The sequence below is a fragment of the Undibacterium sp. FW305-107 genome (genome assembly GCF_058788535.1).
Genome location: NZ_JBYTAV010000013.1, coordinates 56,205 through 113,875 on the forward strand (window position 1 = coordinate 56,205; position 57,671 = coordinate 113,875).

General features: G+C 50.2%; 52 protein-coding genes (1 of these 52 only partly in view). 24 read left to right on the top strand and 28 right to left on the bottom strand.

Annotated elements, in window-relative coordinates; genetic code table 11:
• The 4 genes in view from AC3WQT_RS24920 to AC3WQT_RS24935 are tightly spaced (at most 35 nt apart) and all read right to left on the bottom strand, a layout consistent with a single transcriptional unit that may run on beyond the window.
• A protein-coding gene (locus AC3WQT_RS24920) for an alginate O-acetyltransferase AlgX-related protein (protein ID WP_492708102.1) crosses the window boundary here: on the bottom strand, positions 1 to 290 show its 5' portion. Its footprint begins 847 nt before the window's first position; only the first 290 of its 1,137 coding nucleotides appear in the window; its start codon is at positions 288 to 290; the stop codon falls past the left edge of the window.
• A 9-nt stretch (positions 291 to 299) separates the two neighbouring features.
• Positions 300 to 1,682: an MBOAT family O-acyltransferase gene (locus AC3WQT_RS24925; protein ID WP_492708104.1), complete on the bottom strand. Its 1,383-nt coding sequence runs from the start codon at positions 1,680 to 1,682 to the stop codon at positions 300 to 302.
• 35 nt (positions 1,683 to 1,717) lie between these two features.
• Positions 1,718 to 2,374 (bottom strand): alginate O-acetyltransferase AlgF, encoded by a 657-nt coding sequence (locus AC3WQT_RS24930; RefSeq protein ID WP_492708105.1) that lies wholly within the window; start codon positions 2,372 to 2,374, stop codon positions 1,718 to 1,720.
• A 19-nt stretch (positions 2,375 to 2,393) separates the two neighbouring features.
• Positions 2,394 to 3,053: an SGNH/GDSL hydrolase family protein gene (locus tag AC3WQT_RS24935; RefSeq protein ID WP_492708107.1), complete on the bottom strand. Its 660-nt coding sequence runs from the start codon at positions 3,051 to 3,053 to the stop codon at positions 2,394 to 2,396.
• A 510-nt stretch (positions 3,054 to 3,563) separates the two neighbouring features.
• On the opposite strand from AC3WQT_RS24935, the gene argF reads away from it, so the two are divergent.
• From argF to ppnP, 3 genes are all read left to right on the top strand, one after another.
• Positions 3,564 to 4,478 (top strand): ornithine carbamoyltransferase, encoded by a 915-nt coding sequence (gene argF, locus AC3WQT_RS24940; protein ID WP_492708109.1) that lies wholly within the window; start codon positions 3,564 to 3,566, stop codon positions 4,476 to 4,478.
• Between the two features lie 356 nt (positions 4,479 to 4,834).
• Positions 4,835 to 6,067: an argininosuccinate synthase gene (locus AC3WQT_RS24945; protein ID WP_110257440.1), complete on the top strand. Its 1,233-nt coding sequence runs from the start codon at positions 4,835 to 4,837 to the stop codon at positions 6,065 to 6,067.
• A gap of 72 nt (positions 6,068 to 6,139) precedes the next feature.
• On the top strand, positions 6,140 to 6,454 hold the full coding sequence (gene ppnP / locus AC3WQT_RS24950) for a pyrimidine/purine nucleoside phosphorylase (protein ID WP_110257441.1): 315 nt from the start codon (positions 6,140 to 6,142) through the stop codon (positions 6,452 to 6,454).
• A gap of 43 nt (positions 6,455 to 6,497) precedes the next feature.
• Here the strand turns inward: ppnP and AC3WQT_RS24955 are convergent, their stop codons facing one another.
• Positions 6,498 to 7,508, bottom strand: a complete 1,011-nt coding sequence (locus AC3WQT_RS24955; RefSeq protein WP_492708112.1) for a helix-turn-helix transcriptional regulator — start codon at positions 7,506 to 7,508, stop codon at positions 6,498 to 6,500.
• A gap of 111 nt (positions 7,509 to 7,619) precedes the next feature.
• Here AC3WQT_RS24955 and AC3WQT_RS24960 point away from each other — a divergent pair, with 111 nt between their 5' ends.
• Positions 7,620 to 8,213 (top strand): hypothetical protein, encoded by a 594-nt coding sequence (locus AC3WQT_RS24960; RefSeq protein ID WP_492708114.1) that lies wholly within the window; start codon positions 7,620 to 7,622, stop codon positions 8,211 to 8,213.
• A gap of 105 nt (positions 8,214 to 8,318) precedes the next feature.
• Here the strand turns inward: AC3WQT_RS24960 and AC3WQT_RS24965 are convergent, their stop codons facing one another.
• Positions 8,319 to 8,717, bottom strand: a complete 399-nt coding sequence (locus AC3WQT_RS24965) for a glutaredoxin family protein (protein WP_492708116.1) — start codon at positions 8,715 to 8,717, stop codon at positions 8,319 to 8,321.
• A 290-nt stretch (positions 8,718 to 9,007) separates the two neighbouring features.
• On the opposite strand from AC3WQT_RS24965, the gene AC3WQT_RS24970 reads away from it, so the two are divergent.
• On the top strand, positions 9,008 to 9,202 hold the full coding sequence (locus AC3WQT_RS24970; protein WP_492708118.1) for a hypothetical protein: 195 nt from the start codon (positions 9,008 to 9,010) through the stop codon (positions 9,200 to 9,202).
• A 270-nt stretch (positions 9,203 to 9,472) separates the two neighbouring features.
• Here AC3WQT_RS24970 and AC3WQT_RS24975 read toward each other — a convergent pair whose 3' ends face one another.
• From AC3WQT_RS24975 to AC3WQT_RS24985, 3 genes are all read right to left on the bottom strand, one after another.
• Positions 9,473 to 9,997 carry a GFA family protein gene (locus AC3WQT_RS24975; RefSeq protein ID WP_492708120.1) on the bottom strand — a complete coding sequence of 175 codons (525 nt, stop codon included), beginning with the start codon at positions 9,995 to 9,997 and terminating at the stop codon, positions 9,473 to 9,475.
• 73 nt (positions 9,998 to 10,070) lie between these two features.
• Complete coding sequence (locus AC3WQT_RS24980; RefSeq protein ID WP_162040668.1) at positions 10,071 to 10,229, bottom strand: DUF3096 domain-containing protein; 159 nt, start codon at positions 10,227 to 10,229, stop codon at positions 10,071 to 10,073.
• Between the two features lie 153 nt (positions 10,230 to 10,382).
• Positions 10,383 to 11,174, bottom strand: coding sequence for a substrate-binding periplasmic protein (locus AC3WQT_RS24985; RefSeq protein WP_492708122.1), 792 nt, complete (start codon positions 11,172 to 11,174; stop codon positions 10,383 to 10,385).
• Positions 11,175 to 11,520: 346 nt separating this feature from the next.
• Between AC3WQT_RS24985 and AC3WQT_RS24990 the strand changes: the two genes are divergently transcribed.
• Complete coding sequence (locus AC3WQT_RS24990; RefSeq protein ID WP_492708124.1) at positions 11,521 to 12,144, top strand: glycoside hydrolase family 25 protein; 624 nt, start codon at positions 11,521 to 11,523, stop codon at positions 12,142 to 12,144.
• 593 nt (positions 12,145 to 12,737) lie between these two features.
• On the opposite strand, the gene AC3WQT_RS24995 is transcribed toward AC3WQT_RS24990, so the two are convergent.
• Positions 12,738 to 13,721: a helix-turn-helix transcriptional regulator gene (locus AC3WQT_RS24995; RefSeq protein WP_492708125.1), complete on the bottom strand. Its 984-nt coding sequence runs from the start codon at positions 13,719 to 13,721 to the stop codon at positions 12,738 to 12,740.
• 146 nt (positions 13,722 to 13,867) lie between these two features.
• Here AC3WQT_RS24995 and AC3WQT_RS25000 point away from each other — a divergent pair, with 146 nt between their 5' ends.
• Entirely contained in the window at positions 13,868 to 14,524 is a 657-nt protein-coding gene (locus AC3WQT_RS25000) for a glutathione S-transferase family protein (protein WP_492708127.1), read from the top strand.
• 64 nt (positions 14,525 to 14,588) lie between these two features.
• Here AC3WQT_RS25000 and AC3WQT_RS25005 read toward each other — a convergent pair whose 3' ends face one another.
• Positions 14,589 to 14,846: a hypothetical protein gene (locus tag AC3WQT_RS25005; RefSeq protein WP_492708129.1), complete on the bottom strand. Its 258-nt coding sequence runs from the start codon at positions 14,844 to 14,846 to the stop codon at positions 14,589 to 14,591.
• Between the two features lie 497 nt (positions 14,847 to 15,343).
• Here AC3WQT_RS25005 and AC3WQT_RS25010 point away from each other — a divergent pair, with 497 nt between their 5' ends.
• From AC3WQT_RS25010 to AC3WQT_RS25040, 7 genes are read left to right on the top strand one after another with little or no spacing between them, the layout of a single operon-like run.
• Entirely contained in the window at positions 15,344 to 16,936 is a 1,593-nt protein-coding gene (locus AC3WQT_RS25010; RefSeq protein WP_492708131.1) for a DUF2138 family protein, read from the top strand.
• On the top strand, positions 16,933 to 17,670 hold the full coding sequence (locus AC3WQT_RS25015; RefSeq protein ID WP_492708133.1) for a DUF1175 family protein: 738 nt from the start codon (positions 16,933 to 16,935) through the stop codon (positions 17,668 to 17,670). Before AC3WQT_RS25010 ends, AC3WQT_RS25015 begins: the two co-directional genes overlap by 4 nt.
• 9 nt (positions 17,671 to 17,679) lie before the next feature.
• Positions 17,680 to 22,347 (top strand): alpha-2-macroglobulin family protein, encoded by a 4,668-nt coding sequence (locus tag AC3WQT_RS25020; RefSeq protein ID WP_492708135.1) that lies wholly within the window; start codon positions 17,680 to 17,682, stop codon positions 22,345 to 22,347.
• Complete coding sequence (locus AC3WQT_RS25025; RefSeq protein ID WP_492708137.1) at positions 22,325 to 24,100, top strand: DUF2300 domain-containing protein; 1,776 nt, start codon at positions 22,325 to 22,327, stop codon at positions 24,098 to 24,100. The genes AC3WQT_RS25020 and AC3WQT_RS25025 overlap by 23 nt, the downstream gene beginning before the upstream one ends.
• Positions 24,097 to 24,876 (top strand): YfaP family protein, encoded by a 780-nt coding sequence (locus tag AC3WQT_RS25030; protein ID WP_492708139.1) that lies wholly within the window; start codon positions 24,097 to 24,099, stop codon positions 24,874 to 24,876. The genes AC3WQT_RS25025 and AC3WQT_RS25030 overlap by 4 nt, the downstream gene beginning before the upstream one ends.
• Before the next feature lie 5 nt (positions 24,877 to 24,881).
• Positions 24,882 to 25,682: a YfaP family protein gene (locus AC3WQT_RS25035; protein ID WP_492708141.1), complete on the top strand. Its 801-nt coding sequence runs from the start codon at positions 24,882 to 24,884 to the stop codon at positions 25,680 to 25,682.
• A 60-nt stretch (positions 25,683 to 25,742) separates the two neighbouring features.
• On the top strand, positions 25,743 to 26,951 hold the full coding sequence (locus AC3WQT_RS25040) for a serine hydrolase domain-containing protein (RefSeq protein ID WP_492708143.1): 1,209 nt from the start codon (positions 25,743 to 25,745) through the stop codon (positions 26,949 to 26,951).
• A gap of 102 nt (positions 26,952 to 27,053) precedes the next feature.
• On the opposite strand, the gene AC3WQT_RS25045 is transcribed toward AC3WQT_RS25040, so the two are convergent.
• The 3 genes from AC3WQT_RS25045 to murJ form a co-directional block, all read right to left on the bottom strand.
• Positions 27,054 to 28,352, bottom strand: a complete 1,299-nt coding sequence (locus AC3WQT_RS25045; RefSeq protein ID WP_492708145.1) for a right-handed parallel beta-helix repeat-containing protein — start codon at positions 28,350 to 28,352, stop codon at positions 27,054 to 27,056.
• 312 nt (positions 28,353 to 28,664) lie between these two features.
• Positions 28,665 to 28,994 (bottom strand): hypothetical protein, encoded by a 330-nt coding sequence (locus tag AC3WQT_RS25050; RefSeq protein WP_492708147.1) that lies wholly within the window; start codon positions 28,992 to 28,994, stop codon positions 28,665 to 28,667.
• A gap of 194 nt (positions 28,995 to 29,188) precedes the next feature.
• A complete protein-coding gene (gene murJ / locus AC3WQT_RS25055) occupies positions 29,189 to 30,742 on the bottom strand; it encodes a murein biosynthesis integral membrane protein MurJ (protein ID WP_492708149.1) in 1,554 nt (517 codons plus the stop codon).
• Positions 30,743 to 30,858: 116 nt separating this feature from the next.
• Here murJ and AC3WQT_RS25060 point away from each other — a divergent pair, with 116 nt between their 5' ends.
• A complete protein-coding gene (locus AC3WQT_RS25060; RefSeq protein ID WP_492708151.1) occupies positions 30,859 to 31,944 on the top strand; it encodes a serine hydrolase domain-containing protein in 1,086 nt (361 codons plus the stop codon).
• A gap of 95 nt (positions 31,945 to 32,039) precedes the next feature.
• Here AC3WQT_RS25060 and AC3WQT_RS25065 read toward each other — a convergent pair whose 3' ends face one another.
• The 3 genes from AC3WQT_RS25065 to AC3WQT_RS25075 form a co-directional block, all read right to left on the bottom strand.
• Positions 32,040 to 32,573: a glycine zipper 2TM domain-containing protein gene (locus AC3WQT_RS25065; protein ID WP_492708153.1), complete on the bottom strand. Its 534-nt coding sequence runs from the start codon at positions 32,571 to 32,573 to the stop codon at positions 32,040 to 32,042.
• Between the two features lie 119 nt (positions 32,574 to 32,692).
• Positions 32,693 to 33,358, bottom strand: coding sequence for a hypothetical protein (locus tag AC3WQT_RS25070; RefSeq protein WP_492708155.1), 666 nt, complete (start codon positions 33,356 to 33,358; stop codon positions 32,693 to 32,695).
• 46 nt (positions 33,359 to 33,404) lie between these two features.
• On the bottom strand, positions 33,405 to 33,944 hold the full coding sequence (locus AC3WQT_RS25075; protein ID WP_492708157.1) for a hypothetical protein: 540 nt from the start codon (positions 33,942 to 33,944) through the stop codon (positions 33,405 to 33,407).
• 61 nt (positions 33,945 to 34,005) lie between these two features.
• Here AC3WQT_RS25075 and AC3WQT_RS25080 point away from each other — a divergent pair, with 61 nt between their 5' ends.
• Entirely contained in the window at positions 34,006 to 35,004 is a 999-nt protein-coding gene (locus AC3WQT_RS25080) for a type II secretion system F family protein (protein ID WP_492708159.1), read from the top strand.
• A gap of 56 nt (positions 35,005 to 35,060) precedes the next feature.
• Here the strand turns inward: AC3WQT_RS25080 and AC3WQT_RS25085 are convergent, their stop codons facing one another.
• From AC3WQT_RS25085 to AC3WQT_RS25100, 4 genes are all read right to left on the bottom strand, one after another.
• Positions 35,061 to 36,008, bottom strand: coding sequence for an MBL fold metallo-hydrolase (locus tag AC3WQT_RS25085; protein WP_492708161.1), 948 nt, complete (start codon positions 36,006 to 36,008; stop codon positions 35,061 to 35,063).
• A 160-nt stretch (positions 36,009 to 36,168) separates the two neighbouring features.
• Positions 36,169 to 36,939 (bottom strand): hypothetical protein, encoded by a 771-nt coding sequence (locus AC3WQT_RS25090; RefSeq protein WP_492708163.1) that lies wholly within the window; start codon positions 36,937 to 36,939, stop codon positions 36,169 to 36,171.
• Positions 36,940 to 37,342: 403 nt separating this feature from the next.
• Entirely contained in the window at positions 37,343 to 37,834 is a 492-nt protein-coding gene (locus AC3WQT_RS25095) for an NUDIX hydrolase (RefSeq protein ID WP_492708164.1), read from the bottom strand.
• Between the two features lie 38 nt (positions 37,835 to 37,872).
• Positions 37,873 to 38,349, bottom strand: a complete 477-nt coding sequence (locus AC3WQT_RS25100; protein ID WP_492708165.1) for an Lrp/AsnC family transcriptional regulator — start codon at positions 38,347 to 38,349, stop codon at positions 37,873 to 37,875.
• A gap of 426 nt (positions 38,350 to 38,775) precedes the next feature.
• Between AC3WQT_RS25100 and kynU the strand changes: the two genes are divergently transcribed.
• Both kynU and kynA read left to right on the top strand, forming a co-directional pair.
• The gene (kynU, locus tag AC3WQT_RS25105; RefSeq protein WP_492708166.1) at positions 38,776 to 40,032 is read left to right on the top strand and encodes a kynureninase; all 1,257 of its coding nucleotides are present in this window, start codon (positions 38,776 to 38,778) and stop codon (positions 40,030 to 40,032) included.
• 118 nt (positions 40,033 to 40,150) lie between these two features.
• A complete protein-coding gene (gene kynA, locus AC3WQT_RS25110; protein ID WP_492708168.1) occupies positions 40,151 to 41,002 on the top strand; it encodes a tryptophan 2,3-dioxygenase in 852 nt (283 codons plus the stop codon).
• Between the two features lie 13 nt (positions 41,003 to 41,015).
• Here the strand turns inward: kynA and AC3WQT_RS25115 are convergent, their stop codons facing one another.
• Complete coding sequence (locus AC3WQT_RS25115) at positions 41,016 to 41,555, bottom strand: alpha-ketoglutarate-dependent dioxygenase AlkB (RefSeq protein WP_492708170.1); 540 nt, start codon at positions 41,553 to 41,555, stop codon at positions 41,016 to 41,018.
• A gap of 144 nt (positions 41,556 to 41,699) precedes the next feature.
• Positions 41,700 to 45,929, bottom strand: a complete 4,230-nt coding sequence (locus AC3WQT_RS25120) for a hypothetical protein (RefSeq protein WP_492708172.1) — start codon at positions 45,927 to 45,929, stop codon at positions 41,700 to 41,702.
• A 405-nt stretch (positions 45,930 to 46,334) separates the two neighbouring features.
• Between AC3WQT_RS25120 and AC3WQT_RS25125 the strand changes: the two genes are divergently transcribed.
• Positions 46,335 to 46,607 carry a hypothetical protein gene (locus AC3WQT_RS25125; RefSeq protein WP_492708173.1) on the top strand — a complete coding sequence of 91 codons (273 nt, stop codon included), beginning with the start codon at positions 46,335 to 46,337 and terminating at the stop codon, positions 46,605 to 46,607.
• Between the two features lie 256 nt (positions 46,608 to 46,863).
• Complete coding sequence (locus AC3WQT_RS25130; protein WP_492708175.1) at positions 46,864 to 48,036, top strand: serine hydrolase domain-containing protein; 1,173 nt, start codon at positions 46,864 to 46,866, stop codon at positions 48,034 to 48,036.
• Positions 48,037 to 48,053: 17 nt separating this feature from the next.
• On the opposite strand, the gene AC3WQT_RS25135 is transcribed toward AC3WQT_RS25130, so the two are convergent.
• The 3 genes from AC3WQT_RS25135 to AC3WQT_RS25145 all read right to left on the bottom strand — a co-directional run bounded on the left by AC3WQT_RS25135 (position 48,054) and on the right by AC3WQT_RS25145 (position 50,012).
• The gene (locus AC3WQT_RS25135) at positions 48,054 to 48,425 is read right to left on the bottom strand and encodes a hypothetical protein (protein ID WP_492708177.1); all 372 of its coding nucleotides are present in this window, start codon (positions 48,423 to 48,425) and stop codon (positions 48,054 to 48,056) included.
• A 92-nt stretch (positions 48,426 to 48,517) separates the two neighbouring features.
• Positions 48,518 to 48,910 carry an MAPEG family protein gene (locus AC3WQT_RS25140; RefSeq protein WP_492708178.1) on the bottom strand — a complete coding sequence of 131 codons (393 nt, stop codon included), beginning with the start codon at positions 48,908 to 48,910 and terminating at the stop codon, positions 48,518 to 48,520.
• A 142-nt stretch (positions 48,911 to 49,052) separates the two neighbouring features.
• The gene (locus AC3WQT_RS25145) at positions 49,053 to 50,012 is read right to left on the bottom strand and encodes a ribonuclease Z (protein ID WP_492708179.1); all 960 of its coding nucleotides are present in this window, start codon (positions 50,010 to 50,012) and stop codon (positions 49,053 to 49,055) included.
• 160 nt (positions 50,013 to 50,172) lie between these two features.
• Between AC3WQT_RS25145 and AC3WQT_RS25150 the strand changes: the two genes are divergently transcribed.
• Positions 50,173 to 51,453, top strand: coding sequence for a GNAT family N-acetyltransferase (locus AC3WQT_RS25150; RefSeq protein WP_492708181.1), 1,281 nt, complete (start codon positions 50,173 to 50,175; stop codon positions 51,451 to 51,453).
• Positions 51,454 to 51,508: 55 nt separating this feature from the next.
• Here the strand turns inward: AC3WQT_RS25150 and sodC are convergent, their stop codons facing one another.
• Positions 51,509 to 52,021: a superoxide dismutase [Cu-Zn] SodC gene (gene sodC, locus AC3WQT_RS25155; RefSeq protein ID WP_492708183.1), complete on the bottom strand. Its 513-nt coding sequence runs from the start codon at positions 52,019 to 52,021 to the stop codon at positions 51,509 to 51,511.
• 222 nt (positions 52,022 to 52,243) lie between these two features.
• Entirely contained in the window at positions 52,244 to 52,969 is a 726-nt protein-coding gene (locus AC3WQT_RS25160; protein ID WP_492708184.1) for an ArsR/SmtB family transcription factor, read from the bottom strand.
• A 75-nt stretch (positions 52,970 to 53,044) separates the two neighbouring features.
• Between AC3WQT_RS25160 and AC3WQT_RS25165 the strand changes: the two genes are divergently transcribed.
• From AC3WQT_RS25165 to AC3WQT_RS25175, 3 genes are all read left to right on the top strand, one after another.
• A complete protein-coding gene (locus tag AC3WQT_RS25165; RefSeq protein WP_492708186.1) occupies positions 53,045 to 53,428 on the top strand; it encodes a RidA family protein in 384 nt (127 codons plus the stop codon).
• A 307-nt stretch (positions 53,429 to 53,735) separates the two neighbouring features.
• Positions 53,736 to 56,696, top strand: a complete 2,961-nt coding sequence (locus AC3WQT_RS25170) for a hypothetical protein (protein ID WP_492708188.1) — start codon at positions 53,736 to 53,738, stop codon at positions 56,694 to 56,696.
• An 80-nt stretch (positions 56,697 to 56,776) separates the two neighbouring features.
• Positions 56,777 to 57,475, top strand: a complete 699-nt coding sequence (locus AC3WQT_RS25175; protein ID WP_492708190.1) for a phosphodiester glycosidase family protein — start codon at positions 56,777 to 56,779, stop codon at positions 57,473 to 57,475.
• The last annotated feature ends 196 nt before the right edge of the window (positions 57,476 to 57,671 follow it).

Below are 57,671 nucleotides of genomic sequence, written 5' to 3' on the forward strand. Positions count from 1 at the left end.
ACAGAAGCACCGGTGTCACCAGCTATAGTCCACGTCACGCCACGCTCAATTTTTGCAAACGGTTTGCTTAACAGGAAGTGCTCATTCAACTGGGTTGAAAACTGCCGTGTTGCCTCACCATCCAGTAGTCGGCTAATCTTACCCATGCCCTCCCATTTTTCTTCTGGCACATCGCGTAACGACGTCTGGGTAACGGCAAAACCACCCAACATGATGACGCTAAAAGCAGCGACAGGGATAAAGCGTGTCCAGCCTGCTTTTTTGGGATCAAAACTAAAACACTCACTCATGATGATCTCCTAAAACTGGAAATACAGGAAGGGAATCGCTTTTTGCCCGGCCAGAACCACGACGGCGTAAGCAAAAGTCAGCACTGGCCAGGTCATGCTCCAGCCAGCAAAACCCAGGCCGCCCTGCTTACCTATTTTGGTAGCGGGATAGACAACGCAGATCAGGCCAAGCACAAAGGTCAGGAGAATGCTGGGGCGCAACGCCTGGGCAATCGCGTCGCCCATGGCAACACCATGCAAGCCAAACTGACCAGCCCAGATATCAGTGGCAGTGGCAAAACTCTCTGCACGGAACACTGTCCATGCCAGCATGACGACAAACAAGGTCAAGGTCCGCGACAAGTAATCAGGCATGGACAAACCACGCTGGGTAAACGCACGGTCGCAGCAAAGGGCCGTGCCCTGGATAATGCCCCAGATCAGGTAGTTCCAGTTCTCGCCGCCGTGCCAGAGGCCACCTATGGCCATGGTCAGCAAAAGATTGATGTAAGTGCGGGCTGAGCCACCACGATTACCACCCAGGCTGATGTACAGGTAATCACGCAGCCATGACGATAAAGTCATGTGCCAGCGCCGCCAGAAATCCTGTATCGATACGGCCAGGTAAGGATTATTGAAATTTTCCTGGAAGTCAAAACCCAGCATCAAGCCCAGACCTATGGCCATGGCGCTATAACCGGCAAAGTCAAAATACAGTTGCAGAGTATAGGCGGCACAAGCAGTCCAGGCATCGATCAAACTGGGATTATGCAAACCAAATCCCAGGGTGACGATGGGTGACAAAGTGTCGGCAATCAGGACCTTCATTGAGAAGCCAACCATGAAACGGCGCACACCGGCAGCAAACTTGTCGATGGAAAAAACACGTTCACGCAATTCGGTGTCGATGACCTTGTAGCGTACAATCGGGCCAGCAATCAAATGCGGGAACATGGCCATATAGGCACTGAAAGAAATAATGCTGTATTGCGCATCGACAGTTTTGCGGCGCACATCAACAATATAAGAAATCGCATGCAAGACCGTGAAGGACAAGCCTATCGGCAGCATCAGGTTTTCCCACGGTATGGTGGGCATGTCGCGGCCAGTCAGGATGGTATTGAGCGAATACACCAGCATATTGGTGTATTTGTACCACACCAGCGAAGACAGATTAAGGACGATGGCAATCACCATCAAACGGGTTTTGCGTTGTTCGTTCTGGCTTTTGTCTATCAGTATTGCTGCGCCCCATGCAAGCACCGTCAAAGCAATGATCAGCAATAAGAACTTGGGAGTCCACCATGCATAAAACAGCCAGCTGCCGACCAATAAAGTATGGTTACGAAAACGCTGGGGCGTGACGAGATAAAGCGCAAAAAATAAAGGGAGGAAGAGTGTAAGGAACTCCAAAGACGCAAATACCATAGCCAGAACCCGTATTCAGATCAGGACGTACTGTCGCGTACAAAGAAAGTCTGGCGCGCTTTTTTGCCAGGCATGAGAACCACGCTATAACGTTCACCTGGTTGTAGCTGACCCAGGTCCACAGTTTTGCCAGCATCCTTGGCATCGCATATCGCCTGAGTTTTCAGGCTGATGGGGTTAACCAGGCGACGCTGAAGACTGGCTGGTTTAACAGCTTCCAGTATTGCTGTATTTTTTTCTGCCACATTCAAACCGGCGGCACTGCAAGTGCTGTCCAGATTGAGCAAGGCAACAGAGGCTTTACTGGCATTGAAATCCGTAGGCGAGTCTTTGACTACCACTGTTGCTATGCCGGTGCCGCTACTGACAATGGCGATAGTGACAAATTCGCCTGGTTTGGCGACAACTTCCACCGCTGTTTTTGCGCTGCCGACTTGCACATTGGCAGCCAGTTTGGCACCTGCCTTGACTGGATAAAAACGGGAAACCCTGCCATCACCCTGAGCAGCCAAAGCCACTTTGGCTGCTCCATTGACCACACTGGCTTTATCTTCGCTCGCATTGAGGAACCTGACAAAGGATGAATCCTGGGCAGGCCCGGTTTCATACAAAGGGTTGTCAGCATGCGCTGCCAGAGTCAAGGCTGAAGTCAGGCAAGCAAAGATAAGCTTTTTCATGAGTGGTCAGAGTCCGTAATTATTTTTTAATGTTTTGCAAAACCGCAGGAGAAGAGATGGCATTGCCAATTGCAGCGCCCCAGGCTTTGTAACCAGCCAGATCAAAATGCTGGCCATCAGACGATGCCCATTCGCCCGGTTTGGACATGGTCAGGGAATCAATATATGTACAGGGAGCGACGATCTCGGACAAATAACCTGACATTTCTTTTGCGCGGGCAAAGGTCTTGTTGAACTTGCCGCCTTCAGTACCCCATGCCGGGCCGACCCATACGCAGCCTACTGCATTGTTTTTGACGCCTTTGGTCAGGCGCGACACTTGCTGCCAGATCCAGGTCTTGGGTAATTCAGGCGCAGCATACGAAGCCATGGTGTCGCCATTGACCACCACAACCAGATTAGGTTTGTAGGTTTTCACCAGTTCATTGAAAGGACGGGTCATGGCATCCTGACCAGTTTTTACTTCTACCGGACCATCCTTGAAGCGTGTAGCACCACCGCAAGGTGATTGACTCTTCACCATCCAGTCACCAGCTGCAACACCGCAGGCACCAAAGGAATACACCACAGCACCCTTGCTCATCAAGTCGTCATGCAATGTAGTAATCAGGTAGTCTGGAGTGGACATGTGACTATCGCCAATAATCAGGACGGTCAGTCCGGCTAGCAGTGCGCTCATATTTTGTTCACCTTACAAATTCATTTTAAAAATATTCGCTTTTTTGCATGTCATCTTTTAAACCGACACACTGGCGAATTCCAGTTTTGGATTTTGCATTTATTAACACTTGGTTGCATTTGCTTACAATTTACTGCGAATGTCGCCCAACCTCGGCGCTTATCACTCATATTTATGCAAATACAGCAATGAAATCTAGTTTAAACAAACCAATATGAAATTCCAGCTAGTTGACGAAAGTTCACAAATGCAATTTTCTCAGGGAAACTTTGAATAAATTGCAATATCCCGACAATTAAAAGTCCGGCACGTCCAAACTGACACAAATAATGCTAAGCTTAGGCTGGGCAATAATTAGAAGTCCGGCAGCTTCATTGGCAGGCAAATCCCAAGTAAAAAGGGTCAAACCTGCCTGCTCCCAGAATTTAATATGGGAAGCCCCGATTAATCCCTTATAATTAAGCAGTTATGACAAGCGGCGGCAAGCTTAACTTGCTGCCCGTTTTATTTATGGCTATCAAACATTTCCTGCAGTTTTCCGATTTCTCCCTGTCCGAGTTTGAATACGTGATGCAGCGTGCCCGCATCATCAAACAGCGCTTCAAGGCTTATCAGACCTATCACCCGTTACTGGATAGAACTCTGGTCATGGTGTTCGAAAAAAATTCCACCCGTACCCGATTGTCATTTGAAGCAGGCATGCATCAATTGGGCGGCGCTGCGATTTACCTCAATACCCGTGACAGCCAATTGGGCCGTGGCGAGCCGGTAGAAGACGCAGGCCAGGTCATGTCACGCATGTGTGACATCATCATGATCCGCACCTTTGAACAGGAAATGATAGAGCGCTTTGCCGCAAACTCGCGCGTGCCCGTCATCAATGGCCTGACCAATCAGCATCACCCCTGCCAGGTACTGGCCGATGTGTTTACTTATATAGAGCACCGTGGTTCCATCACGGGTAAAAAAGTGGCCTGGATAGGTGACGCCAACAATATGTTGTACTCCTGGTTGCAGGCAGCTCAGGTATTCAATTTCCATCTGCATATCTCCACGCCCAAGGGCTATGACATGGACATGTCTCAGGTGACGGCAGATAAATCGCAATACACGGTATTTGACAGCCCATCTGACGCCTGCGCAGGTGTTGATCTCGTCAATACTGATGTCTGGACGAGCATGGGTTACGAAGATGAAAACCAGGCTCGCCTGAAAGCCTTTGATGGCTGGATAGTCGATGAAGCCAAGATGGCACGCGCCCATCCTGACGCCCTGTTCATGCACTGCCTGCCCGCGCACCGTGGCGAAGAAGTATCTGCCGGTGTGATAGATGGCCCGCAATCAGTAGTTTGGGACGAAGCCGAAAACCGCCTGCACGTGCAAAAAGCCTTGCTCGAATATTTGGTAGTTGGTGAAATCCGCTGATACGGTAAATTTTTGGAAAAGACCTCTCAGCACAGAGACACAGAGGAAAAACCAGAGAAAATCTTGTTGAAAGACGATTACTCTTTAATCAGTTAAACCTGTGCGTATGAATTGTTGTCTCTGCTAAATCGTATTTGTATTGGAAAGGCAAGATCAAATAAATCTCTACCATCGAAGTAAAGAGGCTGAAAATTATGATGTTTTTCCTCATACTTTTCTCTGTGATGTAGCAGTGCATTCGAATGGCATGCCATTCGAATGCGAAACGGAAGATTCCTACCAGAATCTTCTCCTTCCTCTTGCATCTGTGGTGATCTTTTCGGTCTTCCCTTATTATTTATTTTTGAAAGCACATCATGAGCGATACTAAAAAAGTCGTCCTCGCCTATTCAGGCGGTCTGGATACCTCAGTCATTTTGAAATGGCTGCAAGATAATTATCAGTGCGAAATCGTCACTTTCACTGCCGATCTGGGCCAGGGTGAAGAGCTGGAACCGGCACGCGCCAAAGCCATCAAGTTTGGTATCAAGCCTGAAAATATTTTTATCGATGATGTGCGCGAAGAATTCGTGCGCGACTTCGTTTTCCCTATGTTCCGCGCCAATACGGTGTATGAAGGTGAATACCTGCTGGGTACCTCCATCGCCCGTCCATTGATCGCCAAACGCCTCATCGAAATCGCCAAAGAAACTGGTGCGGACACCATTTCCCACGGCGCGACTGGCAAGGGTAACGACCAGGTGCGTTTCGAGCTGGGCGCCTATGCGCTGATGCCAGGCATCAAGATCATTGCCCCGTGGCGCGAATGGGATTTGCTGTCCCGTGAAAAACTGATGAAATATGCTGAAGATGCAGGCATAGAAATCGACCAGAAGCATAAAAATGGTGGCGCGCCCTACTCCATGGATGCCAACCTGTTGCACATCAGCTTTGAAGGTCGCCACCTGGAAAACCCAAGTGCAGAAGCCGAAGAATCCATGTGGCGCTGGACTGTCAGCCCTGAAGCCGCACCAGACCAGCCAGAATACCTGGATGTAGAATTTGAGCGCGGTGACATCGTCGCCCTGAATGGTGTACGCATGTCGCCAGCAACCGTGCTGACAGAATTAAACCGCCTCGGTGGCAAGCACGGCATAGGCCGTCTGGACCTGGTTGAAAACCGTTATGTCGGCATGAAATCCCGCGGCTGCTATGAAACGCCGGGCGGCACCATCATGCTGCGTGCCCACCGCGCCATTGAATCCATCACCCTGGACCGTGAAGTCGCCCATCTGAAAGATGACCTGATGCCACGTTACGCCAGCCTGATTTATAACGGCTACTGGTGGGCACCAGAGCGCGTCGCGCTGCAAACCCTGATTGACCATACCCAACACACAGTCAATGGCTGGGTACGCCTGAAGCTGTACAAGGGCAATGTCATCACGGTATCGCGCGATTCCAAAACCGATTCGCTGTTCGACATGAACATCGCAACCTTTGATGAAGATGGCGGCGCCTACAACCAGGCCGACGCTGGTGGCTTCATCAAACTGAATGCATTGCGCATGCGTATTGCAGCCAATGCCCGCGCAAAACGCGGTCAGTAATCACCAGAGTTTATTATCCCCAACGACCCGCCCATTGATTTGCGCGGGTCGTTTTTTCTTGGAATCTAAAAAATGTCTACCCAATTTGATCAAGTCAGCGTCGTTAAAAAAGCCAATCTGTATTTCGATGGCAAATGCGTATCCCACACGGTTTTGTTTGCCGATGGCAGCAAAAAAACCATAGGCGTCATCTTCCCGTCCAGCCTGGTGTTCAATACTGCTGCAGCCGAGATCATGGAACTGAATGCGGGCAAATGCCGCATCCGCCTTAAAGGCGAAACTGAATGGAATACCTACGAAGCTGGCCAGCAATTCAATGTACCGGCCAATTCAACTTTTGATATTGAAACTATTGAGACGCTGGATTACGTTTGCCATTTTATTTAAGCTAAGCTAGCAGGCATTGATATCTACAGCCTGCTTCTGTCAGTTACTCCTGGCAAGCTGCATCACCATTTAATTGATAGCACTGCCAGGCTAATTCCCGCAAACGCTGGCGTAGTGCCAGCGGCGCGATAACTTCCAGCTCCGGCCCTATTCCCAATAGCATTTGCGCCGCATGTTCTATGGTTTCTATGGGCAAATTGATGGTTTGCCAGGGCGCATCTGATTCTGGAGTAATTGAAGTATCACGCTGATTCTCTACCGCTTGCGCAGCAAAGACCCCCAGCTTGGCTATCCTGTCCAGGCCCGTAGCTGAAACACGCAGATGTGCATTGTTTGATCTCAGTTCCGCTTCAAACCTTGCTGTCGCTTCATTCCAGAAATCTGGCAAGTCAAAGTCATCAGGTCTGTCAAAATTTTCATCCTGCACTTGCATGTCGGTGATATGCACAACTTTGAAGATGCGGATTTTTTTAGGGCTACTGGCACGGCTCTGGCTATTCGCCACCAAGTACCAGGCACCTGCCTTGAGAACCAGACCCAAGGGTTCCATTTGCCATTGACGCAAGCCAGACCAGCTTTCATAACTGGTCTGCAATTTCTGCTGCGCCAATACGGCGCGGGCAATGCGCGGTAACTCAATGGCGCTTTGTTCACTGCGGTACCAGTCATTGGTATCGAGGTGAAAACAATCAGCGATGCGGCGCGAGCCTTCGCGCAAACTGGGCGGCAATGATGCCATGAGCTTGCGGCTGGCACGCGTGGCAGCATTTCCCAAGCCCAGCGCAATCGCAGGCCCTGGCAGGCCTATCATGAACAGGGCTTCTGCTTCGTCATTTTCCAGGCCGGTAAACTGGCTGCGATAACCTGCCATCAGTTGAAAACCGCCATGTGGCCCACGATCACTTTGTACCGGTATACCAGCCGCGCTGAGTTCATCGATATCACGATAGATCGTACGTACTGAGACTTCAAACTCTGCCGCCAGTGCTTCGGCAGCCACTCTGCCGCGCAATTGCAGCAAGATCAGGATGGAAAGCAAACGACTGGCACGCATAATTGATAACCCTTGAATAATTCATGACATTCTTTGTCATGAATTGCAGCCTATCATGGCTACGCTTTTCAGAACAAGCTCAATTCACAAGCTCAATCAAGGAGATACGCCATGAGCGCAACAAGCCACGATCCGCAAAGAAGAATCTTGCTGCAAACCGCAGCAGGTATCGCAGTCAGTCAATTAGCTGCCAATGAAGCGGCAGCCGCAACAGAAAGCAAAAAACCTATGGACAAGAAACAGCACAATGGCAAGCCGGGAGAGTTTGATTTTCTTAGCGGCTCATGGAAGATCGGTCACAAGCGTTTGAAAAACCGTGCTACCAAAGAATGGGATGTATTTGAAGGCGAAGCCACTTGCTGGAGCATACTGGGCGGTGTCGTCAGCGTTGAAGAACTGCGTATACCGGCACGTAACTTCAGCGGGATGGGCTTGCGCATGCTGGATGTTGAAAACAAGCAATGGTCAGACTTTTGGGTAAATGGGCGCGCAGGCGTGCTTACGCCGCCCGGTGTCATCGGCGGTTTTGAGAATGGTGTCGGCTTATTTGTTTCAGACGAAGAAGAGGAAGGCAAACCCATTAAAGTGCGCGGCATCTGGGACAATATCTCGGCCACGACTTGCCGCTGGCAACAGGCAGCTTCCCGCGATGATGGAAAAACCTGGGAAGACAACTGGATCATGGATTGGGTGCGCATGAGCTAAGCCCAGGATTCAACCAGCTAGCGAATGGCTTGCTAACGGCTATCTATATGCAGCGGGGCGGCGGGCGGCAATGCTCACCCCGCCGCGCTCATGCCCTTTAAAGCATCAATGAATCTTTTCCAGAGCTGAATCCAGCACCTCCGGATTGAAACCACGAATCTGACGGTTACCGACCAAAATCATGGGCACCATTTCGCCCTTCAGTTGCTTGAAATCTTGTCTGGCTTTTTCAGATTCGTTAATGTCCATTTTCAAGAAAGCGATATTTTTTGCTTTCAGGTATTCCTGAGTCTTGGCGCAATATGGGCAAGTTGCCGTTGCATACAGCACAACTTTCGTTTTGGCGTCAGGGAAATAAGTGCTGTAGTCACCCTCGATATAAGCGGGAGTCAGCCAGCGTGGGACGTTCGCCGCAGCCAGCCCTACAGCCAAACCGGCAGCAAGTATCAAAATATAAGAAGCTATTGATTTCATTCTCTGTTTTAGCATTTTTCCATCTTTCATCGATTGGTCAACTACTTTGCAGCATGAGTGTCACTAACAAGTTTTAATGAGGAGTTTCAATAACAAGCAAACAAATATGAGCTGAAATACTGGCTGAAATGCAGTCCAGATTTCATCGCAAATAGTAGTGAACAATATTCCGCCCAAGCAAACATTGTCAATATAAATATTAAATAAGTATATTCAATAAATACATATTGACTTGATGACATCGTTTAAATAATATCAATGGATTGAGATTACTCTCAATACCACGGCATTTGACTTTCAAACAACCTTAGGAGTCAGTAATGAGCAAAATGAAAAAAGCATTGTTTACATTTTTTGTTGGCGTTGGTATTTCTTTCGGTTTCGCAGGCAGTGCATCTGCCCTGATCCCATGTGAGGCTTGCATTGCCTGGTATGAGGAATGCCAGAATGGCAACCAAGATTCTTGTACCCTGTTCCATAAACCGATCTATCGCTGTGCCTGGTGCGTAGTTTAAGATCAGCTCTGATCAAGGTACAAAAATAATCAAGCAGCCTGGTGCTTGCGACGGTGCGCAAGCCAGGCTGCTCTGCAAGATTTTCAATCTCCCGCAAGTCTGCAGTCCATACATCCAATAGGATTGGCACTAGCGACACTCGTCATTACAGCGACAGCAAACAGTGCATCTGTATGCTCGCTTTTAAAATTGCCTTTGACAGGCAAGGGTATCAATGCAATTACTGGGAATAGCCTGCCACCAATCAAATTGCCCCTGGCAGTAACGGTACTAACCAGCCCCTAAGATTTTCCTGGCCTGGTAAGCCTCAATTTGCGGCAATAATACTGCTCTTCGCTCAAGACTGGCTGCGGACCAATATAAGTCTCTGTCATAGTATTGAGCCATCACAGGCACCCCTCCGGCCAGATTGACCCAGGGCTGTTTTGATTCAGTATAAATATGAATATCTGGAGGCAAATAATCTGGCTGATCCAGTGTCCCTACCCTTACGAAACGCAGTAGCGGGCCGGCACCAGCATAATTACTCCAGATAGCGACGCGGCATGTCGGGCAACGGGCAAATAGCTGGCCCTTGCCGCTTGCTGATGGCGTATCCACCATTTCTGGCTCGCCCCCAAGATTTTGTATGCGGTCAGCTTCTATCACTGCGTTCAGGGCAAAGGCAGTACCACTTTCGCGCTGGCACCAGCGGCAATGGCAGCAATGCACGATCAGTGGTGCAGTAAGCATGCGATAGCGCAGTTGACCGCAATCACAAGCGCCTTCGAGTGGATAAATCGATGCAACTGTCATCTTGAGTATCCTTTGTGTCGTCTGCCTTTGCCTGATCAGGTTGCGAATTCTGTTCAAATATGACAGTCGTTACTTACAAATGCAAACCAAAACGCCCCAGGCCCAAAATGCCTATCAGGCCAATGGCAATCAGATACAGTGCCACGATGAAGCTGACCAGTTTGGGTTTGATCAGTATACAGATGCCTGCAACGAGTGCAAGGATGGGCATGAGGGACAGGTGTATGTTCATGTATAGCTATTCTATGGTTATTGAAAAGGTGGCGATGCATGGCGGTCTTGCTCGTCATGCATGCCATATAGTTCCACAGAGTCACGGGATGTTCAAGCCTCAAGCACCTCGTTTTTACTCCGCCTTTAACCAGGCAGAAAAATCCTGTCGCTATTATTTGCTCAGCACCTCCTCCACTATTTTCTGTATCTCTCCTGATTTTTTCATATCGGTCAAAATCTGGTTCAGTGCACGGGAAAAATCAGCCTTATAGGGATAACGTCCATTGTCACGACTGGTGTATCCCAAATAAGCCAGTTCCTGATTGATGACCGCTGCTTCGACGATGGTCTGGCTGGTATCGGCATACACGCCATCGGCCTTGATGCGTTCCATCTCCCATAAAATGGACAGGCGGTCATTGACATAACAGTCTATGCGACCGAGTAAAAGTTTGAGTATATTGGAGCGGTTACTGGGGGCCTGGTCTTCAAACATCTTGCCATCCTTGACGGCTTTTTTATATTTGTCGCCACCAATATTAAATCCCGCGTTGACGCCAACTTTCAAACCGTGAAAATCATCTGGCCATGCTGCCGGATGCTTTCTGCCTTTCATGGAATTTTCACTGCAAAAAGCCACTACCTGCTCAGTCAGGACGGGTTCAGAATTAGTAATATAAGGACGTTCCAGAGGGCGGTTATAGGGCGGAAACAAGGCCAGCCCTTGGCCGGTTTCCATCAGCATGAGCCCGCGCTTCCAGGACACTGGCTTGATTTGCACCTTATAAGCTGGCATGCGTTCAAAAGCTTTACTGAAGATGGCAGGATAAATGCCCTTGGCTTCACCATTCTCCTTGTATGAGTATGGCGGATAGGATTCATCAGCATAAATGCTGACTTCAATAATATCTGCTGCAGATGCTGGCAAGCCCAGAGCAAACAACATGAGCAATAAGGCTTTCATGATCTGGTCCCTCATCTTTAATGGAAACTCTTCTTGTACATTTTCTCTGAGAATCTGTTTGCGATCTGTAGCGAGCGTGCGTCAGCGGGGTCGGGGTAACAAAAACGCAGCACAAAAAGCGGAATGTACTTAAGTACATGAGCATTTTGCGCAGCACATGAACCCCGATCACGCTCGCGCTTAAGATCGGAAGCAGGTTCTGATAAGTCTAGGCAGCAAGAACAGCACATTCAAGACAAAGATCAAAGGGCAGCTATGAAAAATAGCTTGTTTTTACATAAATCACAATATTCCTGTTATCTTATTGCCTAGCTATTTCATCTAGAATTTATCAGTGGAGAAAAGTATGGCGACCAACACCACCGTGCAAGGAATTGATGTGTCCCATTATCAGGGCGCAGTCAACTGGGCTTCAGTCAAAAATGCCGGAATAGGCTTTGCCTTTGCCAAGGCCACAGATGGTAATACCTATACTGACCCTCAGTTCAAGACCAATTGGGCAGGCATGAAGGCAGCAGGATTATTGCGTGGGGCTTATCACTTTTATGAAAGCAACGACGACCCGGTGACCCAGGCGAATAATTTCATCAAGGCAGTAGGCAGCCTTGCAGTTGGTGACTTGCCCCCGGTTATTGATATTGAGATCAACAAAGGTAATTTTGGTACTGCGACGCTGGCCGCCAATGTACAAATATGGCTCAACACAGTAGAACAGGCATTGGGCCGTACGCCGATGATTTATACCGGCCCGTCTTTCTGGAACCAGAACATGAACAATAGCTTTTCCAGATATGCGCTGTGGATTGCACAGTATGGTGCGTCACAGCCAACCATACCGACTGGCTGGAGTAAATGGACATTCTGGCAAAATTCAGAATCTGGTAGCGTAGCTGGCATTACAGGAAGTGTAGATACCGATATCTTTGCGGGCTCCATGGCTGACCTGCTGGCTTTTGCCGCGCATAAATAAATTACTGCAAATTTCACAGCTTGAGCCAGATTGAATTGTCTGACGCAATTATTTAAATCCATTTATTTGAATTCATTTCTTTGAATTCATTTGCTCACACTCATTTATTAGAACTCATTCCAAAATAAGAATGAGTTCAACATATTCTTAAAACCCTCATATCACTTACCCTCTGAATAACTGACAACTGTGCTACTCGATGACAGCGGATTAAAAAACTGAGTCTCTAGCCATAACTCCTGAACCTTATGCCCCTGGTCAGCAATTGCATGCGGCATCAGTAATACTGATTGAAAAGACTGATCGTTGACCCGATGACCATTAGCATGAAAACGGCAAGTTCAACGAGCTTTAAACTTTCCCACCAGCATCACCTTCAAGCAAACGCATGAAGAGAATCCCATAAAAGCCACAACAAAATCATTTTATCGACATTTTATCGATAAAATGTATATAATTAATTCGAGATTTGATTTTTTCATTTTTTTGACTGAGGAGAGCGAGGTTTACTCTCCAAGGCTTAAGGTATTCCTCTCCAAAGGTGTTCGCCCACAACTGGCAACGGTTGTGGGCTTTTTTTGTTTGTTCTGGATTTATAAGGACTGACTAACCGCCTTGCTATAGATCGCCGCCATTTTCGCGACGTGTTCCCTCACCTTGCTTAGCAACTCGGGCGGCTCAAGCACTTCAGCATCTTCGCCAAAACGCAAGATCTCGGCACAAGCCATCATCAGGGAACCGACAGGCATGGTCGCCCTGCACCAGCCGTCCTCGTCAAGTTCACTGGCCAATTGCATTTCAGAAAAAACATAGGGAGACAGAAAGTGCTCCCTGAATTTCACCCCTCTTGGTGACAGGCGCACGGTTGCCATATTCCTGTGCATGTCCTGCTCCAGACGCTGGGTAGATTTACGCCAGTAGGCTGCCAGATCGAAGGGCGCCGGTCTCTCAAAGCGCTGTTCGAGAACGGATAGTTCCAGCATGCGTGAGATTCTGTACGTACGTGGGTTGTCGTCCACCTGCCCCACCAGATACCAGGATCCACTCTTCATGACCAGACCCAGTGGTTCAACGATACGCTCCTTGACACCTTTCCAGCTCTGGTAGCGTATCTGTATGCGCTTTTGTTCCCAAACTGCATCTGCTACCTTGGGTAAATGCAGGGGTTGCTCTGACTGTCCAAACCAGGCAGGCGCATCAAGATGAAAGCGTGAGCGCATTTGCTGCGCCCCTTCGCGCAAGGAAGCTGGCATGGCTGACAGCAATTTGTTTTGTGCTGCCATCATGACTGAACCCAGCCCCATATCGGTTGCAGCCCCCGCCAGCCCGCTCATGAACAGCGCTTCAGCCTCCTTGGCCGACAAGCCATTCAATTGCGTGCGATAACCATCCAGCAAGCGATAACCACCACCTGAACCACGTTCGCTATAAATGGGGATACCGGCCTCACTCATGGCATCAATATCACGATAAATCGTGCGCAGATTGACCGCACATTCATCAGCCAGTTCAGGTGCAGTAGCAAAACCGCGTGCTTGCAGGATAGTCAGGATGGAGATGAGTCGGCTGGCGCGCATGGCTGGGAAAATTCTCGTTTTTTGCACTAAGCTTAAATATTAATAAATATTATACCAACCTGACAAAAGATGTCAGGTATGGAGGCATATTCTTATATCAACGGCCAGGCAATTCCGCCACCGCGATAAAAATGAAAGGTCTTATCATGAGCAATACGGACAACATCACCCTGTTCTATTCCCCACAAACACGCGCTACTGGTGCTCTGGTCTTGCTGGAAGAATTGGGTGCGCCTTATCAATTGCATGTCTTGAATATGAAGGCTGGTGAGCAAAGACAAAGCGCCTACCTGGCTATCAACCCCATGGGAAAAGTCCCTGCGGTACAGCATCGCGGTGAGCTGATCACGGAGCAGGTTGCAGTCTTTTTATACCTGGCAGATCTGTTCCCTCAGGCTGGTTTGACACCGGCACTGGGTAGCCAGTTGCGCGGCCCCTATCTGCGCTGGATGGCGTACTATGCGGCCTGCTATGAGCCGGCACTGGTCGACAAGTTTGCACAACATCCGCCAGCAGCGCCATCCATGTGTCCCTACGGTGATTTTGACACCATGCTGGGCATCATCAAGGCGCAACTGGAAAAAGGCCCGTATTTATTGGGCGAGCAATTCACGGCAGCGGATGTACTCTGGGGTAATGCCTTGCGCTGGGGCACCATGTTCAAGCTGGTGCCTGAATCCCCAGTCGTCATGAGTTATATTGAACGTGTCTGCAGTCGTCCTGCATTTGTCAAAGTCGGTGCCATCGATGCTGCCTGGGCGGCAGAACATGAGCGCATCGTCAGTGAAACCAAGCCTGCCTGAGCTACTGCAAGGAAATAAAAATATCAGCCCGGACATTGATCCGGGCTGTGTGGCAGGATTTGCTTCAGGAATCTTTTGCCTTGCTTTGATTGGCAGCAATGTCTCGTAAAACGTCTGCCCCGACTTTACCCATGGACTGCATTCTTTTCGATCCCCAGATTAGCAAGGCTCCCATAGCAAAACAGCTTAAGCCTACCGGCGGGAAAATCAATAAAGGCACACCTAGTATAACTATGCCCCAACCGGCAAACTTGATAACCTTGGCAGCCAGACCGAGATTAGCTTCCTGCATCTCAGCCAATTTATTGAAACCGTCACTCATAGATCACTCCTGTACAGTTTAATGCCAGCTTGCATTTAAATATCATGTGCGCCCTATGCTGGCATGAAATATCGTGCGCATCATCGTTATTCGTCCCAACCCGGCATTTTTTTCAAAGCGGGAAAATATTTTTAAGCCTGACCTGATCCTCAGTTATTAAAGGAATAGGCAAATTAAAAGTCACGACAAGCTATCGCGCAGATCACAAGAAGACTAAGCATTGCGCAATTATCCCTAAGGAAGTAACCGGCCAATTTCACAGTTTTTATTTTCCACTCAAGAAGACTACTCTGCAAAAAAATACCAGCTTAAATACGATAAAAATTTATTGCAACAAAATAAATTTATTTTATTATACGTGACACAATTACCAATTCAAGTTTTGACCAGCACACTTACAGAAAATTACCAAATAGGCAGCGGCAAACGATTGTCTTGCAAGCCTGCTTTGGATAGTATCCGTGCAATAAAAAAGCCATACCCCTGAGGGAGAATTCATGCGTCGTATTTGGATCGTCACCGGTACTGTTGTTACAGTTGCCGCTGCTGCTGTTGCCTACCAGTTGAGCAAGCACTGGAAGGATTACCACTATGTTGGCACCCGCCTCATGGTGGATATCTCACAACCGGATGCCTTGATACGCACCAGCAGTCTATCCAGACTGCCGCGTGATTTGCTGCAAGTGCCGATAGCCAAAGATGTGCTGACTGAAGACCTGGCCTTCTATTATGAACAGAATGAAGACCGCCTTGGTTTGAACGGCGCCGTCAAACGCATTGCCTACGAGCATGACCTCGATTGGCAAGACAAGCTATATGCCAGTATTTTCAATGAACCGGCAGAAGTTGCTTTCTGGCGCGATGGCAAAGGTGCCTTGCGTCACTATGCTGTGGTCATGCGCATGGGCCTGCTCAACAAAGCCCTGCAAGAAGCCGCCAAAGTGGCATTGAAGGATGGGCAGCTCAAACTGGCAGGCGAGATCAGTACCAGCAATGGCAAAGCCCAGATCATGGCACTGGAAGTCAATCCACGCCGCACCTTGCTACTAATCAGCCAGGGTGATCGCGTAGTGGTGCTGTCTGATCCCGGTCTGTTGTTCGATGGTAGTAACAGCATCGTAACGGAAGCGCGTGCAGCTGTTGCCAAGTGGCTTGAACATGATGGCGCGCTATCGCTGCAATTTGATCTGGATAATATCGCCCCTGCGCCAGCTCAAGCTGCTGGAACGGCAAAACATACGATGGCGATAGGTGCACCGACCATGGCCCTGGGTTACGGCGCTTTTGTATCCGGCTTCAAGGGCATGCGCTTTGACTTCGGCGGCAACTGGTCAACCTCGGTCTGGCTGGACTCCAAAAAAACTTCTTCAGCACAGTTGCTTGACCCTGCCCTGTGGACTGCGGCACCGGCAAACCCCAGCGCATGCATCACCGTGCCAATTGACTGGAGCATGGTCAATACCGTCTTGAAACAAGCAGATGCCAAGCCCAAATTGCCAGATCAGGCACTGGCACCACTGTCCGGCCCTGGCCTGGCTTGCTGGTATCGCGAATCGAATCTGTATTCCCCAGTATTCATCACCAAACTGCCACTGAACACTGCCAACCGCGATGCCACCTTGCAAGCCATGGCGAGCTGGGCGATTGCCAGCGGTGAACAAGCAGCACCAGGCAAAGGCACGACCAAAGCCAGGCCTGATCAGAAACTGTGGCGCAATACCAAGAGCATGGCTACGCTGGCCGCCAGCGGCGACTTTGTGGTGTTTTCACCTAATGGTGGCCTGGTAGAAAAAGTGGTTGATACCATCGCCCGCAGCAACCCCAGCGTGGCTGACCAGACATCTGGCGCGCAAAGCACTTTGGGTCTGATTACACCACGCCCCTTGTCGGAAATGGCGCAACGAGAAATCTACGCTGCCCTGGCAAAACCTGAAGATGCCAATTTCCTCGAAGCGGCAAAAACCCATCTCCCTGCCCGCATGAAGGCCCTGGCCACTTACCCTCCTATCCGTCTGGAACTGAGCAAGGCCCAGGCCAGTGGCAAAGCCTGGCAAAAAGTTGAATGGATCAGCAAGGAGAAATCCAATTGAAACGCCGGCATGTATTGACTGGCATGCTCGCCGCCGGCACGATGCTGGGCTGGCACAGGCTGGCGCTGGCCAACAAAGTCACGTCGCCGGTTGTGCCATTGCCTGCTGCCAATGCAAGCAATGCTAATAAAACTGGAACAAGCACTGCACCTGTCGTCACTGCCACACCAACATTGACACCAGCCCAGTCGCGCAGTTGCCGCGCCTGGATGACACGCATCATTGCTGCCCAGTTGACTGCAGGCCCGACACCACGCTGGCAGCAGCGTGATTGCGTAGGCCTCGTGCGTTTTGCGGTGGCAGAGTCCCTGCGCGAGCATGATGAAAAATGGAAGCGTGCGAATGGCATGCTGGGCACGGCCCTGCCGCCAGAAATCGATCTTGATCAAAGTACGCAATCAGTGCGCCACCAATGGCGCCTCGCTGACGGTACTCTCTCGGCCTATGTCAGTGCCATAGAAATGGTGCAGGAGAATGCCAGGTTTCGCGGTAAGGACTGCAATCTGGCAGCCCCTGGCGACCTGCTGTTCTTCGATCAGGGCGATGCCCAGCATCTGATGGTGTGGATGAACTCTTTCATCGCCTATCACACTGGCACGGTCACACCAAGTGACAATGGTCTGCGCGCCGTCAAGTTGCGCGACTTGCAAGCCTGGCGCGATACGCGCTGGCACCCTACCCAAGATAATCCCAATTTTGCTGGCGTGTATCGCCTCAATTTCTTGTCCGCCTGAAAGCGCCCAATGAAAGCTACATTCAAACAATCCCGTTATTTCACTTTATTGACGGCACTGTGTGCCTTGTTACTGTTCATGCCTGCAATAGCGCAGGATGGCGGTGGCGGCTCGTCTTTCTTCCTGCTCAGTGATGCAGCTTATGGTTCTGGCGATACTGCCATGGTGCGGCTGGAAGCCCAGGACATGGGGCAGATTTCCGAACTCGGTGGTGTTGACGTCTACGTCTACAAGGTCAAAGACCCGCTGGAATTTTTGAAGGCGCAAAAGAATTTGCATCGCATTGATGCCAAAGGCAATTACAAAGGCAAAGGCGTGTCTGATGCGCTGGCGCGTACCTGGGACAATTGGTGGGATGCCTCACGCCGCATGTGGCGCAAGCTGTTTTCATCGGATGCCAGAAAAGCCGTGACTTCGCAAGCACCGGAAGTACGCCTGCACCCGCTGGTCAAAGCACCCACACCGCAGCAAATGAACCCGCTGTACCAGCCGCTGAAGGCGCATACCCTGGTTGATAGCTTCCGTTACCCTGTGCATATCGCCCAGCCTATACAGCCACCTAAAGGCGTCAAACTGGATGGCAGCAGCAGTGAATTCATCACCTCGCCAAAAGGTAATGTACTGATACCACTGGGTAAAAAAGAACCTGGGCTGTATCTGGTAGAAGCCATGGTTGGCAGCTATCGCGCTGTGACCCTGGTATTTGTATCTGACTCTATCGCTGTCACCAAGGTATCGAGCAAACAAATGCTGGTCTGGGTGGCTGACCGCCGCACCAGTCAGGCTGTGGCAGATGCAAAAACAGTGTGGACAGATGGCGCAGGTATCCTGAGTACAGGCGCGACAGATGCGAGCGGCATCGTCAATTTTGAACGTGATGCACCAGAAAAAACTTATGTCTATGGTGAAGACAGCAAAGGCGGCGTCTTCGTCGCAGAAAATTATTACTACGATAGTGAAATCTATAACACCAAGCTGTACGCAGTGACTGACCGCCCTCTGTACCGCCCTGGTGAAACTGTATATGTGAAATTTTTGGGCCGTACTTTTGTGTCTGCCCGTGAATCCACAGCCATCACCGCAGGTGAATTGAAATTGCAGGTATTTGATGCGAATGGCTTTCCGGTAGCAGCACAGACCCTGCAAATGACACCGCAGTCTGGTGGTGATACGGTATTCCAGTTGCCTGATAATGCCGTGGCAGGTGGTTATGAACTGCGTTTCAGCTACAAGGGCAATAGTTATGGCGCTGCTTTCCGTGTGGCTGAATACCAGAAGCCGCATTTTGAAATCAATGTCATGCCCGGCAAAAAGGATTACAAAACCAATGAAGAAATCAAGGGCAAGCTGCAACTGGTCTATCCCGATGGCAAACCTGTCGTCAATGCCAAGGCAGACTTGACTGTACGCGCCCAACGCCTGACTATTGTTGAAGGTGATCTGGGTTACGCAGGCCAGTTCCCGGTACAGATGAGCACAACGACATTTACGACCGACAGCAACGGTTTCGTTGAATTCAAACTGCCAGCAGCAACTGAACCCAGCCGCTATATTTTGTCGGTGCTGGCAACTGATGGCGCTGCTTACCGCGTACGTTCTACCAAGGAAATACTGGTGGAGCGTAGCGCTGGCACCTATAGCCTGAAGGCTGACCGTGCATTCTCCGCAGTCGGTGAAAACATGAACTTCACCATGACTGCCCTGCCTGTGCCGGGCAATACTGTGAGCACAGTCAGTGCCCCGGCAACATGGGATTGGGTAAGACTGGAAAACCAAAAGAAATCCAACGGCAAGCTGGCCAACGCCAGCAAATTGACACTGGCTTTTGCTGAACCTGGTACCTATACCCTGTCCGTACGTGATGCAGCAGGCAATATCCTGGGTGCGACTTCGCATTATGTCAGTGGTGCTGGCGTCAGTGCGCCTCAGGGCTCGATAGAAATGGTGTTTGACAAGACCAGCTACAAGCCAGGTGAAACTGCCAGTGCGCTGATCACCTTCCCGCAGCAAGTCGATCAGGCATTGTTTACCCTGGAGCGTGACAAGGTAGAAAAAACCGCCTTGATGAGCAATGCCAGTGGCTGGCTCAGCGCCAAGCGTCTGTCACCTATGCAATGGAAGGTAGAACTGCCTGTGCAGGATACCTATGGCCCTAACATCACCCTGTCGGTGGTGTATGTCAAAGGCGCTGATTATGTGTTCCAGAACCTGGGTTTGAAAGTTGAGCAGCCACGCATCAATGTCGCTGTCAAAGCCGACAAGGCCGTCTATGCACCTGGCGACAAAGTCACGCTGGACCTGACCGCCATGGTGGATGGCAAACCAGCCGCAGGCAGCCAACTCACAGTGGGCGTGGTTGATGAAATGATTTATGTGTTGCAACCTGAAATTGCACCAGATATTTCTGACTTTTTCTACCACCCGCGCCGCAATAATGTGCGCACTTCTGCCAGCCTGAGCTTTATCGCCTATGACCTGGCCGTGCCACCATCCAAGCTGGCCTTGCCAGCCAACGGGCAAACCCATGAGCGCGCCATCAAGGTATTGGAAAGACCACGTCGTGAAGACAAGGACACCGCCCTGTGGCAACCGAATGTCACCACTGACGCTACAGGCCGCGCCCGTTTGACCTTCACCATGCCTGATTCGCTGACACGCTGGCGCATTACCGTGCGTGCGACCGAAGCTGGCGGTAATGTAGGCCAGAACATCGCCTATGTACGCTCAGACAAAGATTTCTATGTAAAATGGACCAGCCCGAACTGGATGCGTGTGCAGGATGCACCGAATGCCAGCATTGCCATCTTCAATCAGGGCAACCAGGATGCCAGTGCCAACCTGAACATCACGGGTTCCGGCGTCAACAAGCAAGAAAGCCTGAAACTGAAACCTGGTGCGAATTTTATCTCCGTGCCTTTGAAAGCCAATGGCCTGGATAACAAGATAGACCTGTCACTGGCTGTAGGCGGCAAGACTGTTGATGCGCTGAATGTGCCCTTGAAAGTTATTCCTGTGCATTGGCTAAGCCAGCGCTCGGTCAGTATGCCTGTGACTGGCAAGGAAACAGTCTTGAAACTGCCGCCAGATGCCAGCAACCTGCAATTGCAATTTGCTGACAGTGCCAGCACCCAGTTCCGCCGTTTGATGGATGATTTGATCGATTACCCATATGGCTGCGTTGAGCAGACTTCCAGCCGTCTCATCCCTTACAGCCTGGCCTTGCAATCAACCTTGCCTAGTGAAGAAAGACTGGCAGCACAATTAACGCAAAGACTGTATAGCTACCGCTTCCGCCTGGCGCAAATGGCCGGGCCAAACGCGACTTTTGGCTGGTGGAGTGTGCCAGAAAAAGATGGCGATGCCCTGCTGACCACCTATGCCTACTATGCCGACTGGCATGCCAGCCGCGCCTTGAAACTGTCACTGCCAGAAGGCCATTTTGACCGCCTGAATGATGTCTACCGCAAGGATGGCGTCAAGCAATCACATTGGCAGCGCGCTCTGATGTTGTACTGGATGCAAGATATGGGCTTGCCGGTAAAATCCATGGCCGAAGCCCTCAGTGAAGAGCTGGGTGCCAAAGGTGCGTTTGCGAAACCTGTCGTGATCACCCCGCGCTCAGGCATGAACAGCATGATCTTTGCCAACAAGGATGATGATGTACAACATGCCATGAGCACCTTGCTGGCTGCCTATGTGGTACAGCAAAGCAAAGGTAATCTGACAGGCATTACCGTTACGACCTTGCCAGAAGCAGCAGCCCGTGTACACCAGGCTGACCTGCCTTTGGGTGAAGCCTTGCTGATACTGACTGGTAAACGTCCTGCCAGCGATGCTGCTGCTGTGCTGGAACGCGTCAGGTCAGAGTCGCCTACCATAGACCGCGCCCTGAGCCTGCTGTGGACTTACCGCGCCCTGGGTGGCAAGTCTGGCAGCAATGATCCTCTGCTGCGCAATAACATGGCCAAGGTAGAACTCGAAGCTGGCTGGCAAGCGCGCGAAACTGTCACAGGTCAAAGCGTCTATCGCTGGAATACTACCGCAGCTACACCAACACCAACTGTCATCAAAATGGCTTCTAACCCAAGCGCAGGCATGATGGCAATTGCCCAGTTCGACAGCCGTGAACCAGAAAAATCCAGCCTGTCTGTGAAAGTGGAACGCCGTATTTATCGTCTGGTACCAGAAGCGCTACCAGCGCCGAGCAGTGCCAGCAAGCCTGCTGTCAACCCGGCTACTGGCGCACCTGTGCAACCAGTCGCAGGCAAGGCTGGCTTCAAGCTGGAATTGTTGGGTGACGGTGCAGCACTGAAGACAGATGAAGTCTATCTCGATGAAGTGGTACTGACCCGTACCTCTGGCCCAGAACTGAACTTTGGCATTGTTGAAGTACCTTTGCCACCAGGTACCTCGGCAGACCGCTCTACCTGGGGTATCAGCCTGCGCTACCCTGGCGGCAAAGATATGGAAGCGATGGAACGTGCACGCTACGAACAAACACCACGCGGTTATGCCGTACCGGTGGATGCTCTGGACGGCCAGGTCGTAATACGTCACCTGGTTCGCGCAGCACAAACCGGCAAGTTCGCCCTGCCGCCTGCACGCTACTACCGCATGTATCAGCCAGACCAGAAAGCCTTTGAGGACAAGCCACGTGCGTTTATGGAAATCCGCTGATCCTGCCCGCAAAGCGATCAGCACCATCATGCTTGCCAGCGCGACCGTAGTCACGCTGGCTGCGTCTGCGCAAGTTGCTCATGCTGCAGCAGATACAGCCAGCACGGCCACCATCGCCTGGCTGCGTGATGGCCAGGTGGAAATGCGATCCCTGAACTCTCAGGACAACAAGACCATAGATCAAAAGATACCCCTGGGTAGCTTGTGGAAGTTATTTGTCTACGCCTACCTGCAAGACAATCATGTGCAGGAAGCTGCTTATACATGCACAGCAAAAAAAGATTTGCGCAAGAATGTGCGTGAAGAACAAGAGAAAAACGAAGACCTGTATTGCTGTGAACCCGGTGAGCAGGTAGAACGCGACTCTGCCCTGGCGCGCTCCTGCGCCCCTTATTTTTCACCAGCGCGCCTGAGCATCAATGACAAGGCATGGAAAAGCTACTGGCAAACCCGCAGTGACGCCAACTGGCTGCAACGCACAGCGCAACTGCAGCCCGACACCCAGATCAGCGTAAAAGTACTATTGGAAACCCTGAGCAAGTTTTCTCCACATGCTCGTTCAACTGCCCGTACTGCCTTGCTGGAAACCGCAGTGCAAGGCTATGGCCGCGAAGCCTGGGCACAACTGGGTACAGGCATACGTTACAAAACCTATTCCTGGCATTTGCCGGACAACAGCGCCTTTGGTGGTGCAGCAGGCTGGCTGGCAGATGGCACGCCATTCTGGTTTGGCGCGCGTGGCTCAAGCCGTTCTACTCTCACGACCTGGGCCAGAGCATTGGCAACTACCCTGCCCACACCTCGCTGGACAAGCATCAATAATGCCGAGAATGCTGGTGACGAGGCGCATTGCGTGGATGTGGACTTTTTTGCGCGCTATCCCTTGCGCGATGTATTGTCTGCATCTGCAACAAGTGTTCCTGCACGTGCAGGAACACTGTCCGGCAAATACAGGCTGCAATTCACCAACGGCAATAGCCTGGACATCAACAGCAATGGCAGCCTGACGCTGCAACGCTCTCCAGGCATGGCTCCGCAAATCACAGGTCGCGTCGGCATCAACGACTATGTCGCCCGCGTCATAGACCGTGAGGGCGATGCCAATAACATACAAGTTGCCCGCAGTCTGGCGATTGCAGCCCGCAGCTACCTGATACAGAACGCCACCCTTGATCATGGCTGCTGGCGCATTGCCGATAGCACGACCCGCCAGCGTGTCAGTGCCAATGCGCCCACCGACGCTGCCCTGGCTGCCGCCTGGTTCACTGATGACCTGATACTGCAAGGGGCAAACGTGCGTTATCACAATGACAGTGCTGGTACCAACCGCATGTCATTGAAAGATGCAACAAAGCAGGCCAGCCAGGGCTGGAATTTTGAACGCATTCTGGCTACCAGTTATCCACAAGCCAATATCGCCAGCTTCAATGGCAAATCCGATTGCAAGCCGTTGGCCGCAGCACAAACCTGGCTGACAAGCACCAGTGCCAGCAGCAAATGGCAAAGCATCTTGCGTCGAGAACCCGGTTTTGAGCATCCAGATACACCACCTGCGATCTGCTTGCTGGCAAGTGGCAACCCCTATTCTGACCAGAAACGCATGCGTATCTACGCCCGCGGCTGGCGCAGCCTGGACGAGCGCATCACCCTCGCCCATGAATACCTGCATCTGGCTTTACGATTTCATCCGAACGGCGCCAATGAAGACTATGTAGAAAAACTGGCACGCCGTCTCATAGAAGGAACAACATGATCAAGTTTCACCCTAAGCGACTCATTATTTGCACGGTCAGCAGCCTGCTTGCTGCCATGTCTTGCACTGCGATGGCAGACACCACAATAGAGCTGCCACGTGGCGGCTGGCGCAATAGTGGCGGTGAGGCAGCAGGCTTTAAACAACCTGTGCACTACCCTGCATCCTCAGTCAATGCCGAAGGCCAGAATGAAATGGCACTCATTAAAGGTCGCATCAGTACCAACAACAAGAAAAAACCAGGCAAGCTCATCGTCAATGGTGCAGCCATGCCCTTGTCCATAGGTGAAGGTGGTGAGTTTTCCCGTCCTTACTCATTCAGCTCAGGCTCCAATAATGTAGAAGTACGTAGCCCCGATGGCAGTGATGTCAGGCGTGTGCAGTTTTTCGATACCAATACCAGCCGCCCGAATGCACGCCTGCGTGTAGTCTTATCGTGGGACAGCGACGGCACTGACCTTGACTTGCATGTGGTCTCACCTGATGGCCAGCACGTATTCTATGGTAACCGTGTCGTGCAAAACGGCGGCGCACTGGATGTCGATGTCACCACCGGTTATGGGCCAGAAATCTATGCCAATACTGCGCCCCCCAAAGGTAGCTATCATGTCTACGTGAATTATTACGGCAGCGGCGGCGATGAAAAAAACCTGACCATCGCCAGGGTTGCCATCATCAGCCAGGAAGGTACGCTGTCAGAAAAACAGCAAAGCTTTCAGGTGCCATTGCGCAAACCCGGTGAACTGACCCTGGTTAAATCCTTTACCTATCCATGATGATCATGCAAACGATAATCAAACCATCCCTGCTGGCATGCGCCCTTTTCATCGCTGCCGCCAATTGTGCCGCTGAAGACAAACCCACCATCAATAGCCCGCGCGGCGGCTGGAATTATGGTGGACTGACTGATAAATCCGGCGATACACGTGCGTCCTATCCCTTGCCGCCGATAGACCGCGGTACGCAAAAAAACCGTACCCTCATTGAAGGCCATATCCTTGATGCTGGCAAGCAGCGCAAGCATACCCTCATCGTCAATGGCAACCCCATGGTGCTCAATTACGGCACTGATGGCCGCTATGAACGTCATTATGCGTTTGGCAGCGGTTCCAACAATATAGAAATCAAGGGACCAGACGGCAAGAGCCTGCAGCGCGTGCAATATTACGAAGCCAATACCCAGCAACTGTCACCACAGTTACGCGTCATCTGTTCGTGGGATGCACCTGAGGCAGAGGTTGACCTGCACATCATCACACCGGATGGTCAGCACGCCTTTTTTGCTGCTCCCATACTGAACGGTGGCGGTGGGCTCGATGTAGACAGCGTCGATGGGCCAGGGCCGGAAATGTTCACGACCATCGCCCCCAAGCATGGTGCCTACCATGTCTTCGTCAACTACTGGGGTAACTATGGTGCAGGTGGTTATAATTTTGACGAAAGTCAGCGCAAGCAACCCATCATTACCACGCGCGTGACCCTGGTGTTCTATGAAAATACTACCAGAGAAAAACGCGAAAGCTTTGTCATCCCGCTACGCAAAATCGGGGATTTGAACCTGGTGAAATCGTTTATGTTTTGAGAGGGAGTTTTACGCCAGCTAAACAATCACAAAAATTTCCTTTGAAGGGAGAACTGCATCATGTGGCGAAATGCGTTGATCAGTTTCACAGTTCTCTCCTTGCTAACTGCCGCAAGCTTTCCCACACTGGCACAGCCTGCCATCATCAAACGGCTTGATGGCTCCAGCATTTCCTCCCTAAGCATAGAAGAAAAAATCAGCAGCATGATGGCAGCCTCATGTGTCACTGGGCTAGGCATCGCCATCCTCAACGACAACAAAATCGTCTACACCAAAAGCTTTGGTTTCCGCGACAGAGAAAAACAGTTGCCACTGACCACAGACACTGTGATGTACGGCGCATCCTTCACAAAGGCAGTGTTTGCTACGCTGGTGGCGCAATTGGCGGTAGAAGGTGTGCTTGATCTGGACATACCTGTACAAAAATACTTACCCCGGCCATTGCCAGACTATGACAACTACCGCGACCTGGCAGATGACTCGCGCTATCAGGTAATCACACTGCGCATGTTGTTGAACCATACAGCAGGTTTCGCCAATTTTCGCTGGCTCAATCCCGACAAAAAACTGGAGATTAAATTTATTCCTGGCAGCAGATATGCCTATTCAGGCGAAGGCATCAACCTGGCGCAATTCATCATTGAAACCATCACCCAAAAAAATATAGGTACGTTAATCCAGGAACGCATTTTCAATCCCCTCCGCATGAATAACACCAGCATGCAATGGCAAGACCGTTTCAATGACAATCTGGCAGTCGGCCATGATGAAAAAGAAAGTCCACTGGGCCACGTAAAAAGAAAAAAAGTGAATGCCGCCGGCTCCATGGACACGACGCTCAATGATTATGCTCATTTCATCCAAGGCGTTATGCAAGCGAGCATCATCAGCCAAGAAACAAAAGCCGTCATGCTGGCACCGCAGATTACCATCACCACACCCAGCCAGTTCCCTACTTTATCGACCGCATCAACAGATGAAAACAAGCACATACAACTGGCTTATGGCCTGGGCTGGGGTATTTTTCAAACACCTTATGGCAAAGCCTATTTCAAAGAAGGCCATGATGACGGTTGGGAAAACCATTCCGTCGTGTTTGACGAACAAAAAATCGGTGTTGTCATCATGAGCAACAGCTCTAATGGCGATAGCATCTTCAAAGAGCTGCTGGCCTTGCTGATACAGGATGTATATACACCCTGGAAGTGGGAAGGGTATTTACCGACTAATTGCAAGAACAGAGAAAACGAGGCATCGCTGCACAAATAGTAGAACTCATTTCATAAATAGGGTGAGATGCGTTTGCCTCATAACGCAGTCCAGCACCCGTTATGAGGCAAACGCATCTCATCCTATTCATGATCAGATCTATCAGTTTTCAAACGCTCCCAGATCAGGTGCTGATCCGTTGAAAGGCAGGCCGACATTGCTACCTTTGTTGATCAGGTCACTGCCGGTGACCAGGCGGAACTTGTTCAATACCGGCAGGCTGCCATCGGCCTGACGTGGCGCGTCCCAGCCAGTGGTGGATATGCTTTGAAAGTCAGCGGACGAAACCGTGACTGCGAGGTTCCAGGAATTAAACTGATCGTTTGCGCCAGTCATATTGGACACCAGCGTACCGCCAAACGCGATGTTATTGCGCAGGTTACCCAGATTAACTGCATTACCGTTTGCATCAATGCCCAGCATATTGAAATCACTATTATTACCGTAGCTGGTATTGTTGTAGAAGTCATTCGCTATCGGGTGGTGATTGGCGTAAAAACCAGCAGCCTTGTTGTTGAAGGCGACCGAGAAGCGTATGGTGTGCTTGGCAGCATTCGATACATACACGCCACCATAACCACCCAGCTTGAAGCCATTGCCATTACCCGCCGCCAAAGGTGTGGTGGTGCCGGGCAAATAACCTTGCGACCAGGTCCAGGAATTTTCTATCAGTACTGGTGAATAGGCATTGATCAGGTCAAAGCCATCATCCGAATTGGCCCAGGCACGGCAGCCACGGAATACATTGCCGGGGTTGCCCGCCTTGACGTGGGCACCAAAACCATCTGCACTCTGGCCTGCGCCATTCGAGGTGTAGGGGTCGTAGTTGTGGTGGGAATCGCTATTGAGAACGAGGTTGTTGCCACCATTCTGGATGAACAGGCCCGGCCCCATATTGTGATGGGTATTGAGTTGTTCAAACGTATTATTGCTGCCGTTGATCCATACTGCCCATGATTCATGGTTGAGGCGGTTGCCAGGTTGTTGTGGCGCACCGGTGACTTCCAGCCCTTTCAAATGCACCCAGTTGGCAACCACATTGAAGGCTTTGACGCGGCAATCATCCTTCATTTGCGAAAAATCGAATACCGGTGTCTCACCAGGATAAGCCCAGTAACGAATCGGACTGCCTGAACTGCCGCTCTTGTCCAGCGTAATCGCGTTGACGATGTCAGTACGAGTCGCGCAAGTGTTGATGCCTGCAGTGTAGTTGTAGTTACCACCTCTGAAATAGACAGTATCGCCAGCAACTGCTGCAACCTGGGCGCGGGCTATGGATTTCCATGGTGCTGATTTGGTCCCCGCCGCTGCATCATTACCAGTGGGTGCAACATAATAAGTAGCAGCACTGCTTGCTGCCGCCATGCCAAACATGAGTCCTGCCAATATGACTTTTTTCATTCCGTACTTCCCCTTTGTCTCCATCAATAATAAACATCCACAGATGAAAAGCGAAGTCAGGTGCTGGATGCTCACAAATACGTCGCTTTTAAAATTGTGAATGCCGCTAATGAGTTCTTCCTGACTCTTCAATATCAGTTTCCTGATCTGTGCATTATCGGATGTATATAGGAGAAATTGTACGGAATTAGCCTCGTTCTTCAATCATCTTGCTGATTCTTTTGTGACCCGGATTTTGCCGTTCTAATCAAATTTCAGATGAAATATTACAAACCGGCGAAGGCTCATCCAAGACAAAAATTGGATCTTTAACTACTTCATGCAGCTTAAAAACTCCTCTTTATGCAAAGTGTATTTGCGGCCAAATTTTCCTGTTTTATGTGATTCAGAATGCAGCTCCAGGCAGATATCCAATTTTGCTTTCACGATCGCCAGACAGGCAGCATCACCAGCACAGGCAATCTCTGCCAGGCTGCGTGATTCATTAACAAATTTTGTTTTCTGGTCGCTTTTTAAGCCAGCAATAAATTGGGCGACGACGATCAAAATAATGATCGATACTAACCACCCCATAATTTTTAATAGCCAGGATTTTTTCGGTGTGTCGTCCGCATCTGTAATCAGTGCATGGTTGTCAGACATGGTTCAACTCTTTCATGGCAAATAGGTTTCATTGAATCCGACAAGAAAACTATGCATGAATCCATCCACAGAATGCACTGGCTTACCTGATCGGCTGAAGGCATTTTAATCAGCCAGCAGCCGGGCAGCAATAATGACTATGTCAGGTAAGGATGATCGCGGTTGACACTGCGTCAAGTAGAGGGGCTAAGGGATCAGACTCTGGTCACTTTCTTGAAATCCCTGGGTCTGAAGCCCATGAGTGCCAATGCGGCAAAATACGTCCCCGCACATGCAAATAACACCAGAGCCAAAGCGCCAGCGCGCAAGACAGGTGTATGGCGCATGCCTAACCAATCGAATTGCGCTGAAGTCCACAAGGCTATGCCAGCCATTAATACCAGAGCGGCAAAAAGTTTGACGAGGAACATCAACCAGCCCTTTTGCGGCTGGTAAATACCGCGCTTGCGTAAGCCTGTATACAAGAAAATCGCATTCACGCAGGCCCCCAGGCCGACAGACAAGGCCAGGCCAGCGTGAGCAAGGTGCGGCACAAACACATAGTTCAATGCCTGAGTCACCAGCATGACGGCTACGGCAATCTTTACCGGTGTGCGTATATCCTGTTTACCGTAAAAACCCGGGGCCAGGATTTTGACGACGATAAGTCCAAGCAAACCCACGCCATAGGCAATCAGGGCATTGGATGTCATTTGCACTGCATGGTCATCGTATTTGTTGTGATGATACAGAGTAGATGTCAGGGCATCGGGTATGGTTGCCAGGCCAACTGCAGCAGGCAAGGCCAGCAAAAAAGTCAGGCGCAAGCCCCAGTCGAGCAAGGCGGAATATTCAAGCGTGTCGCCATCTGAATGCGCTTTGGAGAGACCTGGTAACAAGATGGTACCCAGGGCGACACCCAGCAAGGCCGTAGGAAACTCCATCAACCTGTCGGCGTTGGCCAGCCAGGTCACGCTGCCAGGAGCAAGTTTTGATGCCAGGCTGGTATTGATGGCGATGCTGATCTGGGTAGCGGATACCGCCAGGATGGCGGGCACCATATTGCGCATGATGCGGCGTACCCCTTCGTCCTGCCATGCTGTACCGATACGCCAACTGATGCTGGGCAACATGCCCAGCCTGATCAAGGAGGGCACCTGTGCCACCAGTTGCAAGACACCACCCACAAAAACGGCGATAGCCAGTGCATAAATTGGCTTTTCAAGATAAGGTGCGAGGAACAGCGAACCCGCTATCGAAGACAGATTGTATAAAACTGGCGTAAAGGCCGGCACCTTGAATTCGCGCCAGGTATTCAATATCCCACCAGCAAGCGCCACCATGGACATGAAGCCGATATACGGGAACATGATGCGAGTCATGACCACGGCCATATCAAAAACCTCTGGCTTGCCTCTATAGCCTTCAGCAAAAAAATAAAGCAAAATCGGTGCGCCGGCGATGCCAAGGATGCAGGTCAATACCAGGGTCCATGTCATCAGGGTAGAAACACGGTCGATCAGCTGCTTGGTTGCATCATCACCCTTATTGTTCTTGTATTCTGCCAGGATGGGCACAAAGGCTTGCGAAAAAGCCCCCTCGGCAAACATGCGCCGCAACAGATTGGGAATGCGGAAAGCGATATTGAATACGTCAGTAAAGGCATTCGCACCAAAATGTGTGGCAATCAATACGTCACGTACCAGTCCGGTAATCCGCGACAACATGGTCATGCCACTGATGGAGGCAAGGGTTCTTAATAGATTCATAGAGCGGCATTATAGCCTGAGGCTAATTACCGATCACAAAGGCTATTAGCCTAAGGCTAAACTTTTGTTAATATTCAGGCCAGAGCATCTGCTCGACTACTGTACCGGAGCACAACATGTCTTACCTTCATCGCCACCTTGCCAGTTTTGCCATTATTGCCACCAGCTTGCTGAGTCCAGCCAGCTATGCGGCACCAGCCAAGGCTATCCCTAATCTTGAAGAATCAGCCAAAAACCTCAAAAATACCGGTTTTCAAGGTCTGGTATTTGCCGCACGTGGCGACAAGGTCTTGCTGGAGAAAGCTTTCGGCAATGTCACTGATATCAAACAGACTTTCCGTTTTGCGTCTATCACGAAGCAAATGACCGCCATTCTAGTGATGCAAGATGTTGAAGCGGGCAAACTGCAACTGGATCAGACGCTGGGGCATTACTGGCCGGATTATCCCAATGTGCAGGCCCGTAGCGCCACCCTGCGTCAATTGCTGACGCATTATTCTGGTTTGTACAATGAGATGGTCAATCCGGCAGTACATATGATGGATGCCAATAGCGGGGACGATATACAGAAATTTGCAACTGGCCTGTGCGCCGGGCCATCCAATGCAGCACCGGGCAGTAAATTTGACTATAACAATTGCGATTACATTGTCTTGGGTGCCTTGTTGGAAAAGATCAACAAGCAAAGCTTTTTGAGCTTGCTGCAACAGCGCATCTTCAGCTCTGCTGGCATGCAAAATGTTGGTTACTATACTGCAGCCCAGCCGGATGTTAAAACCCATATTCATGGCACCCTGGGTGGCAAGCCTGAACCTGCGGTGAACTTTGCCAGTTACGGTCCCGCTGGGGGCAGCTTTGGCACTTTGCGGGATTTGTATGCATTTGACCTGGCATTCATGCGCGGCAAATACCTATCCGCCAAGAGCCGCGATGAGATGGTCAAGCCAAATAATGTCGGCGGTGCGATAGGTGTCTGGTCTTATCCATTCAAGGCCAGTGACGATGGCGTGCCAGCCATGATCGTCGAACGCCAGGGCTGGATAGCCGGTGTACGCATCTTGAACCTCGTGGATTTGCAAAACCAGAATATCCTCATTATCGTCAGCACCAATGGTGATCTGGATTTGTCGCAAACCTGGGCCAATAAAGGCATTGCAGCGGATTTATTGCGTTCTCTGATGAGCACAACGAATTCGCGCTAACTAATACGCTAATGCGCATTAATTTAAAACGGAGTGCCAGCGTTAACGCCGGCATTCCGTTCGTATCATGGATTACTTAAAATCTTAAAATCCTGTTATGGATTTCTTTTCGCTACTTCATTACCTACATAACCACCACCAACAGCGCCAGCAATAGTAGCCAGCGTGCGGCCGTTACCATTACCTATCTGGCTACCAACCAAACCACCGATTACTGCACCAACACCTATACCAACCGGGCTATTCTTTGCCTGCGCTGGCTGTGTTTGATAATGTCTGACAGGCTGATGATGGGCGCTGCTTTGAACAACCCTGGCTGGTGCTGGCGCAGGATAATTATTTTGCGCAGTATTTGGATACTGTGGGCTTGCATACTGAGGACTCGCATAATTAGCCGCTGGTTGATTTCCAGTATTGGCAACCGGCATGGCAGTATTGACTGCGGGACTCATCAAATTGGCATTGCTGCCCATGGCAGGCACAGCATTACTGGCCGGCGTTGCCGTGCTGTGGGAACTTGGCAGCACGCCTGTGAGAGCAGCAGCGCCCAAGAGGCTCACCAGTATGACTGAGCATGCAGCACCCGCTACCAAGGGGTGTATGCGTTTGCTGGCATTGGCTAATTCCATGTCGATCTCCTTCAGTTTAACAATGACTCATGCTCCAACAACGCATGAGGCTATTAAAAAGGAGACATGAATAATGTTACGCAGGTAAGCAAATGTAACCTGAGGATATACAGCTTAGATTAACAGCCAGTGCTTTTGCGTGTGGCCACAAGTTTCAACAACTCACCTTTTGCCGCCTGCCCCGACAAATACAGCCGCAGTTCTGTGACGTTATAGTGATTTGAGGTATCGATGATGAAATCGAGTTTGCCATCATGATCAAGATCTCCCACCCAGATCAGGCGGGCATTATTGTCTTCCTTGTTTTCGACATAGTCGAACAGATATTGTTCAGTGCCAGCATATTTGAGGTAGATTTTACCTTCGCGGTTTTGCAGACTATATGCATTGCCTTGCAGGTGCATCAGTCTTTCCTGCCCTAGTGACGGTAAGGTCGATAACTCGAATTCTTCGTCTATGGACCCGCTGACCAGCCTGACCTCGTCCGAGACACTAACTGCGCCCGCCTTCAAACCCGGGTCAGACAACAACATCCTGACATTGGATGTGTTTGCAGTCACCCTTATGCCCTCTCCGCTGATGGGGTCAGGTATTTTCTTGAAGCTGGGTTTGACCGCCACCAGACGCCAGCGCTTGTCTGTCTGCTGTAAACCCAGCCATGGGCCAGTCTTGCCGACCTTGGCTTCGCTGGCATGATAATCCTGCAGTTCAAGTATTTCGGAAGCCTGGACGTGCCAGACACAGGTCATGCATAAAACTGTAAAAGCTAATTTTGCGATGGACATCAGGTTCTCCTGTTTATTTTCAGTATTAAAATCCCGTTATCAGCATCTATTTTTTTGTGTACAGGCCATCAAAAGCAATTACCCATATACCCTTGGTGTCAGTGGACTCCCATAATTGGCGTACAGACCCGTTCGCATTTGGTGTCCAGGTGATACGGTGCAAAATTTTATGTCCCTCAGGAGCGAGGTTTTGCCCTTCCAGCACCATTTTACCGTCCTGCAAGCGCCCTTCAAGTAATAGCAAGGTACCGCTATTATCTACCCAGCTCTGGTGCCAGACTTTACGCGGCACATCATAGATATTCAAGCTTTCGCCACTATAACCGCGCCCGGTGGTATAGCGCTCGTGGATGACGCAACCATCGTATTCACGCTTGATACTATTCGTTCCAGCCAGTTTGCCGTCAGGAGTATGCACCTGCCATTCCGCCAGCCAAAAGTCAAATTCACGCATGGCAGGATGTGTGCAGACCAAAGTGGTAACATTCGCGGCACTGGCAGCAGTTGCACCAGACAATCCCAATCCTACTCCCAGGCTGGCGGCCAGGCGCAGCAACAAACGCTGTACCCTCAACAAAGTACGCATAGGCTTCTCCAGTTGTATTGCAAGGAATTTTTCTAGTTTAATCCATGGCACAATAGCATGCATGAAAAATAAGTCACAACTGGCCCTACCCTACCGCATACGTGCAGACTTACTGCAACAACTGGCTGCATTAAGCCATGCGGGCATCCCGGCGCTGCAGGCCCTGCCCATGATCAAATTACCTGCGCCGTACCAAAGCAGGATGGTAGAAACCCTGCGAACCGTTAAACGCGGCAAAAACCTGGCCGATGCTGGTTTGCAAAGCGGCCTGTGGACGCCACTGGAAGCAGGTTTGCTGCAGGCCGCACTGGCTGCTGGCGACCCAACACCCACCTACCGCCACCTGGCCAGCTACTATGAAGAAAAGGCGCAACAAATTGCCACGATCAGATCAGGCATGATGCGCCCCGTTCTGATGGGTATACTGGCCTTATTTATTCCTCCCTTGCCACAACTGGTTGCCGGCTCATTAAGTATGGCGGCTTATCTCTGGCATGCTGCACGCAGCATTCTGCTAGCCGTGGGTTTGGTCGCTGGCGGTATTTATGCTTACAGACGCTTCCAGATGCGCCCGGCGGACGCACCTGCATCCTGGCTGGATAAGGTATTACTATCCCTGCCCGTTTTGGGCAAAATGCACAAGCGCCGCAATCTTTGCGATTTCTGGCAAACCATGGCTCTGCTGCTGGAAGCAGGTCTGCCCATGTTCGACGCCTTGCCACTGGGTTTGCAAGGTGCCAGCAATGTTTTATTAAGACGCGAACTCGCACGCATTTTGCCACGCATGCAAAAAGGCGCAACACTGGCAGAAGCTGTGCGAGCCCTACCCGACATCGTCGACGACACCTTGCTGGGCTTGATACAAACCGGCGAAGCCAGTGGCACATTACCCGAAATGCTATCCCGCTATGCCAAAGGGGAAAACGCCAGTCTGGCACTGCAACAAAAGCAGGTGGCAGAATGGATACCCAGAATAGCCTACGCCCTGATAGCTTCAGTCATTGCTTACGGCATTTTAAAGAGCGGTGCGTTTAGCCCACGTGTGCCTGCAGATCTTTAGAACTCATCTATATAAACGCGGAAGACTACATGGCTCAATGCAGGTCTCCCCAAAATTTATTTGCCACCGACGATGATACGTTGCATATCGTTGGCAAACAAAATGGTGCCTGCATAATTCTTGCGTATTGCCGCAGTACTTTCCATCTCATGTCCAAGAGTACGTTTCATCCGGTGTGACAAGACCAGTTTGCCAGCTTTGGCGGTGCCAGCAATGCGACCAATTTCTGTTGGCATCATGTGCAGTAGACGGGCGACTTCATCAGGATCATTTTCGCGGGCGGCATTATGTGCAACCAGTACATCTGTACCTAGTGCCAGTTGATCCAGCGCCTGATCGGTATTGCTGGTATCGCCACTGAAAGTGATACTACAACCCTTGCTTTCCACTCGCCACGCCAATGAAGGCACAGGCCCATGCAAGACGCTGACGGCACTGACCGTCAGACTTTCATCAATATCGTAGCGCTTGATTTCTTTAGGTTTGAGACCCACCTCTTCAAGTTCCATTTTGAACTGGCTGCTGACATCAGGGTCTGCATAATCTGCCAGATAGGCATAAGCACCCGTTTCACGATTAAACAGGGCATGCATGAATTCTTTTACCCCCGGAAAAACACTTCGCTTGGGTGGGCCAAAAACACGCAGCTCTTTATCATAGCCAGCAAATGGCAGACCTTTGACCAGCGCAGGAAAATCCGCCGTGTGATCAACATGAAAATGCGAGAAAAGCACCGCATCCAGCTCAGCCGGATTGGCGCCGGATTTTTCATAATTCAGTGCAGCACCACTGCCAAAATCTATCAATATCCTGGCCTTTTGCTCTACCCAGACCAGGTAAGAAGTAGAGGCACGCTGATCACTGAGTTCTGGTCCGCCGGAACCCAGCACTTGCACTACCAGCTTACCGGGCTGACAGATAGCCAGCACACAGGAACTGATAAGTAAGAGACTGGCGCCAAGGATGGATTGAACAAGACGAATGGGACGCGAAAGACATGGCATGACGGGCTCCGCAAACTTGTATGTGACTTACAAATTGTGGCAGAAAGCTATCATGAGCACCAGAGCAGATTTGCATTAATGCATAACTGAAACAGGGAAGGCAAAAAATCTGTCTTCCCATATTTTCAACAATCGTTGAAATTACTCAGGCAGCAAGTATTTATTTCGATTTGCCCGCTGAGTTGTTGTCAGTAGCAGCAGAGACAGCTGTGTTCTGGCCATTCTTTTCTTGTGCATTTTTTGTCGCATTAGCCGAGCGACTACTACGCCATGCATCAAATTCAGTAGAGAATTTTTGATAGCGCTCCCTGCGCCAGTCTTCATAATCATTATCGAGTGCTTCAATTTGTTGATTACGCCATTGATGATAATCTGGATCGAAGTGGCCGCCTTGCTGTGCATGACGGCTATCTTCATATCCGCCACGTGTCACTTGCTGGCTATTGCCACGGTCATATCTATCGTAGCCGCCCGCATTCAATCGTGGATAGGTGTTGGGATTGCGGTCATATTGGTCAAAGTCATTCGGATAATAACGACCATCATTGGCCTGGTTGCCATACCAATCCTGGTTGGACTGCTGACCGTAAGAACGCCCCGGCTGACCGGCATTCTGACGGTCATATTGATCCGGGTAATAACGCCCCTGGCCATTCTGGTTCAGATAGCGCTGATCTTGTTGACGACCACCATCCAGATCATATTGACCATCATATTGACCGTCATAGAAACCTTGCAAACCGGCATTGCGGTTTTGCATTTGTTCACGCCCGGCATCATTCGCGTGATGGGAATATCCGTGACGTGTATCCTGACCGAAGTCATTCTGATGGCCGTAAGTATCATGACGACTACCGGTGTTGACGTGGTGTGTTTTGATCTGGCGATCGCGGTCTTGGAAAGAATTGTCTTGTTGACGTCCGTTTTTCATATAAATCTCCTGAATACTGATTAAACAATACGATGCGCGAAATGCGCATGAGAATATTGAAATTACTAAGAACCTGTACGCGCTTTGTCGCCAAATACAGGATGCTGTAAGCTCAAAACAATAAAAAGGGATGGCCAGAAACTCTCGCGAATATTGGCGTATTTTTTATGTCCTGCTAAGTTTTATTACTTTGAACATACTGGGCACAGTGTAATCAGAACAGCAATTTATACGTATCGGACCAGTCCTAAAAAACTGTAAGACATGACTGTCGGACAGGTAAATTTAGAATTGCAGGTGAAATAAATCCGATGCAGATCAGAATTAATTGGTACTCAAGCCATGCTGAGCTGGATGAGTTTGAGGTTTGTTCCTTGAATAATCCTACATCAGGTGATCATGCTCAGACCGATTGCGCACCAGTACTTTCTTCATGCACCATGTGCTGCATATGCAGATCAGACTCGGCCAATGCTTGAGCTAAAAACGAAGGGCGTATATCGAGTGTCGTCAGCTCCGCTCGCTCAAACCACTTAAAGGTCAATTTCAAATCTCCTTCATTACCTATATATGGGCCTGCAGTTGTCAAGAGACGCGAATCAGGCGAAAGACGAACTAAAAAATACAAACCCAGTTCATGATGTTTTTGCCCCCGGTATTCAAAAAAATTCTCTACCGTCCACAAGAATTTCTCGCAAGTCACCTGTTCTGATAATTCTTCCTGCATTTCGCGCACCACAGTGGTCGCAGCTTGTTCACCAGCATCGACACGTCCACCTGGCACACACCAGAATGCATCGCCTTCGATCTTATGCAAAAGCACCTTGTCACCATCCAGAATGATGGCAGCAGCCCGCAGGTTATAGCGGTATTCATCAATGTCAAAAGAAATCATGGCTTGAACATGGAAATGTTGATCTGGCCCAGTCTGGTTTATTCGGCCACCAGCAAACTGGTGGCAATCTGCTGTGTGTCCTTCAATGTCTGCAGCACGATGTTTGAACGTATATCAAGCACACCCGTGGTTTTATACAAACGTTCGAGCACAAATGCTGAGTAATGCTTTAGATTACGGGCACGTACGCGCAAGAGGTAATTGGCATCCCCGGTGATGATATAAGACCCGATTACTTCCGGCCATTGTTGCAGGGCCTGCGAGAAATTCTCATGCCATTGCTCTACATCGCGGCGCATGGTGACCTGGACAAAGGCATCGACTTCCAGCCCAACAGCCGCAGCATCAATGACTGCACAATAATGATGGATGATGCCCGCGTCTTCCAGCATGCGCACGCGACGCAGGCAGGATGATGGGGACAGGAATACTTTGTCCGCCAGTTCCTGGTTACTGATACGGCCATCAGTCTGCAATTGCTGGAGGATTTTCAGATCGGTGGCGTCAAGTTGCATATTTCCTTTTAAGCTTAAGAATAAACTTCTCAGAACGAAGGCAAGGTAAAAAGAAAGCCCGCTTGCAAACGACATTTCCTTACTTTGTGGCGAGTGTTTTTTTAATCTATCATTACCAAGAGCATAAAAACAAGAAATTGTAAAAATAAAAACAAATTGACGCCTTTGCGCGATGCACAAACCCATCAATGCATTTTATATCAAAATTTTAAATATAATTCGCAGAATATTCTATTAATTCTAGTTTTCATGCTGCAATTTGCAAGAAAAATTCAGGCAATCCGGCATAAAATCTCTGCATGATTTCCTATGAGTCATTGCCTTCGGCGAGGCCGCCACTGGAGATGATGAATTGATTTGCCTGTCACTTAAACACGCCGGACTTGATGCATCTCCGGTATGGACCATATTGAGGAGCCTGTTGTAATGCCACAAACCGCCACCATCACCCGCAGCGATTGCGAAAAACTTGATCAGCAAGACTCGCTGGCCGCACTGCGTGAAGAATTTGATTTGCCTGCCGGTGTGATTTATCTCGACGGCAATTCTCTCGGTGCCCGCCCTAAGGCAGCGCTGCAAAGAGCACAAGATGTTATCACCCGCGAATGGGGAACAGATCTGATCAAGAGCTGGAATACTGCAGGCTGGTTCGATCTGCCATCCACTCTGGGTAACCAGCTTGCGCCACTGATTGGCGCTGAAGTCAATGAAGTGGTCGTCACCGACACGACATCGGTCAACCTGTTCAAGGCAATTGCTGCCGCGCTACAGATACAGGCTACTGACAGCAAACGCAAGACTATCATTACCGAGCGCAGCAACTTCCCTACCGATATCTACATGGCGGAAGGCATCACCCGCTGGCTGGATCGCGGTTATCAAATTCAGTTGATCGATTCACCAGATGAACTTCCACAGGTCATCAATGACAGCACGGCACTGGTCATGCTCACGCATGTGAATTATCGCACCGGCTATCTGCATGACATGGCAGCCGTCACTGCTCTTGCCCATCAGCACGGTGCACTGATTTTGTGGGATTTGGCACATTCTGCCGGTGCAGTACCTGTGCATCTCAATGCCGCAAATGCTGACTTTGCTGTTGGTTGCACTTACAAATACCTGAATGGTGGTCCCGGCTCACCAGCGTTTATCTGGGTGCCAGCACGCCATCAGGAAGCATTCCATCATCCATTGTCCGGCTGGTGGGGCCATGCCAGCCCCTTTGCCATGAGCCCTGGCTTTACCCCTACCCCAGGTATACGACGCGCCCTGTGTGGCACCCAACCTATCACCTCACTGGCCATGGTTGCCTGTGGACTGGATACTTTCGGCAAGACAGATATGCAGACCATACGCAAAAAATCGCTGGCACTGACTGATATGTTCATCGCCCTGGTAGAAACCCGCTGCGCAGCACATCCGCTGGAACTGGTTACCCCACGCCAGCACCAGCAACGCGGCAGTCAGGCCAGTTTCAAACACCCGCATGCCTATGCCGTGATACAGGCACTGATCAAGCGCGGCATCATCGGTGATTATCGAGAACCCGCCATCATGCGCTTTGGTTTCACACCTCTATACACCAGCTTCGTTGATGTATGGGATGCAGCAGAAGGCTTGCGCGATATTCTTGACAGCAAAGATTACGATGCAAATGCTGAACGTAATGCAGTGACTTGATTTAAGACCTCTCAACACAGAGGCAAAGAGGCTCACAGAGAAAACCTGGAAGAATTTTTTCTCCTCCGTGCCTCTTTGGACAATGGTTTTAAGCCTGGAAAATATTTAAGGAAACATCATGAGCAACAACGAACAAGCAGGCAAATGCCCCATGTCATGGCATGGCGCGCAACTCGATTTTAGTGAATCCATGAGCTATGGCGACTATCTGGGTCTGGACCAGATACTCACGGCCCAGCATCCACGCTCCCCCAATCACAATGAAATGCTGTTCATCATCCAGCATCAGACCAGCGAACTGTGGATCAAGCTGATGCTGCATGAGCTGCATGCGGTACGTCAGCACATACGCAGCAATGATCTGCCTCCAGCCTTCAAGATGCTGTCACGCGTTGCCCGCATCATGGATCAACTGGTGCATGCCTGGGATGTCTTGTCCACCATGACGCCTAGCGAATACACGGCAATACGCCCTTACCTTGGTGCTTCATCAGGCTTCCAGTCACATCAATACCGTGAGTTGGAATACCTGCTGGGCAACAAGAACGCAACCCTGATGACTGTACATGAGAGCAAACCTGAAGTGCACGCAACCCTGGATGCATCCTTGCGCACACCCTCAATTTATGATGAAGCCATCATGCTCTTGTCACGCCAGGGTTTTGTCATTGATGCGGACCGCCTGCAACAGGACTGGTCACAAGGTGTAGTCGCCAATGAATCCGTCAAGGCAGCCTGGCTGCAAGTTTATCAAACACCAGAAAAATATTGGTCCTTGTACGAACTGGCAGAAAAACTGGTAGACATGGAGACCGCCTTCCGCATCTGGCGCTTCCGTCATGTGACTACGGTAGAACGCATCATCGGTTTCAAAGCTGGTACGGGTGGCACCGCAGGTGTCAGCTATTTGCGCAAGATGCTGGACGTGGTGTTGTTCCCGGAATTATTTTCTTTGCGGACGGCCTTATAAACATATGTGTTAGTCAAGGCTCTGTCGGAGCCTTGACTAACATTTTTCTGAAAGTCACACTAATCCGCTCACCTGATCCCGCCTCTTTGGGAATGGCATGTAGCCAGTCCTCTTGTATGTTCGCAGACATATACAGCAGGCTACCCGGCTGCAATGCATACAGAAATTCCTGGCTTTTATCTTGTTTTCTGCGATAGACAATATGACGCAAGCTGCCTAGCGAAATAATGGCAACCCCACTACCCTCCGCCAACTCATCAATGGAATCCGAATGAAAGCCCATGGCTGAATTGCCGTCAGTGTAAAAATTCAATAGGCAATTATTGGGAAGAAACCCCAATTCATTTTCCACAGCCCTGCAGATTCTTTGCAAGAAATCTGGCATAGGCGTCGGCGCATACGATATTTGAGAATAATCATAGGCCACACCAAAGCTCGCTGTTTTGCGAGCGCGCATTCTTTCATCCCAGATCACCGCGTTTTTCAGTTGATCAAATAAACTGTCAGGCGCGGAGAGGAAATTTGGTTTTAAATAAATTGAGGGTGCTTGCATGAGTATTTAAAAAATTTGATTGCGTCCTGATTTGATTCTGACTTCTCTGGAAAATAGGCAAATGATACTTAAGCGTACAAATGTTTTGCAATTCGAGGCGGGTAAATAAAGTCAGGCATAGCCAGCTATGCCTGACTTTATGCATTATTTTTGATTATCTGTTGTGCTTCCCTCTGCAAGCTCGGTATTGACAGCAACCTCAGGCGTGGCTATTTCAGCTTCCAGCACACGCTGCTTTTGCTTCCATAAGCTACCGCTGGCAAATGCGCCCCAGCCCCATTTCAACCAGGCCAGTAAGGACCAGGCCAGCCAAAGAGCCCACAACAGCATCAGGCCGCGATAGACCAGCATGGGGAGTGACAATACCCATGCTGTTTGCAGCTCTGCCGTTACCCTGTCCACATACCACACAAGATTATTGGCACTGGATCCATTACCGACGACCTGCATGTCTGGTTGCCCCAGCAAGCCGCTTTGCACGGCATCGAGCAAAATACACAGCATGACCAGGGTCAATACAGCCAAGCCAAGTTGACGCAGATTAAACTGCCATCTTGCAGTAAGGCCCTCCGCCGTTTTTTGGCGCTGGACAAAGGCAAAGAACCAGGCAACCACCAGGGCGGCGCTCCACCAGGCCACTTGCGTTAATCCCAGGGTCAGCAACAACCATTGCCGGGTTGTCACGGGCAAGCCTGCATAGCGGCCAAGAGCGACTGCAACCAGCAGCAAGACGATAAGTTTACCCCAGAACAAGATGGCAGGCCCCATGCCAGGGCCGCTTGCCAGCAATAGCCAGCGGTCACGTGGCAACTTCAGTTGCAGGTTATTGTTGACGCTAGCCTGCTGCAAATTGACGGTAGCCGTCGCATAGCTGGTACCAACGCCCTGATCCAGGCGCCATTGCACTTCTATGTCTTGCACACCTGGCACGACCGGCAACACCAGTTGTCTGCCATTCGCACGCAATGGTCTGACCTGATGATTGATACTGACAAGTTGCAATGCAGCTCCTTCAGGCAAGGTCAGGGTATAGTCACCGCCACGGCTGCTACGCAAATGCAGTTTCAGTTGATAGTCAGTGGCCCGGCTGCCAGGACTGACGATCAGGCGGCTTTCATCGATGGTCAGCGTCTGGCCGGGGATGGCTTGCGGACGTTCTATACTGATCGCTAAAGATTCTCCTGGCCATGGACGGAACACCAGATCAGCACCGTTCTCTCCATTATTAGCATCATTGGCCAATGGCGGTAATCCAGTAGTACCCAGGTGCCAGATACCCGAAGCAGCAATAATCCAGGTTTCCACCCAGTTGCTTTGCTGGCCAAGGCTCAGCTTGAGCTGAGCGGTCTGTGGTAAATTCGAGCGCCACTCCACGCTATCACTTTGCGGTCCCAGATTAACAGCTACCTTGCCATCCTTGATATTCAGACCAGCGGTGGTGATAGCTTCGCCTGACAACAAGGGGATTTGTGCCAGCACAGGCTGGCCCATGGGTGACAGACGCGAAACCGTGGTTTCGACTTGCCATTCCTTATCCAGTATCAAACGGCGCGTGACACGTAAAAAACTGGGCAGCGCGCTGGCTTCTGCCTTGTTGCTGGCTTTGATGCGACGATTGAATTGCAGAGTATCGGCAACACCTGAGTCGTCTGACAAACCGGCCACATCCCAGCCATCAGCATGAATATCGACATGTCTGGGTTTTTGCGGCAAAGGCAATTGCAAGGTATCGCTTTGCATCAGCTCCCCTGTTAGTTCTACCCTGTGCCGTCCTGCGGGTGCCAGCAACCAAATCGTGCCGTCATCACCGCGACGTATATAGGCAGGCTTGCCATCCAGTTGCGCCTGCGCGGGTAGCCAGTGCTTGAGACCACCAGGCAAAGGCAGGGCGACGTCAATCGCGGCATCAACATCCAGGCCCAGTCTGACGCTACTGCCATTGATTTGCACCATCATGCGTGAGATTTCTGCACAATCTGGCAGGCAGTCTGCCGGGCGCGTCAATTTTTGTTTTAACTCTTCCAGCTTTTCATTGTCCGGCATTTGCGCATGTGCAGACTCACTATATGTAGCGGACCAGGCAGTCAAGCTGCTCATCACCAGTATGGACACGGCTTTGCCCAAGCCGCGCCAGGACCATCTGCTTGCTACAGATGTACCGGCATCAGTCGGTCCCTGACCAGTCCCTCTTCTGAATTCACTCACACACATCAATAACAGCCCCAGCAAAATCAGACGCAGTACTACCAGCAATTTATTAGCCCAGGGCGGCAACAACCATAAATCCAGTTGTTGATCCTGTCTGACCGGGCCATCAAATATCAAGCGATGCGAACGCCAATTCCAGGTCGGCAAACCCGGGCCGGTCTGTACTTTGGCATCTGGGTCCAGAGCCTGGTAGTTGGTAGATTGCGACCTGGAAAACACCTTGGGTTTGGCTGAGCTATATGATCTCATTGCATCGGCTTTAAGTCTGTCAGCAGCCTGTTGGACTGGCATATTTTCTTCCCTCATCACCGGGCTCCGCATTTTTGCCGGAGGTGGTGGCGGTGCTTCGGCGATGGTACTCCCCCCCTGCATTTCTGCATTGACTTCCGCCGGCATTGCTACCGGTGCAGCGGCAGGTGCTGGCGCTCCATCATATTGACTACGCTGATATAAATAGTCAGAAGCACCATCAGTTTCGAGTACGGGGTACAAGGCTGAACGCACCTGCTGTGTTGCAAATGACAGCGTCAGCAAGATCAACACCAGCAAACTGACTTGCTGCAGGCGTTTGATCCAAACTTGAAACCTGCTGGCTGGCAAAGCTCGCAAAATGGCTATCAGCACGAACAGCACTATCCATGAGTAACGTGGTGCATCTAGCTCTTGATAAGACAATACCAGGGCCAACAAGGCAAGCACACCCCATTGTTTACCCCATAATTTGCCTGCTGCCAGGGCAATCACCAATACCAGGAAAAAGTCCAGCAAATTCCAGCGAGAAAGCCAGGCACCATCCGCCTTGTCGGCCCCGCCTGCGTGCAGCAGACGCCAGCCTGCAGGCAAGATCAGTTCTATGCCCAGCTTGTCAAAATCCTTTTGCCAGGTCACTGCGGACAGCTTGCGTGTGCTATTGCCAACCACACTGTCGGCACCCAGATCTATGCTTCCGCGCTGGACTTCTATACCTGCAAGTTTGTCATTGCCGCGCGTAATCAATTGATCCTGCCCAGACACACTGACACGTCCAAGTTGAGCGATATTGCCCATGGTCAGGCGGTTTGAGTGACTGATATCACCCTTGATCTGATCACTCATGGTGAGGGTAGAGCCATCAAAGCTCAACCACAGACGACGCTGCAAAGACAATTTATCCGGAGCTGGATCACTGTCACCACGGCGTATTTCTTTGAAACTGAATGTGCTGCCAGCATGCATGAGATAAGCTGGCAAGTTACGCCATTCTGGCGGCAAGGTGGTTTGTTGCGGGTCAACTGTGGATGGCCCTTCTATCGCCGCTGTACGTATCAATGGCGTTGCTTCATAAGACCAGACTTCTTCTTCCGCACCTTCAGGCAGGCTGAGGGTTTTGCCCGGGCCAGGCTGGCGTGCCAGCAAGCGTATCTCCCACTTGCCTGCCCTGACTTGCACTGTCATGCTACCGTCTGGTTTCAAGACTGCGGGTAAAGTTGACTTCAATTCCAGAGGTATCAGGTCTGGCAAAAGTGTGCGCCCCAGGTTTATCTCCCTGCCCTTGCCCGACACTTCAAGACGGATATAAGTTTCTACCGTAATGGGTACACCATCTGTGACTTTACGAAATGTCCGGAGCTGGATTTGTTCGCCACTATCTACGTCCGCTTTGCGTTGCAGCCATAACTGGTTACTTTCATCTCGTACCGGAAAACTCACAGGCTTGCCATTCAAATCCAGTTTCAATAAAGCGGCGCTTTGCGGCAGAGGTAAAAACTCTGGCACCACAGTCCATATAAATTTACCTGCCAGTTTGTGCGCACCATGTGTCAATTTAATGACGGGCATTTCATCGCGTGCAATAACTGCTTGCGGCTTGCCATCGACACTGACATCTTGTGGCCAGTGCTGGGCATTGCCCGGCAAATAAACCCAGGTATCACGATGTACCTGCAAGTCCTGGGTAAATGTCGCGCCCAATGCATTCACCTTCAGATCCAGCAAGCCTGGCCACACGCATTGTTTTTGACTTGCATCAGGGCCTTGCTGTGGGCAGCCAAAGTTTTCTATACCATCCATTGCCCATGGCACCCAGGTCTTCAGCGGGTCAGGTACAGCATTTAAGGGAAAGTCAGCGGCATGGCTGGCAAAACAGGTACATGCAATGAGTATGGCGGCGATGCAATTCTTCAGCATTCTGTATCCCTGATGGTTAAGATATGGTCGCATCAATTATAGTGATATATTTTGCAATAACCGCTTGCGCCAGAAAATTTTTTATTTAGCCTTAAATCCGACGTGAAAATCACTCTTCAGATCACTGCTTCAGTGCAAAAATTATGCATGACCTGTCTGATGCTATTAGCAGCGTCACTACCGGTGGCTGATGCATTTGCGGCTGATCAGGCCAGGACAGACAGATATGACAATTCTGCTTACGGCTTCACCATTCAATTTCCGCATCGCCTCAATATATGCACAACTCCCACGCCTGGGCCCAATCATGGTTTTGTTGCTCTGCTTCGTTCTGACTCATGCAGCGATGGAGTATTTGAACAAAAACCGCACCTGGAACTATTTGTCAGATATGACGTAATCACCATGGCAAAGTCAACCGCAGAACTGGCGGACGAATTATGTGAGAACAAACCTGCACGGCACAGCAATATCCGCAGCGCCGGCCTGGTTGTCCATCAGTGTCAGGCAATACGCGTCGGTGAGCTGACTCTATGGCGCTATTTCTTCCTGCGCCCACAAAGAAATGGCGCGGGACAAATATATAGTCTTGATCTTTACTCTGACCCGTCACATGCGACACAGGATCAGTTACTGCAAAAAAATATACTGAGACAACTGAAATTCACCCGGAAATAATAATGCCATATCCATGACGTGCAAGCCGTTAATCGCAACAAGTTTCGCCATGTAATACCTGTCGCTTTATAAAGCTATACCTTGCACGAAAACATAGTCTATTGACAAATAAGTAGCGATACTGCGCCCGCGCTGTAGTGCATCTGTGCCTCTGCAACTCTGCATTCAAGAATGACAGAGGCTATACATGACGCTGCCAATTCCCGTTTCTTCCTTGAAGATACTGATCGCATACTTTTTAGATAGGACTATGCATATGCATTTGAATTCCAGATTGATTACTGCCTGCTTGTGCGGCATGCTAGCCGCTTGTGGTGGTGGCTCCAACTCCTCAGCACCCACGACTACTCCAGCGGTGGAAGTACAAAAACCGGCAGCATTATTATCTGGAGACGCCTTGCGTGCGGAGCTTGAGCGATTCCGCAACAGTAATAACTTGCCTGCTGTTTCTGTAACTATCGTCAATCAAGACAAAGTAGAAAATGTCGTGGCAGGCACCAGACAAGTCAATGGTAGCCAGAATGTGCAAAGTACAGACTTGTTCCAGCTGGGCTCGCTGACGAAAGCCGCAACTGCTACCATGATAGGTCGCCTAGTAGAACAAAAGAAGATACGTTGGGATACGACAGTAGCAGAAACATTTCCAGCCTGGCGCACACAAATCCGCCCTGAGTATCTGAACGTCACAATAGAACAATTACTGCGCCATCGTTCTGGTCTGCCACGTGAAGTGAATGACGGCACCATAGAAAAAGCCTTGCCCTTGCTGACGGGTGACTTACTGGCAGACCGTCGTTCTCTCGCTGTCCTGTTGCTACAAGATGCTCCTGAATACCCGCCAAACAGCAAGATGCTGTATTCCAACATAGGTTATGCCCTGGCAGGCTTGATGGCAGAAGTTGCTGCTGGCGACAGCTATGAAAACCTGATGCAGAAAGAAGTGTTCGCGCCACTCAACATCAAAGGACGCTTTGGATTCCCTGAAGATGCGGGTGCCAATAATAATATTGGACATACCCTGGTCGCTGGCAACTGGAAAGCCACTCCAGCCGTGATCGATCCCCGCTATGCATTTTTTATCAATGCTGCCGGTGGCATGAATCTGAGCCTGGCCGACTACGGCGTTTTTTTGCGTGAACACCTGCGTGGCTTGCAAGGGCAAAGCAATTACCTGAATCAAGCCAATTTTCAATTGATGCATACACCTGTAGACAGCTATGGCCTGGGCTGGGGTGTCATGAACATCACGGGGCTGGGCAATGTCAGCGTACATAACGGCACAGAATTAACCTACTATGCCAGCAACAGAGTCATCCCCAGCAAGAACGTTGCGATTGCTATTGCCTGCAATTGCTATAACGAGACGACTATCAGCAAGCTGGATGATTTTGCTGACTCCCTGATGCTGCCGCTGATGCCTAAGCAATAGCAAATCTCAATACACCATCACGTATTATTTGTAGTCAGGAAACGCACCAATGCCAACGACAGTGCGAACACGTAGCCATTAATAAAACGCCCGAGCCGCAGACCTTGCCCATCACCCGCACGCCAGGCGGCAAAGGCGGCGGCCAGCAAACCCATCAATACCGGTGTCAAGATCAGATTGGCTATACGGCCCAGGCTATTATGGATAAAGGCTTGCGGAAATATCCATAAACTGACGAAGCCCGCCATGATGCCGAAGGCAATATAAATAATTGCAGTGACGATGGGTGACTGCGATTCACGCTCGCGCTTTCCTGCGCCTGAAGTAAATACTACTTCAAGAATCTCAAACACCAACTGCAATAGAACCTCAAAAATGAATTCAATCATGGCGCTTTATCTTTTTAAGAATGTCCAGGGCTTCGCTTCGATACGATAGAAACCAGAATGACGAAGACCCTTACTTTGGCCGCAGCAACGGTCTAATGCGCCAGCAATTGCACAGCAACCATGGCCTGAGCTACAACACCAGCCAAAAAAGCCAGGGTACGAACCCAGGGTATGCCCAAGGTATAGCAGACCGCATGTACCAGACGGGCAGCAAAAAACAGCATGCTGGCATTGGCGACCATCGCATTGGAAATATTCGCAGCGTTTGCCAGCAGGACAAGAGTAGCAAACACCACCAGATTTTCTACTGCATTGCTATGCGCTTTCATCATGCGTACGGCCCATTTTGATTGCGGCTTGCCATTATCTGGATAGCCGACAGCGGCTAACAGGCCACAGGTCAGTACGCGGTCAAGAATATAGGGTATCCACAATACGCCAGTCAGTATGGTGACATAGCTCAGGTATAGCAATTCTGTTTTCATGCTCGCTCCTCGTCTCAGGTTGGACTATCGTTGACCGGTTGACCATGATAGCCCTCCGGTGCCAGCGATTATGCTATGCCAACGAGCGCTTGTGCTTATTTCTTCAACAAGTTGGGCATTTGGCCCGAAATCACCACTTTTTTTAAGAAATCCTGCTTAATACTCCATTCTTGTCCAGGCGAAAACGCGCAAAATCCTCTGCCAGAAACAGATTACCCTGATAATTCGCCCTGGCCTCTGCCTCGATATCGCCTATGTAGGGTGATTTTTCACTGTCATGCTGATAGCGTGCGCTGAAGTGTGTCAACACCAGATTGGGCAAAGCAGCCGTAGCCGCAAAGCTGGCGATGGCAGCAGCAGAGCAGTGCTGGACACGTGCGCCAACCTTCTCTGCTACATCTTCTGTATAAGTCGCTTCATGCACCAGCACTTGTGCTTGTTGGCTCGCTTCCAGTAAAAGCCCGGGCTGGTCATTGTCACCACCGACGATGATGCTGCGCAAGGGATAGGGGTGATGCAAATAGTCGCGGCTGACCAGAGTTTTTCCATCGTGAATGACATCTTCACCTTTCTTCAAACGTCCCCACAATGGCCCTGCCTGTACTCCCTCAGCTTGCAATTTGGCCGTATCCAGCACCGCAACGGTATGGTTTTCGCTGAAGCGATAAGCATGTGTGGGCACACGGTGCGATAACTTGATTGCGTGGACATTCACTGCATGATCCTGCCACACATCCATATTCTCAACGTCCGTGAATACCAATTCATAGGGCAAGAAAGATTCTGACATCGCATGGGTTACCTGCAGCCAGTTTTGTATGCCTGCCGGTGCAATGATGTGCAGAGGAGTTTTACGACCATTCATGGCGGCGCTGGCCAGTAAACCCGGCAAGCCATAACAATGATCGCCATGTGTATGGGTAATAAAAATCGCCTGTAAACCGTGTACGGATAACGAGGTGTTCAATATCTGATGCTGGGTAGCCTCACCACAATCGACCAGATACCATTCACTGCCCTGGTCTGACAATAAAGCCAGGCCAGTGACATTACGTTGACGGGTTGGTGCACCTGCTGAGGTGCCTAAAAATAAAATATCCACGAATTCCTTAAACTTGATTCTCTGTTTTGCCTGCTGACTGCATGAGAACTATGGGAAATCAGCCTTGTTGCAAATTCTAACAATACAGTCTTTCGCATACTGTTCCATATACTGATTTACGCTTATGATGCAAACTCACAATTCATTGTAGGTCTGAAACATGAAAATTCCTGCTGCCCTGCAGTCCATTACCAACGCCTTGAAAGAACGCCAAAAAGAACGCAAGCGTCTGCGGGGCCCTGCTGACTTGTATTATGCCATTGCCGATTCCATCAGCATGCTAGATGCCGCATCATGGCAAGAACTGGCAGCACAATCCGGCTTTTTCATGTCGCTGGAATACCTGAGCGCACTTGAGCAGGTATTGCCACTAAACCTGTCAGCCCGCTATGCCCTGATTTTTGACGGCACAGGTGCAGACCGGCAACCGGTCGCCGCCGTATATATGCAGATTGCCGATATCAGCCTGGCACAAGCACGACCAGAAAAGGCGGCTGACACAGATAAAAAATGGGCGCTACCACTGGATCAACTGGCACAACACGCCAGGCAACGCATACTCAGTTGCGGCAACTTTCTGACCTTCGGCCAGCATGGCATTGCCTTTGCCAAAAATGTCGATCCAAAACTGGCATGGCATGGCGTAGTGGAAGTATTGTACCGCGTGCGCCAGGCAGAAAAGCTGGCGGGTAAAACCCATTTCGTCATGATCAAGGATTTACATGATCCCTACATCGATCAGGCCGCACATCTGGAGAACCTCAGTTACCGCTATGTAGAAACCGAACCCAATATGGTGCTGGACCTGGCACCAGCATGGAAAAATTACGACGACTACCTGGCCAGCCTTGCATCCAAATACCGCAGCAATATCCGCAATGCCATACTCAAACCCATGGATGAGGCCAATTGCAGTCTGGAGCGGCTGGATGACCTGACACCAGTACTCGACGATATCTTTGCGCTATACAAGGCGGTACAGGTAAATGCTGACTTTCGCCCATTCGAACTATTGCCAGAATATTTTCCTGTATTACAGGCAGCTGCTGGCGACAAATTCCGCTGCAGCGTCATCAGGCGAGATGGCCGCTTGCTGGGCTTTTTGATTTCTGTCGCCGATGGCGAAACCGCGATTGCTTATCACATAGGCTTTGACCGTGCCGCCGCTGAAGAACTGCCAATTTACTTGCGCCTGCTGCATGCAGGTATTGCTGATGCGATAGACCTGGGTTGCAAGCGCATTTCCTATGGCCGCACTGCGCTGGAACCCAAAGCTGCACTGGGTGCCAAGCCGCAAACCTTTGGTGTATTTGTGCGTCACCGTCAGCCCGTACTGAACAAACTCATGAAACGCCTGCTCCTGGGTATAGAACATGAAGATGCGCCCGACCGCAATCCCTTCAAGAAAGAAAAAGCGGCCAAGGCTGAAGCGCAAACCTGACCAGCTTAAGCCCTGCTGCCTTGACTATACGAGACAGGCAGCAGAGTTATACAACTCAGGATACGCCGCAAACGACGCGCGCACCACCGCCACCCAATACCGCCGGATGATCAGAGTGATTATCACCACCAATATGTATCATCAGTGAACGACCTTTGAGGTCAGCCAATTTCAAACGTGGTGCCAATACAGGCTGGCTGGCATTGCCACTCGCGTCAACATACAGAGGTGGCAAATCACCCGCGTGGCCATCACCCCATGGTGTGCCATGACGATTGCTGTTTTCTGGATCATAGTGGCCGCCTGCACCCAATGCCGCGACCAGTTTGCCGTCTTTTTCTTTGGCACTGCAATCCGCATTCTGGTGTACATGGAAGCCATGCAAGCCAGGAGTCAGCCCTGTCAACGCAGGCGTAAACACCAGGCCGTATTTGCTTTCAGAAACTACAACCTGTCCCAGCTTAGTGCCGACACCTGTTTCATTCACCTGGTTCATGTTCACGGTCACATCAGCCGCTGCGATCAGTGGCAAGGCGCTTAACAAGCAAAAAATTAATTTGGTTTTCATGAAGTTATTACCTTAAAGAAATTCAATCAACGTTAGAACGCATTTCGTCAATCAGATGGAATGCGTTCTATTGGCGTACGGGGTGAAAATATACGCGACTGGCATGCGATTGGCAATTTCGAAACCGGGCTAAGAGCTCAGGATTACATGGTGTTACAAATAAGTAGTGATGCTATTGCTCTGTGGCAGCTTGATTTCAGTGCGTAGTCAAGAATGTTCGAATTATGCCTCAAGAATTTGCCGCAAAGCCTGCTGGCCCTTGGGCGTGACGCTGACTACCCGCGAGCGTGGGGTACGCAATATCCAGGCTTCCCTGACAAACAAGTCCAGTAATTCAGCACCCAGCACCCCAGCCAGATGCGGTCGGCGCTGCGTCAAGTCTATACAGCAGCGTGCATACACGCGGCGACTCTTTGCATGTTCAGGACTTGTGACACCTATGGCGACTAGTTTTTCGCGCCCTAATGAGGTCAGTTTGAAATCATTGGTTTCCGGCTCCAGCCATTTTGCTTTTAACATGGCATCAAGTAATTGCACAGCCAATTCGCCAGCCAGATGGTCATAACAAGTCCGGGCATGTAAAAACTGGTGGGGCATGGTGCGCACCAACGCAGGTGGGGGCGGCTGACGCGATGCCTTAGTGGGAGTAGCCGCACCAAGAACTGCTATCGATTCTATGAGGCCAGCAGCTTCGGCGCTGGCAATACGAAAATACCGATGCCGCCCATGCGCCTGCGAAATTAACAGCCCACCGTCCACCAGCCTGGCCAGATGCGCGCTGGCTGACTGTGCTGACACATTTGCTGCAAATGCCAATTCACCTGCGGGACGTGTCGTGCCATCTATCAGTGTCCAGAGTATGGCTGCGCGTGCCGGGTCTGCCATCAAGGCGGCAATGCGGGGAATAATGCTGGGAATGATATCGGGAATGTTCTGCGCGTCGTCCATACTTCATCCTGGGCTGAAATGTCGGGATTACATCTTGCCCATAATGTACCTCACTATCCACAACGAAAGATGAACATGCATATCCCCCACAATATCGGTATCGCCAGCCAAATCGGTAAATACACAGACGCTCAGGAAGTCTCTGGCCACGCCAGGTGGTTATTCACTTCAGGTACATCTGGTCTGGATCAGGACGGCAATTTGCCAGAAGATATTATCGGTCAGGCTGATCTTGCCTGGCGCAATATTGTCCGTATGCTCGACAGCAGCAACATGACAACAGCGGATATCGTCAAAGTCACGCACTACCTGACCAGAGAATCTGATATTGCAGAGTACGTCAAAGTACGCAGCAATTATCTTGGTGATGCAAGGCCAGCATCCATGCTGATGATCATCCCCGCTTTAGTCAAACCAGGCTTTCTGCTTGAAATAGAAATCATCGCTGCCCAATATTGATACTTGCAAATCCTCTGCCCCCCTTTATCAAGCTCCGTAAAATGCCGGAGCTTGTCAACAATCTCTTCACTGACTGACCTGTTCAAGGCAACTCAATGCAAATTAAATAAGCCCCTGCGATTCCATCGCTTGTCGGAACTCATTTCATAAATACCATCGAAATTGCAAAAGATGTTTATATTGCGCTGACAGTCATGCCATTTCAATCACCAATTCGATTGATTTAGCCGCTAAATCACGTCGTACACTCGCAATTTCACTTCATTTAGCTGACAATGCATCTGATATTTTGCGCGTGGAGAATTGGGTGGAAATTGGGATGGACCTGTTGTGGAGTGTAGTCGTGACGGTCATCGCCGTCATATTGCTATTGCAAGTGCTGGTTCTGGTCATCAGCATGAACCGTTTACTAAAATTGCAGTTATGGACCCCTCGAAAAACGCCCAGCCTGCGCACGGCGAGTGGTGATCTTTTACCAGTACTGGATGCCGCCCGCACTGAAATGGAGCAAGCCGGTTTCCGCTATATGCATAGCTGGCGCGAACGCTCGATGATCGCGGCGGATGATATCCCTGCCAGCTATTGCGATGTCTATCACCACCTGGCGCAAGATGTGCACGCCGAAGTTTATCCCAGCGAATCGCCTCATGATCAACGCCTGTACACAGTCTATCTGTGGAATACTTATATCGATGGCAGGGCTTTGCTCACCGTCAATGGCTTGCTGCAAACCATGGTGCCTTATCCGGCGCGAGTTACCGTCATCAATGACAAAAGTGTCGACCTTGCGGGACAACTGACAACACACCTGCATGTACGTGAACTGATAACGGTACAACGCAGTGATCCCGCCGATGCACCGAAAATCGCACAAAACCTGGCTGAACGCTGGCTGGTACGATTAGACAGAGAGGCCAAGGTATATCAACGCGGCCAACGTGATGACGAGAAAATTTATGGCTTTCGTTTTTGGCCTTCGCTAAAAATGGCATGGCACATGCGCAAAGCCAGTACACATAAGTCAGTAAAATCCCCGGCCATCTCAACTACCACAAGACCCGTTACAGATATAACCGCCGCACGTCAGTTGCGCGACCGTTACTCTTTCGTGCGTACCCTGTGTGCCTTGCGCTCCATGCTGGCACCACGTTGGTATCAATATACGAGTTTTGCCTTGTCTGCCCTCGCCTTCCTGGCATTGGGTACGTGGTGGTGGGGTATTACCGGAGCATTGGTCATCGGTGGTGTCATTGCTTTGCATGAAGGTGGTCACTGGCTAGCCATGAGGCTGGCTGGCTTTCGTGACGTCCAGGTATTTTTTGTACCGGGAATGGGCGGTATCACCAGCGGTGAAAAGCATGAAGCCAGCCCCTTCACACATATGCTGGTCTATCTGGCCGGCCCCATGCCTGGGTTGCTGTTGTCTTTGGCCAGTATTGCGTTGATCGTCAAGGACCCAACAATCTTGAACGCAGCCTGGGGGCCGTATCTGACGATGGCAGCACTGGCCTCATTGCTGGTCAACGGTTTTAATCTATTGCCTGTACTGCCACTCGATGGTGGCCGCGTCATCGAATTACTGGTTATGGCACGCCTGCCCTGGTTGCGCTTTTTGTTTTCCATGTGCAGCGGTATCGCCATGTTGGCCTATGGCCTGTACATCAGCGACAGGATTGTGCTGGGTATTGGCATACTCGCGCTCATCAGTGCGCAATTTCAATACAAACTTGCCAGAGCAGCTTCACTTTTATCAAAACAAAATACCCAGACGCCCGATAGCAATAGAAATTTCGCCCAGGCTGCAGGTGACTTATTTGACTTTCTTGGTCATGCAAGTTTCAGCAAATGGAGCTATGCCAATAAGCTGGCTGTCGGTCAAACCTTATTACCACGCTACCTTGGCAGACAGCCAGGCTGGAAGGAAAGCAGCGCGGGGCTGGGTTTATATATTGCCTGTATAGTCTTGCCGGTGGCAGCCCTGTTCAGCTTAATCTATTCTGCACCAACGACCATGTTAAGCCTGGCAGGCCAGGGCCTGTCCTCTTTACTGGCATCCAGCGACGCCAGTAAGCCAGTAGAAATAAATGAGAATGAGGGCAAGGACGCAGCGCAGTCGTGGCAAGAAGAAAGAAAGGTACTCAGACAGGCACGTGCTGAAAAAATCATCGCAGCCCAAGGTAGTGAACGAGCTGGCATACTCAAATCTGCACTAGATGAAGCCAGTGACGGTGACGCCGAAGATGCACTGCGTATAGCAAAAATTTATTACGCTGAAAATAATAACTCAGTACGACCGACTTACCTGCATGCCGATGCCGCTTTTGCCATGGCGAGTGCAATACGCAACTGGTCAGATCAGGATGAGCCGGAAAATACCAAGAAAAATGAAGCTGATGTTGCCAATTATTTGCAAGAGGCTGAAGCCATTTTGCGTGCAAGATTGCATGCGCAAAGCGACAGAAATGATGCCCGTTTATTAGCCGAAGTTTTGCAGACACGCGACGTAGACCCAGATAATCCAGCGCAACTGATACTGAAGGAGGAAGTGGTCAGTCTGTTCGCCAAAGACAAGAACAAAGATGATACCCAGCTCTTGCAGGCACATCAGATGCTGGCGCGCGCCTACTATAAGACCGGTCGGGTTGATGATGCAGAACACCAGTTGCAAACCGCGGCAAGCGACTATGATTGTGACACCAAAGAAGTCGATGATTTTTTCTGTCACACTTTAAAAATAGACCAGGCCTGGTTGCTTGTCAGCAAAAAGAAATTTGCCGAGGCCCAGACTATACTTGGCAAGGTCGCCAACAAGGCAAAAGATCCTGTGCAAAACAATCTGGCAAATCTTGAGAGTCACCAAATAAAATGGATGATAGCCATGCTGCAAAAAGACTACCTGATGGCGAGGCAAGAAGCCATGGCAACGACACGGCTACATGCCCTGGATACAGGCAACTGGCTGATAAACTTGTTTATTCAACGAGCCCAACCTGCAGGCAATTTGCAATCTGACCTGATGTTGATAGAAAGTCTGCGTGCACAAGGTGATCAAGGCGAAGCGAACAAGATTGCTGAACGCCTGCTTGAAGTGCAGCGCAAAGCACGTGCAGAACCTGGCAACGTCAGATCTGCCAGCAGTGAGATAGCGTGCAGAATCAATTCTCATGGCAGCGCCTGGAAAAACCAGTTGCAGCAAACCCTGTTGAATATTGAACAAAGAGAAACCAGATGCACGCCACGTCTGGGCATGAGCCAAATGTCCCGTTAAATACATGACAGCAAATAAATCAATACCACGCTATTCTCCAATCACGAATCTTTTAATTTGGACATCTCACTTTGCAACCCATGAACAGAATATTATTGTTTATAGTAAGCCTGCTAGTCAGCTTGAGTTGTCAGGCTGCTGACCCTCGCTTCACTGTCATCAGTGTTGATACAGAACACGAGGAACTGCAACTATTCTTGCGTGATGAGACAGGCAAAGGTTTCAAGCGTTTTGATCAACTCAAGACCTGGCTGGCCACACGCAACAAGCAACTGGTCTTCGCGATGAACGCCGGCATGTACCACGCCAATTATGCGCCAGTAGGTTTGTTCATACAGAATACGGAACAACTGTTTGCACTCAATCTGGCAAATGGCTGGGGGAATTTTTTTCTGAAACCGAATGGCGTATTCCTGGTCAGCAAATCCGGCCCGCAAGTGATTGAATCATCAGAATATCCAGCAATAGCCAAGGATGTCTTGCTGGCGACCCAGTCCGGCCCTCTGTTGCTCAGGAATGGCGTAGTACACCCTGCCTTCAAACCCGACTCCAATTCACGTCTCAAACGTAATGGCGTTGGCGTGATCGGTAGCAAAGCCATTTTTGTGATCAGCGAGCAGCCTGTCAATTTTTATGAGATGGCGATATTCTTCCGCGATACTCTGCATTGTCAGGATGCCCTGTATCTGGATGGCAGTATTTCTGGCATCTATTCAGTGGAACTTAACCGGAATGATGTGACGGTAGATTTGGGACCGATTATTGGCGCAGTGAAGTAAAATTAATTTACCCGAACATTTAGAAAAAATACTCAAGCATGATTCCAGGTTACATAAAAAAGCGCAATCTTGCGGTTGCAATTTATCTCACTGGGATGTGCGTAATCATTTACCGCAGTCAGGTATTGGGACCAACCAAGAACGAGATATATTCCGGCATACTCGCATTTGTAGTGTATGGCGTGCTCATGGCAGC

Coding starts and splice junctions, on each gene's coding strand:
- AC3WQT_RS24930 (WP_492708105.1), bottom strand. CDS start 2,374: ATGAAAAAGCTTATCTTTGCTTGCCTGACTTCAGCCTTGACTCTGGCA.
- AC3WQT_RS24935 (WP_492708107.1), bottom strand. CDS start 3,053: ATGAGCGCACTGCTAGCCGGACTGACCGTCCTGATTATTGGCGATAGT.
- argF (WP_492708109.1), top strand. CDS start 3,564: ATGGCTATCAAACATTTCCTGCAGTTTTCCGATTTCTCCCTGTCCGAG.
- AC3WQT_RS24945 (WP_110257440.1), top strand. CDS start 4,835: ATGAGCGATACTAAAAAAGTCGTCCTCGCCTATTCAGGCGGTCTGGAT.
- ppnP (WP_110257441.1), top strand. CDS start 6,140: ATGTCTACCCAATTTGATCAAGTCAGCGTCGTTAAAAAAGCCAATCTG.
- AC3WQT_RS24955 (WP_492708112.1), bottom strand. CDS start 7,508: ATGCGTGCCAGTCGTTTGCTTTCCATCCTGATCTTGCTGCAATTGCGC.
- AC3WQT_RS24960 (WP_492708114.1), top strand. CDS start 7,620: ATGAGCGCAACAAGCCACGATCCGCAAAGAAGAATCTTGCTGCAAACC.
- AC3WQT_RS24965 (WP_492708116.1), bottom strand. CDS start 8,717: ATGAAAGATGGAAAAATGCTAAAACAGAGAATGAAATCAATAGCTTCT.
- AC3WQT_RS24970 (WP_492708118.1), top strand. CDS start 9,008: ATGAGCAAAATGAAAAAAGCATTGTTTACATTTTTTGTTGGCGTTGGT.
- AC3WQT_RS24975 (WP_492708120.1), bottom strand. CDS start 9,997: ATGACAGTTGCATCGATTTATCCACTCGAAGGCGCTTGTGATTGCGGT.
- AC3WQT_RS24980 (WP_162040668.1), bottom strand. CDS start 10,229: ATGAACATACACCTGTCCCTCATGCCCATCCTTGCACTCGTTGCAGGC.
- AC3WQT_RS24985 (WP_492708122.1), bottom strand. CDS start 11,174: ATGAAAGCCTTATTGCTCATGTTGTTTGCTCTGGGCTTGCCAGCATCT.
- AC3WQT_RS24990 (WP_492708124.1), top strand. CDS start 11,521: ATGGCGACCAACACCACCGTGCAAGGAATTGATGTGTCCCATTATCAG.
- AC3WQT_RS24995 (WP_492708125.1), bottom strand. CDS start 13,721: ATGCGCGCCAGCCGACTCATCTCCATCCTGACTATCCTGCAAGCACGC.
- AC3WQT_RS25000 (WP_492708127.1), top strand. CDS start 13,868: ATGAGCAATACGGACAACATCACCCTGTTCTATTCCCCACAAACACGC.
- AC3WQT_RS25005 (WP_492708129.1), bottom strand. CDS start 14,846: ATGAGTGACGGTTTCAATAAATTGGCTGAGATGCAGGAAGCTAATCTC.
- AC3WQT_RS25010 (WP_492708131.1), top strand. CDS start 15,344: ATGCGTCGTATTTGGATCGTCACCGGTACTGTTGTTACAGTTGCCGCT.
- AC3WQT_RS25020 (WP_492708135.1), top strand. CDS start 17,680: ATGAAAGCTACATTCAAACAATCCCGTTATTTCACTTTATTGACGGCA.
- AC3WQT_RS25030 (WP_492708139.1), top strand. CDS start 24,097: ATGATCAAGTTTCACCCTAAGCGACTCATTATTTGCACGGTCAGCAGC.
- AC3WQT_RS25035 (WP_492708141.1), top strand. CDS start 24,882: ATGCAAACGATAATCAAACCATCCCTGCTGGCATGCGCCCTTTTCATC.
- AC3WQT_RS25040 (WP_492708143.1), top strand. CDS start 25,743: ATGTGGCGAAATGCGTTGATCAGTTTCACAGTTCTCTCCTTGCTAACT.
- AC3WQT_RS25045 (WP_492708145.1), bottom strand. CDS start 28,352: ATGAAAAAAGTCATATTGGCAGGACTCATGTTTGGCATGGCGGCAGCA.
- AC3WQT_RS25050 (WP_492708147.1), bottom strand. CDS start 28,994: ATGTCTGACAACCATGCACTGATTACAGATGCGGACGACACACCGAAA.
- murJ (WP_492708149.1), bottom strand. CDS start 30,742: ATGAATCTATTAAGAACCCTTGCCTCCATCAGTGGCATGACCATGTTG.
- AC3WQT_RS25060 (WP_492708151.1), top strand. CDS start 30,859: ATGTCTTACCTTCATCGCCACCTTGCCAGTTTTGCCATTATTGCCACC.
- AC3WQT_RS25065 (WP_492708153.1), bottom strand. CDS start 32,573: ATGGAATTAGCCAATGCCAGCAAACGCATACACCCCTTGGTAGCGGGT.
- AC3WQT_RS25070 (WP_492708155.1), bottom strand. CDS start 33,358: ATGTCCATCGCAAAATTAGCTTTTACAGTTTTATGCATGACCTGTGTC.
- AC3WQT_RS25075 (WP_492708157.1), bottom strand. CDS start 33,944: ATGCGTACTTTGTTGAGGGTACAGCGTTTGTTGCTGCGCCTGGCCGCC.
- AC3WQT_RS25080 (WP_492708159.1), top strand. CDS start 34,006: ATGAAAAATAAGTCACAACTGGCCCTACCCTACCGCATACGTGCAGAC.
- AC3WQT_RS25085 (WP_492708161.1), bottom strand. CDS start 36,008: ATGCCATGTCTTTCGCGTCCCATTCGTCTTGTTCAATCCATCCTTGGC.
- AC3WQT_RS25090 (WP_492708163.1), bottom strand. CDS start 36,939: ATGAAAAACGGACGTCAACAAGACAATTCTTTCCAAGACCGCGATCGC.
- AC3WQT_RS25095 (WP_492708164.1), bottom strand. CDS start 37,834: ATGATTTCTTTTGACATTGATGAATACCGCTATAACCTGCGGGCTGCT.
- AC3WQT_RS25100 (WP_492708165.1), bottom strand. CDS start 38,349: ATGCAACTTGACGCCACCGATCTGAAAATCCTCCAGCAATTGCAGACT.
- kynU (WP_492708166.1), top strand. CDS start 38,776: ATGCCACAAACCGCCACCATCACCCGCAGCGATTGCGAAAAACTTGAT.
- kynA (WP_492708168.1), top strand. CDS start 40,151: ATGAGCAACAACGAACAAGCAGGCAAATGCCCCATGTCATGGCATGGC.
- AC3WQT_RS25115 (WP_492708170.1), bottom strand. CDS start 41,555: ATGCAAGCACCCTCAATTTATTTAAAACCAAATTTCCTCTCCGCGCCT.
- AC3WQT_RS25120 (WP_492708172.1), bottom strand. CDS start 45,929: ATGCTGAAGAATTGCATCGCCGCCATACTCATTGCATGTACCTGTTTT.
- AC3WQT_RS25125 (WP_492708173.1), top strand. CDS start 46,335: ATGGCAAAGTCAACCGCAGAACTGGCGGACGAATTATGTGAGAACAAA.
- AC3WQT_RS25130 (WP_492708175.1), top strand. CDS start 46,864: ATGCATTTGAATTCCAGATTGATTACTGCCTGCTTGTGCGGCATGCTA.
- AC3WQT_RS25135 (WP_492708177.1), bottom strand. CDS start 48,425: ATGATTGAATTCATTTTTGAGGTTCTATTGCAGTTGGTGTTTGAGATT.
- AC3WQT_RS25140 (WP_492708178.1), bottom strand. CDS start 48,910: ATGAAAACAGAATTGCTATACCTGAGCTATGTCACCATACTGACTGGC.
- AC3WQT_RS25150 (WP_492708181.1), top strand. CDS start 50,173: ATGAAAATTCCTGCTGCCCTGCAGTCCATTACCAACGCCTTGAAAGAA.
- sodC (WP_492708183.1), bottom strand. CDS start 52,021: ATGAAAACCAAATTAATTTTTTGCTTGTTAAGCGCCTTGCCACTGATC.
- AC3WQT_RS25160 (WP_492708184.1), bottom strand. CDS start 52,969: ATGGACGACGCGCAGAACATTCCCGATATCATTCCCAGCATTATTCCC.
- AC3WQT_RS25165 (WP_492708186.1), top strand. CDS start 53,045: ATGCATATCCCCCACAATATCGGTATCGCCAGCCAAATCGGTAAATAC.
- AC3WQT_RS25175 (WP_492708190.1), top strand. CDS start 56,777: ATGAACAGAATATTATTGTTTATAGTAAGCCTGCTAGTCAGCTTGAGT.